This window comes from Nocardioides pocheonensis (genome assembly GCF_003725535.1).
In the GTDB taxonomy this organism is placed as follows: domain Bacteria; phylum Actinomycetota; class Actinomycetes; order Propionibacteriales; family Nocardioidaceae; genus Marmoricola; species Marmoricola pocheonensis.
The window spans coordinates 65582-122299 of record NZ_RJSF01000040.1 but is presented as its reverse complement, the minus strand read 5'-3'; the positions used below and the strand labels follow the sequence as shown (position 1 = coordinate 122299).

At 71.7% G+C, this 56718-nt stretch carries 55 protein-coding genes (1 of these 55 running past the window's edge); 18 read left to right on the top strand and 37 right to left on the bottom strand.

The features are described 5' to 3' along the window. The 4 genes from EFL26_RS11450 to EFL26_RS11435 all read right to left on the bottom strand — a co-directional run. Positions 1-1153, bottom strand: the 5' portion of a protein-coding gene (locus tag EFL26_RS11450) for an HNH endonuclease signature motif containing protein (RefSeq protein ID WP_123223021.1). 119 nt of this gene lie to the left of the window's left edge; only the first 1153 of its 1272 coding nucleotides appear in the window; the start codon lies at positions 1151-1153; its stop codon lies off the left edge, out of view. A gap of 287 nt (positions 1154-1440) precedes the next feature. Beyond that, positions 1441-1845 carry a hypothetical protein gene (locus EFL26_RS11445; RefSeq protein WP_148046690.1) on the bottom strand — a complete coding sequence of 135 codons (405 nt, stop codon included), beginning with the start codon at positions 1843-1845 and terminating at the stop codon, positions 1441-1443. 98 nt (positions 1846-1943) lie between these two features. Then, positions 1944-2279, bottom strand: a complete 336-nt coding sequence (locus EFL26_RS11440) for a DUF6912 family protein (protein ID WP_123223019.1) — start codon at positions 2277-2279, stop codon at positions 1944-1946. Further along, the gene (locus tag EFL26_RS11435) at positions 2276-3700 is read right to left on the bottom strand and encodes a WS/DGAT/MGAT family O-acyltransferase (RefSeq protein WP_123223018.1); all 1425 of its coding nucleotides are present in this window, start codon (positions 3698-3700) and stop codon (positions 2276-2278) included. Before EFL26_RS11435 ends, EFL26_RS11440 begins: the two co-directional genes overlap by 4 nt. A 135-nt stretch (positions 3701-3835) precedes the next feature. Here EFL26_RS11435 and EFL26_RS11430 point away from each other — a divergent pair, with 135 nt between their 5' ends. Together EFL26_RS11430 and EFL26_RS11425 are read left to right on the top strand one after the other, a co-directional pair. Then, on the top strand, positions 3836-4264 hold the full coding sequence (locus EFL26_RS11430) for a hypothetical protein (RefSeq protein ID WP_123223017.1): 429 nt from the start codon (positions 3836-3838) through the stop codon (positions 4262-4264). Continuing rightward, complete coding sequence (locus tag EFL26_RS11425) at positions 4265-5620, top strand: hypothetical protein (RefSeq protein WP_246000156.1); 1356 nt, start codon at positions 4265-4267, stop codon at positions 5618-5620. A 26-nt stretch (positions 5621-5646) separates the two neighbouring features. On the opposite strand, the gene EFL26_RS11420 is transcribed toward EFL26_RS11425, so the two are convergent. Continuing rightward, positions 5647-6915 (bottom strand): CpaE/TadZ family protein, encoded by a 1269-nt coding sequence (locus EFL26_RS11420; protein ID WP_123223016.1) that lies wholly within the window; start codon positions 6913-6915, stop codon positions 5647-5649. Beyond that, positions 6912-7607: a flagellar biosynthesis protein FlgA gene (locus EFL26_RS11415; protein ID WP_123223015.1), complete on the bottom strand. Its 696-nt coding sequence runs from the start codon at positions 7605-7607 to the stop codon at positions 6912-6914. Before EFL26_RS11415 ends, EFL26_RS11420 begins: the two co-directional genes overlap by 4 nt. A gap of 97 nt (positions 7608-7704) precedes the next feature. On the opposite strand from EFL26_RS11415, the gene EFL26_RS11410 reads away from it, so the two are divergent. Further along, complete coding sequence (locus EFL26_RS11410) at positions 7705-7929, top strand: helix-turn-helix transcriptional regulator (protein WP_123223014.1); 225 nt, start codon at positions 7705-7707, stop codon at positions 7927-7929. 14 nt (positions 7930-7943) lie between these two features. Here the strand turns inward: EFL26_RS11410 and EFL26_RS11405 are convergent, their stop codons facing one another. Then, the gene (locus EFL26_RS11405; RefSeq protein WP_123223013.1) at positions 7944-8507 is read right to left on the bottom strand and encodes a hypothetical protein; all 564 of its coding nucleotides are present in this window, start codon (positions 8505-8507) and stop codon (positions 7944-7946) included. 116 nt (positions 8508-8623) lie between these two features. On the opposite strand from EFL26_RS11405, the gene EFL26_RS11400 reads away from it, so the two are divergent. Both EFL26_RS11400 and EFL26_RS11395 read left to right on the top strand, forming a co-directional pair. Further along, complete coding sequence (locus EFL26_RS11400) at positions 8624-9157, top strand: LysM peptidoglycan-binding domain-containing protein (protein ID WP_123223012.1); 534 nt, start codon at positions 8624-8626, stop codon at positions 9155-9157. After that, a complete protein-coding gene (locus EFL26_RS11395; protein WP_123223011.1) occupies positions 9154-9726 on the top strand; it encodes an Rv3235 family protein in 573 nt (190 codons plus the stop codon). The genes EFL26_RS11400 and EFL26_RS11395 overlap by 4 nt, the downstream gene beginning before the upstream one ends. Positions 9727-9867: 141 nt before the next feature. Here the strand turns inward: EFL26_RS11395 and secA are convergent, their stop codons facing one another. Beyond that, positions 9868-12738, bottom strand: coding sequence for a preprotein translocase subunit SecA (secA, locus tag EFL26_RS11390; RefSeq protein ID WP_123223010.1), 2871 nt, complete (start codon positions 12736-12738; stop codon positions 9868-9870). Between the two features lie 178 nt (positions 12739-12916). Between secA and EFL26_RS11385 the strand changes: the two genes are divergently transcribed. Together EFL26_RS11385 and EFL26_RS11380 are read left to right on the top strand one after the other, a co-directional pair. Next, complete coding sequence (locus EFL26_RS11385; protein WP_123223009.1) at positions 12917-13519, top strand: TetR/AcrR family transcriptional regulator; 603 nt, start codon at positions 12917-12919, stop codon at positions 13517-13519. Between the two features lies 1 nt (position 13520). After that, entirely contained in the window at positions 13521-14642 is a 1122-nt protein-coding gene (locus tag EFL26_RS11380) for a glycosyltransferase (protein ID WP_123223008.1), read from the top strand. On the opposite strand, the gene EFL26_RS11375 is transcribed toward EFL26_RS11380, so the two are convergent. From EFL26_RS11375 to EFL26_RS11305, 15 genes are all read right to left on the bottom strand, one after another. Further along, on the bottom strand, positions 14639-15016 hold the full coding sequence (locus tag EFL26_RS11375; protein ID WP_246000155.1) for a PLD nuclease N-terminal domain-containing protein: 378 nt from the start codon (positions 15014-15016) through the stop codon (positions 14639-14641). The genes EFL26_RS11380 and EFL26_RS11375 overlap by 4 nt on opposite strands. A 95-nt stretch (positions 15017-15111) precedes the next feature. Next, the gene (locus EFL26_RS11370; RefSeq protein ID WP_123223007.1) at positions 15112-16305 is read right to left on the bottom strand and encodes a winged helix-turn-helix domain-containing protein; all 1194 of its coding nucleotides are present in this window, start codon (positions 16303-16305) and stop codon (positions 15112-15114) included. Between the two features lie 34 nt (positions 16306-16339). Then, positions 16340-17017: a response regulator gene (locus tag EFL26_RS11365; protein WP_246000154.1), complete on the bottom strand. Its 678-nt coding sequence runs from the start codon at positions 17015-17017 to the stop codon at positions 16340-16342. 78 nt (positions 17018-17095) lie between these two features. Continuing rightward, positions 17096-17554, bottom strand: coding sequence for a DUF1360 domain-containing protein (locus tag EFL26_RS11360; RefSeq protein WP_183408150.1), 459 nt, complete (start codon positions 17552-17554; stop codon positions 17096-17098). A gap of 55 nt (positions 17555-17609) precedes the next feature. Further along, on the bottom strand, positions 17610-18236 hold the full coding sequence (gene hpf / locus EFL26_RS11355; protein ID WP_123223004.1) for a ribosome hibernation-promoting factor, HPF/YfiA family: 627 nt from the start codon (positions 18234-18236) through the stop codon (positions 17610-17612). Positions 18237-18641: 405 nt separating this feature from the next. Continuing rightward, positions 18642-19334 carry a ComF family protein gene (locus tag EFL26_RS11350; protein ID WP_123223003.1) on the bottom strand — a complete coding sequence of 231 codons (693 nt, stop codon included), beginning with the start codon at positions 19332-19334 and terminating at the stop codon, positions 18642-18644. Positions 19335-19433: 99 nt separating this feature from the next. After that, positions 19434-21191 carry an LpqB family beta-propeller domain-containing protein gene (locus EFL26_RS11345; RefSeq protein WP_123223002.1) on the bottom strand — a complete coding sequence of 586 codons (1758 nt, stop codon included), beginning with the start codon at positions 21189-21191 and terminating at the stop codon, positions 19434-19436. Next, entirely contained in the window at positions 21188-22870 is a 1683-nt protein-coding gene (mtrB, locus tag EFL26_RS11340) for an MtrAB system histidine kinase MtrB (protein WP_123223001.1), read from the bottom strand. Before mtrB ends, EFL26_RS11345 begins: the two co-directional genes overlap by 4 nt. Continuing rightward, a complete protein-coding gene (mtrA, locus tag EFL26_RS11335) occupies positions 22848-23606 on the bottom strand; it encodes an MtrAB system response regulator MtrA (protein ID WP_183408149.1) in 759 nt (252 codons plus the stop codon). Before mtrA ends, mtrB begins: the two co-directional genes overlap by 23 nt. Positions 23607-23610: 4 nt before the next feature. Then, entirely contained in the window at positions 23611-25038 is a 1428-nt protein-coding gene (gene ahcY / locus EFL26_RS11330; RefSeq protein ID WP_123223000.1) for an adenosylhomocysteinase, read from the bottom strand. Positions 25039-25164: 126 nt separating this feature from the next. Then, positions 25165-26130: a cation diffusion facilitator family transporter gene (locus EFL26_RS11325; protein ID WP_123222999.1), complete on the bottom strand. Its 966-nt coding sequence runs from the start codon at positions 26128-26130 to the stop codon at positions 25165-25167. An 83-nt stretch (positions 26131-26213) separates the two neighbouring features. Next, positions 26214-27245: an SIS domain-containing protein gene (locus EFL26_RS11320; protein ID WP_123222998.1), complete on the bottom strand. Its 1032-nt coding sequence runs from the start codon at positions 27243-27245 to the stop codon at positions 26214-26216. Between the two features lie 13 nt (positions 27246-27258). Beyond that, positions 27259-27438 (bottom strand): Trm112 family protein, encoded by a 180-nt coding sequence (locus tag EFL26_RS11315; protein ID WP_123222997.1) that lies wholly within the window; start codon positions 27436-27438, stop codon positions 27259-27261. Next, on the bottom strand, positions 27435-28799 hold the full coding sequence (locus EFL26_RS11310) for a phosphomannomutase/phosphoglucomutase (protein ID WP_123222996.1): 1365 nt from the start codon (positions 28797-28799) through the stop codon (positions 27435-27437). Before EFL26_RS11310 ends, EFL26_RS11315 begins: the two co-directional genes overlap by 4 nt. Positions 28800-28822: 23 nt before the next feature. Next, the gene (locus tag EFL26_RS11305; RefSeq protein ID WP_123222995.1) at positions 28823-29188 is read right to left on the bottom strand and encodes a DUF3499 domain-containing protein; all 366 of its coding nucleotides are present in this window, start codon (positions 29186-29188) and stop codon (positions 28823-28825) included. Positions 29189-29280: 92 nt separating this feature from the next. Between EFL26_RS11305 and EFL26_RS11300 the strand changes: the two genes are divergently transcribed. Continuing rightward, on the top strand, positions 29281-29673 hold the full coding sequence (locus EFL26_RS11300; RefSeq protein WP_123222994.1) for a metallopeptidase family protein: 393 nt from the start codon (positions 29281-29283) through the stop codon (positions 29671-29673). A 24-nt stretch (positions 29674-29697) separates the two neighbouring features. Here EFL26_RS11300 and EFL26_RS11295 read toward each other — a convergent pair whose 3' ends face one another. The 3 genes from EFL26_RS11295 to EFL26_RS11285 form a co-directional block, all read right to left on the bottom strand. Continuing rightward, positions 29698-31035, bottom strand: coding sequence for a DUF5719 family protein (locus tag EFL26_RS11295; protein ID WP_148046689.1), 1338 nt, complete (start codon positions 31033-31035; stop codon positions 29698-29700). Then, positions 31032-33806: a glycosyltransferase family 2 protein gene (locus EFL26_RS11290; protein ID WP_123222992.1), complete on the bottom strand. Its 2775-nt coding sequence runs from the start codon at positions 33804-33806 to the stop codon at positions 31032-31034. Before EFL26_RS11290 ends, EFL26_RS11295 begins: the two co-directional genes overlap by 4 nt. Before the next feature lie 79 nt (positions 33807-33885). Further along, positions 33886-34140: a WhiB family transcriptional regulator gene (locus EFL26_RS11285; protein WP_123222991.1), complete on the bottom strand. Its 255-nt coding sequence runs from the start codon at positions 34138-34140 to the stop codon at positions 33886-33888. Positions 34141-34316: 176 nt separating this feature from the next. Between EFL26_RS11285 and cofD the strand changes: the two genes are divergently transcribed. Genes cofD through EFL26_RS11270 form a run of 3 tightly spaced genes read left to right on the top strand, consistent with a single transcriptional unit; the run spans position 34317 to position 37064 of the window. After that, positions 34317-35342 carry a 2-phospho-L-lactate transferase gene (gene cofD / locus EFL26_RS11280; RefSeq protein ID WP_123222990.1) on the top strand — a complete coding sequence of 342 codons (1026 nt, stop codon included), beginning with the start codon at positions 34317-34319 and terminating at the stop codon, positions 35340-35342. Between the two features lie 5 nt (positions 35343-35347). After that, positions 35348-36286, top strand: a complete 939-nt coding sequence (locus tag EFL26_RS11275) for a coenzyme F420-0:L-glutamate ligase (RefSeq protein WP_123222989.1) — start codon at positions 35348-35350, stop codon at positions 36284-36286. A gap of 37 nt (positions 36287-36323) precedes the next feature. Next, positions 36324-37064: a DUF3105 domain-containing protein gene (locus EFL26_RS11270; RefSeq protein WP_123222988.1), complete on the top strand. Its 741-nt coding sequence runs from the start codon at positions 36324-36326 to the stop codon at positions 37062-37064. Between the two features lie 2 nt (positions 37065-37066). On the opposite strand, the gene EFL26_RS11265 is transcribed toward EFL26_RS11270, so the two are convergent. Beyond that, positions 37067-38167 (bottom strand): mannose-1-phosphate guanylyltransferase, encoded by a 1101-nt coding sequence (locus tag EFL26_RS11265; protein ID WP_123222987.1) that lies wholly within the window; start codon positions 38165-38167, stop codon positions 37067-37069. A 17-nt stretch (positions 38168-38184) separates the two neighbouring features. Between EFL26_RS11265 and EFL26_RS11260 the strand changes: the two genes are divergently transcribed. Next, the gene (locus tag EFL26_RS11260) at positions 38185-38832 is read left to right on the top strand and encodes a TIGR03089 family protein (protein ID WP_123222986.1); all 648 of its coding nucleotides are present in this window, start codon (positions 38185-38187) and stop codon (positions 38830-38832) included. On the opposite strand, the gene EFL26_RS11255 is transcribed toward EFL26_RS11260, so the two are convergent. The 8 genes from EFL26_RS11255 to EFL26_RS11220 all read right to left on the bottom strand — a co-directional run bounded on the left by EFL26_RS11255 (position 38817) and on the right by EFL26_RS11220 (position 50999). Further along, the gene (locus EFL26_RS11255) at positions 38817-41807 is read right to left on the bottom strand and encodes an FG-GAP-like repeat-containing protein (protein WP_123222985.1); all 2991 of its coding nucleotides are present in this window, start codon (positions 41805-41807) and stop codon (positions 38817-38819) included. The two genes, EFL26_RS11260 and EFL26_RS11255, sit on opposite strands and share 16 nt — an antisense overlap. Before the next feature lie 352 nt (positions 41808-42159). After that, entirely contained in the window at positions 42160-42939 is a 780-nt protein-coding gene (locus EFL26_RS11250; protein WP_123222984.1) for an ABC transporter ATP-binding protein, read from the bottom strand. 1 nt (position 42940) lies between these two features. Further along, a complete protein-coding gene (locus EFL26_RS11245; protein ID WP_246000153.1) occupies positions 42941-43966 on the bottom strand; it encodes an ABC transporter permease in 1026 nt (341 codons plus the stop codon). Then, positions 43963-45978, bottom strand: a complete 2016-nt coding sequence (locus EFL26_RS11240; protein WP_123222983.1) for a glycosyltransferase — start codon at positions 45976-45978, stop codon at positions 43963-43965. Before EFL26_RS11240 ends, EFL26_RS11245 begins: the two co-directional genes overlap by 4 nt. Next, positions 45968-47152: a UDP-galactopyranose mutase gene (gene glf, locus EFL26_RS11235; RefSeq protein ID WP_246000152.1), complete on the bottom strand. Its 1185-nt coding sequence runs from the start codon at positions 47150-47152 to the stop codon at positions 45968-45970. The genes EFL26_RS11240 and glf overlap by 11 nt, the downstream gene beginning before the upstream one ends. A 36-nt stretch (positions 47153-47188) precedes the next feature. Further along, complete coding sequence (locus EFL26_RS24715) at positions 47189-48973, bottom strand: glycosyltransferase (RefSeq protein WP_123222981.1); 1785 nt, start codon at positions 48971-48973, stop codon at positions 47189-47191. A gap of 33 nt (positions 48974-49006) precedes the next feature. After that, positions 49007-50473 carry an LCP family protein gene (locus EFL26_RS11225; RefSeq protein WP_123222980.1) on the bottom strand — a complete coding sequence of 489 codons (1467 nt, stop codon included), beginning with the start codon at positions 50471-50473 and terminating at the stop codon, positions 49007-49009. Between the two features lie 31 nt (positions 50474-50504). Continuing rightward, positions 50505-50999 (bottom strand): acyl-CoA thioesterase, encoded by a 495-nt coding sequence (locus EFL26_RS11220; protein ID WP_123222979.1) that lies wholly within the window; start codon positions 50997-50999, stop codon positions 50505-50507. Positions 51000-51044: 45 nt separating this feature from the next. Between EFL26_RS11220 and EFL26_RS11215 the strand changes: the two genes are divergently transcribed. Together EFL26_RS11215 and EFL26_RS11210 are read left to right on the top strand one after the other, a co-directional pair. After that, positions 51045-52175: an LCP family protein gene (locus tag EFL26_RS11215; RefSeq protein WP_123222978.1), complete on the top strand. Its 1131-nt coding sequence runs from the start codon at positions 51045-51047 to the stop codon at positions 52173-52175. Beyond that, the gene (locus tag EFL26_RS11210; RefSeq protein ID WP_123222977.1) at positions 52172-53053 is read left to right on the top strand and encodes a crotonase/enoyl-CoA hydratase family protein; all 882 of its coding nucleotides are present in this window, start codon (positions 52172-52174) and stop codon (positions 53051-53053) included. The genes EFL26_RS11215 and EFL26_RS11210 overlap by 4 nt, the downstream gene beginning before the upstream one ends. Here the strand turns inward: EFL26_RS11210 and EFL26_RS11205 are convergent. Together EFL26_RS11205 and EFL26_RS11200 are read right to left on the bottom strand one after the other, a co-directional pair. Continuing rightward, entirely contained in the window at positions 53050-53820 is a 771-nt protein-coding gene (locus EFL26_RS11205; protein ID WP_246000151.1) for a dienelactone hydrolase family protein, read from the bottom strand. The genes EFL26_RS11210 and EFL26_RS11205 overlap by 4 nt on opposite strands. Then, positions 53817-54308 carry a DUF5709 domain-containing protein gene (locus tag EFL26_RS11200; RefSeq protein WP_221176932.1) on the bottom strand — a complete coding sequence of 164 codons (492 nt, stop codon included), beginning with the start codon at positions 54306-54308 and terminating at the stop codon, positions 53817-53819. The genes EFL26_RS11205 and EFL26_RS11200 overlap by 4 nt, the downstream gene beginning before the upstream one ends. A 133-nt stretch (positions 54309-54441) precedes the next feature. Here EFL26_RS11200 and EFL26_RS11195 point away from each other — a divergent pair, with 133 nt between their 5' ends. From EFL26_RS11195 to EFL26_RS24205, 4 genes are all read left to right on the top strand, one after another. Then, the gene (locus EFL26_RS11195; protein ID WP_123222976.1) at positions 54442-54981 is read left to right on the top strand and encodes a type 1 glutamine amidotransferase domain-containing protein; all 540 of its coding nucleotides are present in this window, start codon (positions 54442-54444) and stop codon (positions 54979-54981) included. 80 nt (positions 54982-55061) lie between these two features. Next, positions 55062-55667: an RNA polymerase sigma factor gene (locus tag EFL26_RS11190; protein ID WP_123222975.1), complete on the top strand. Its 606-nt coding sequence runs from the start codon at positions 55062-55064 to the stop codon at positions 55665-55667. After that, positions 55664-56161 (top strand): hypothetical protein, encoded by a 498-nt coding sequence (locus tag EFL26_RS11185; RefSeq protein ID WP_123222974.1) that lies wholly within the window; start codon positions 55664-55666, stop codon positions 56159-56161. Before EFL26_RS11190 ends, EFL26_RS11185 begins: the two co-directional genes overlap by 4 nt. Positions 56162-56252: 91 nt before the next feature. Beyond that, a partial coding sequence (locus EFL26_RS24205; RefSeq protein WP_183408148.1) for a hypothetical protein occupies positions 56253-56718 on the top strand: 466 nt, incomplete at its 3' end.

Below are 56718 nucleotides of genomic sequence, written 5' to 3'. Positions count from 1 at the left end.
GACCGCCCCGTGCCCACGGTCTGACGTGGTGGGCCTCGCACCAGGTCGCGGGAACCCTGCACCCCTCGGCGCGACACTCCTGGTCGCGCAGTCGCATCGCCCTGCGCTGCGCTGCGCTGAAGAGCCGCTGGGCACGGCCGAGGTCGAGCACCTCGGACTTCCCGCCGAGCACGGCCGGGATCACGTGGGCGTTGCACGCGAGGCGGCGGAGCTCGCCGGCGCTGAGGACCGTCTCGTCCGCTCCGCCCAGGATGCCGGCGGTCGCTAGTTCGGCGCGGAGCTGGTCGAGCCCGACCGTCACGATCACCGTGGTCGCATCCCCACCGTGGTGCGGCAGCGTCGCCGGGTCCAGATGCTCCAGCAGCGCGCAGAAGGCCTGACCCAGGCGGCGCGGGTAGGGCACCCGGTCGACCGGGGCAAGAGAGCGCTGGGCGCTCGCGGTGGTTGAGCCTGCCGAAACCCGGGGCGAGGTGAACGCCTCCAGGTAGGTCTTGAGCCGGCTCGCCGCCGCATCCGGCAGGCGACCGGTGAGCCGGGAGGTGCCGTCCCCCAGGGTTCGCAGGCTGATCCGGGTCTTCTCGCGGGCGTGCCGCTCCTCGGATGCCCACCGCCGGGCTTCCTCGGCCTCGGCGACCTCCGGGGCAACCACCTCGAGGATGTGCCGCCCGAGCCGCCGCAGCTGGATGGGACGGAAGTGCTCGGCGTACCCGACCAGGGTGGCCTCTGCGCGCTCGACGACGTCGGCCCCGACCCGGTCGGGCAGCTCGTCGAGGCAGCGCACGATCACCTGCGCCTGCGCGACCGAGCAACGGCCCGCTGCGAGCGCTTGCGCGACCTGCGGGCGAGGACCGTCGAGGCTGGCGGCCAGCCGGGCATCCGCGCGCGCGGTCTCGGGCTCGGCCAGGGTGTGGTGGGACCACCAGGCCGCGACGTCCCGTGCGCCCTCGGCTTCGGCCACGTCGCCCGCTGCCGCCATCACACGCAGGCGCAGGCCGGCCATCCTGGCTTCCAGCACCGCGAGCTCGCGGAGGGCTGCCGCCTTCTCCGCCGTCGACAGGTAGAGCGGCTGGGCGCCGGCGACGTCGTCGAGCGCACGGCCGATGTCCGCGAGGCACCCGAGGATCGGGTGCCGTGGCACGGGAAGTGCGGTCATCGCTCGCTCCGGGTCGACAGGTCGTCAGGCCAGTCGTCTCGCCGGAGGCACCACGTCTGGTGCTATCACGTCACCGCTTCGCGAGGCTCGCTCCCTCGACCTTCGCTACCGATCACGGAGCACCTCGGCCGAACGAGCTGAGACCAGCATAGCACACAACCGTCTGTATGTTCTATTGTGCACAGGGCTGGCGCTGGCCCCGGGGCAGCGGGCGGATTCGCGCCGGGAGCGAGAGAGCTCGCTGAATCCTCCGTCCAGGCCACGAAGTCGGAACAGCTCCTCACATCTCAGTTTCCGAAGCCGTGGCCAAAGCGCAGGTAGTGATATCCGACGATCAGCAGGACCGTCGCAACCACCACACACACGCCGAGGAACGAGATGACGGCCGAGGCGCTGCGAAGCTCGCGGCTCTTTGCGGGTTCGTCGCGTTGACTGAGCGCCGACCTGAACAACCGAGCGAGCGGCGCCCACTCCCCGAGAGGTGACCAGCTCAGGCTGACGCTCACGCGCATTGATCCGGTGCGCTTCCACTGCAAGCAGGAACTCGCCACGTACCAGATGAGTGCGACGCCGGCGCCGCCGAAGATGACACCGGGTATCAGTCGATTCAACGCATCGCGCACACGGCACAACGTAGAGGAGCGCGGCGGTATCCGAGGGAGCCGTTCGTTCGTGCCGCCGTTCTCGCGCATTTGCGCGCGCCTCTGACCCTTGGCCGGAGCCACGACGCGAGACTCGGGGTCTCCCCTCTCGGGCTCCCACGCGCATCGTGTGGGCCCGCCCTGCCCACTCACCCCAGCAGGTCGGGGATCTCCTGCACGGCGTACCAGGCGAGGTCGGGCAGGTCGAGCGCCGTGGCGTCGACGTCGTCGGTGTCGGCGTGCACGGCCTCGACCAGCGTGACGGGCACCGGGCCGTCGGGATCGGGCAGCTCGGCGACGACGACCACACGCCGGCCGGCGCCGCCGAGCTGGGCCGCCGACGCGGCGGCGGCCTCGGTCAACGCGTCGTACTCGGCCTCTTCGGACTCGTCGGCCGCGACGAAGCGGTCCGTCGAGGCAGGGAGCTCACCACGGGCGGCGAGCTCGGCCAGCGCCGTGAGCGAGGCGGGGACGTAGACCCTCACTTCTTGCGACCCCGGGGCGCCCGCGGCCGCGAGTCGCTGGCGCTGTCGACCAGCTCGTCGAGGGCCTCGCGCACACACTGGCCGAACACGTCGATGTCCGGCAGTGCGTCACGGTCGGCGGTGATGCCGTAGTAGACCCCGCCGTCGTACGACGTGACGCCGATCGCCACGCCGAAGCCCGGCTGGAGCGGCGGCACGGGGTAGGTCTCGACCATCTCCGCCCCGGCGAGGTACATCGGGAACTGCGGGCCGGGCACGTTGGTGATGACGACGTTCACCCCCTGCGCCTCCTCCGCGGCCACGCGCGCACCGAGCGCGTGGAAGGTGGTCGGGGCGAAACCGGCCACGCCGGCGATCCGGTCGGCCGCCACCGCGCGTCCGGTCTCGCTGTGCGCCCGCAGCGCGTAGGAGACCTGGTGGAGCCGCACCACCGGCGAGGACTCGCCGATCGGCAGGCTGAGCCGGTGACCGATCACCTGCGAGCCCAGCGAGGTCGGCTCGAGCTCGTCGTCGATCACGCTCATCGGGACGAGCGCCTTGATCTTGCGGCCGGTGCCGACCGGCTCGCCGCGGGTCATCAGCCAGGCCCGGATCGCGCCGGTGAGCGTGGAGAGGATCACGTCGTTGACCGTCCCGCCATGGACCCGCTTCACCCGCCGGTAGGACTTGAGCGCCGTGCGCACGAGCACGACCCGGCGCTGCTCCGACGGGTCGAAGTTGAACGGGCTGTCGGGGGTGGCCCGCCGGTTCGAGAGGGCGCCGGCCACCGAGCCCAGCCTGCCGGCGAGGTCGCCGGCCGTGCGGAGCGCAGCGTCGGCGGTCCCGCGGCTCGTGGTCAGGAGCGTCCGGGGGTTGCGGGCGTTCTCGGCCAGGGCGTCGAGCACCAGGCTGGCCGGGGACGGCTCGGGCGCCGGTCGCCAGTCCTCGGGCACGACCTGCCTCGGACCGGGGTCGACGTCGAGCAGCACCTGGTTGAGGTCCACGGTGGAGATGCCGTCGACGAGGATCTGGTGGGACTTCGAGAGCAGCGCCACGCGTCCACCCTCGAGGCCCTCGACGAAGTACATCTCCCACAGCGGGCGAGTCGGGTCGAGGCGACGCGACATGATCCGCGCGGTGAGCTCGCGCAGCTGGTCGAGGTTGCCCGGGCGCGGCAGCGCCGAGCGGCGTACGTGGTACGCGAGGTCGAAGGCGGTGTCGTCGACCCAGACCGGGCTCGCCAGCCGCCCGGGCACCCGACGGAGGTGCTGGCGGTAGCGCGGGACGAAGGTGATCCGGTCCTCGATGTGCGCCATCAGGGCGTCGTGGTCGAAGCCCGACTCCGCCGGGTCGAAGATCTCGAGCGTCGCGCTGTGCATCGGCGTGCGCGAGGTGTCCTGGCCCAGGAGCGCCAGGTCGCTCGGCCGCAACCGCTCAGTCATCGTCGCCGGCCTCTCTCCCGTCGTCGTGCTCGTGGGGCGACCCTACGGGGCCCGGTTCCCGGGCGCCTCCGCCGCCATGGGATTCTGGCAGAGCACGGGTGGCGAGCGCCGCCCGTCTTGCTCGCTGGAGGAAGCATGGAGTCTCGCTCGCGACGTGCGCAGGCGGCTGCAGCCCTGCTCACCGTGCTGATCGTGCTGCTCGCCGGGTGCGGCGGCAGCGGCGGCACCGCGAAGCCCACGTCCGCGGACGAGTCACTGTCCGCGACGCCGGCGGCCCAGGCGACGGCGACACCACCCGCCGACGCCAAGGTGATCGCCGTGACCGTCAAGGGCGACACCGTCTCCCCGAGCGGCACGCGCGTCTCGGTGAAGCGGGACCAGCCGGTGGTGTTCCAGATCGACGCCGACACCGACGGCGAGCTGCACGTGCACAGCACCCCCGCCAAGGCGATCGAGTACCCCGCCGGCAAGTCCGTCGTGCAGATCTCGATCGACCAGCCCGGCGTGATCGAGGTCGAGATCGAGCAGCTCGGCAAGCAGGTCGTGCAGCTCGAGGTGAAGTAGGTGCTTCCGGGAATCGTCGGCCCCGTCGCCCCGATGCACGGGCTCGGCGGCGCGAAGGACCTTCCCGTGCCCGCCTCGCTGGCCATCGCCGGCGGCACCGCGGCGCTGATCGTCTCGTTCTGCGTGCTCGTCCTCGCGTGGCGCAAGCCCCGGTACGCCGACCCCGCCGGTCCGCGCGCGGGGCGGCCCGTCCCGGCCGGCATCGCGCGCGTCGTGGACAGCGATGCCTGGGCCTGGCTGCTGCGGCTGCTGGGCGTGCTGGTGACGGGCTGGTTCGTGTGGGCGCTGGTCGCCGGACCCGACCTGGTCACCAACCCCGTCTTCGGGTCGTTCTACGTGCTCCTGTGGGTCGGGATCGTGCCGGCCTCGGTGCTGTTCGGTCGGATCTTCCGGGCGATGAGCCCCGTGCGCACGCTCAACCTGCTCTTCGCGAAGGCGACCGGTGGCGACCCGGGTCGCGGGGTCACGGCGTACCCGGCGTGGCTGGGCCGCTGGCCGGCCGCGATCGGGCTCTTCGCGTTCGTCTGGCTCGAGCTGGTCGACCCGCACTCGGCGTACCTCGGTCCGGTGCGCACCTGGCTCGCGGCGTACTTCGCCGTGATGCTCATCGGTGCCGCCGTCTTCGGTGACACCTGGCTGTCGATGGCCGACCCGTTCGAGGCCTACTCCGACCTCCTCGCCAAGCTCTCGCCCTGGGCCCGGCGCTCCGACGGCACCCTGGTCTTCCGCAGCCCGCTCGCCAACCTGGCCACGCTGCCTCCGGGTCCCGGCCTGGTCGCGACCGTCGCCGTGCTCTTCGGCTCCACCGCCTTCGACTCCTACAAGGACACGACGCGCTGGGTGAGGTTCGTCAACGACCTCAACGGCAACGTGCAGCTGCTGAACACCGCGGCTCTCCTCGGCTTCTGCGCCGTGATCGGCGTGTCCTTCACGATCGCCACCCGCACCACCAGCGTCGATCCGGAGACCGGGCCCGAGCACCGGGCGCTGCCGCGCCTGCTGGCCCACTCGGTGGTCCCGATCATCGTCGGCTACATGACCGCCCACTACCTCAGCTACTTCGTCGAGCAGGGCCAGATGACCCTCATCCAGCTCAGCGACCCGATGGTCAAGGGCCAGAACATGCTCGGTACGGCGAACTGGTCGGTGAACTACTGGCTCTCCTACCACCCGACCGCCCTGGCCGACATCAAGGTGCTCGCCGTCGTCTGCGGCCACATCGTCGGCGTGGTCGCGGCCCACGACCGCGCCCTCGAGCTGCTGCCGAAGCGGCACCAGGTCGTCGGACAGCTGGGCCTGCTCCTGATCATGGTCGCCTACACCGCGACGGGTCTGTACCTGCTCTTCGGGTCCTGAGTCGAGGCGGGGAGGGTCGCTCGCCGCTACCCGGCGAGGCGCCGCCTGAGGCCCCGCCGACCCGCCGGCCGGGCGGCGGCCCGGGAGAGCACCGGCGCCGAGGGATCGAGCGCGGTCGCCAGCTCGGTCAGCGCGGCGCGGAGGTGGGACTCCCCCAGCTCGGAGAGGGCGCGACCGGCCACGAGTGCACGATCGACGGCGGCCCGGTCCTCGGGCAGGAAGTGCACGCCGAGCGGCCGGGCGTAGCCCTCGATCATCCCGACGATGTCGCGCTCGCTCCAGCCGAGCGTGGGCCGCATCCGGTTGACGACCACCCGCAGCGGAACGCCGCCCGCCACGTCGCGCAGCTCGACCAGTCCGCGGGCCAGCCGGGCCAGGCCGGCGGGTTCGGCGGTGCCGACCACGACTACCTCGTCGGCCGCGGCGAGCGCGTCCAGAGTCATCCGGTCGCGGGCGAGCGGCACGTCGGGGTCCTCCAGGCAGAACCCGCAGTCGACCACCACGTCGCTCCCGTCGGCCGCGGTCGCGAGCACCGTGCCGAGCACGTCGGGACGCACCTCGACCCTGCGGTCGGCCCGCGGCAGCCCGGTGACCAGGTCGAACCGGTCGCCCACCCGGCGGCAGGCCCGGGCGAGGGCCTCCCCGTCCAGCGTGCCGAGGTTGGCCATCCGGGCCACCGCGAGCAGGCCGGAGATCTCGTCGAGGACCCCGAGCTGCTGGGCGATCGTGCCTCCGTAGGGATCGGCGTCCACCAGCAGCACCGGACGGCCCGCCGCCGCCAGCGCGTCGGCCAGCCCGACGGCGACGGTGGTGCGGCCGGGCGACCCCGCCGGACCCCAGACAGCCAGCACGCGGCCGCGCGCCGACGGCCGGCCCTCGTCGAGGTGCCGTCCGGTTGCCCTTCCGTCGTCGCCGTCCGGATCCGCCACGACGTCGCGCGCGGCGACCCTCAGGACGGCCGCGACGACGGCGGCGGGGTCGGGCGCGGTCGTCTCGACCACGCCCAGGCGGGCGAGACGCTCGCCGGCGGACGGATCGGCGGAGACGCCCAGGGTGCGCACGTCGTACCGGAGCAGGTGCATGACCGCCTCGGCATCGAGACGCGGGAGGTCACCGGAGACCACCGCGACGGCCGCGGCCCCGGACGCGGCCGAGGCCATCAGGTCGGGCACGTCGACGCACCGCTTGGTCACCACGATGCGCGCCTCGCCGAGTGCCTGGAGCACTCCCGCCTCCCAAGGCGCTCCCCCGGCCAGCAGCACGACGCACAGGCGCTCGGGCGACGGCCCGTTCACGACGCCTGCCGGGTGATCACGACCCGACCGTCCGCGAGCTGTCCGAGCGCGTCCGCGAGCTCGGCGTCCGGACCGTGGGCCTGCGCCGCGTCGACGCCGACGATGACCTGCTGCGTCGTGCTCGGCGCCAGACCGTCGCCACTCTCGGGGACGGCGAGCACCACGACGTCGTCGAGCGCCAACCGCGCGCGGACGCGCTCGTCGCCGGCGGCCGCGACCTTCGGGGTCACCCAGACGTCCACGACCGCACCCCGGCCCACGCTGGCGGGGAGGTCGTCAGGCGCCACGCTGAGCGGGACCTCCACGAGCGCCGCACGCGACTCGGACGCCAGCCCCGACCGCGGCAACAGCTCTCCTGCGGTCAGGTCGTGCGCGGCCACGCCTCCCGGCGCAGGCCCGCTGCCCGCGGGCAGGTAGTGCCCGGCCCCGTCACCGGCGAAGTGCACCCGGACGGGGACCAGGTCACCCGCACCGAGCGTCGCGCCCGCCGCCACGTCGTGACGCAGGCTCCACACGGCCACCGTGTCGTCGGCACCGGCGAGCACACGCGCGCCCACGAGCACGCAGACCGCGACGATCACCACGCCGACCACCAGGCGCGGGTCGCGCCACCCCGCAGTCTGGGCGCGAACGGCCGGAGGGCTGGTGGGACGGGCTTCGGACGAGACCGGAACGGTCCGCATGGTGCTCATCGGCAGTGCCTTCCCGAGATGGTGCTGTTGAGGCGATCCACAAGACACCGGGCGCAACCCTTCGCACCCGCACGCGCATGGTGGCAGAGTGGGGCGCATGGCCGCGTCCCCGAGGTTCCTCCAGCTCGCCGACGTCGCGGAGATCCTGAACACCTCCAGCGCGCAGGTCTACGCGCTCGTCCGGCGCGGCGACCTGCCGGCGATCAAGATCGGTGGTCGCGGGCAGTGGCGGGTGGAGGCCAGCGAGCTCGAGGCCTACATCGAGCGGGCGTACGCCCAGACGCGGGAGTTCGTCCAGGAGCACCCGTACGTCGAGGGCTGATCCGCTCCTCCGGGTCACGGCGAGTCGACCGCCTGCGACTGCACCACGTCGATCGCCGTCAGCGGGACGGTCAGCTGGTCGTGGGTCTCCCCTTGCCGTACGACGGCGAAGTCGGCGCCCACGCGCACCAGGTTGCCCTGCAGCACCCGGCCGCCCGCGAGGTGGAGCGTGCACGGGCGCCGGTCCTCGGCGAGCCCGCGCAGTGCTGAGCGGAAGGTCAGCCGTGAGGTGAGCGGCCTCGCCTCGGCCGGCATCGTGCCCAGCGCCAGCCCGCCGACGAGTGTCACCGCCGGCAGGCGCACGAACGACGCTCGCCCGTGACCGTCGCTGATCAGCATCCAGTCCGCGCCGGTGCCGGTGAGGCGCCCGTGCAGGTCCAGGCCGCCGACCGTGCCCACGCGCACCGTCCGCCCGACCGTGGCGTGCAGCCGGCCGACCAGCTCGACCTCGGCGTACTGGGCGACGGTGAGCTCGCCGACCTCCACCGCGCGATCGGCCAGCTGGAGACCCTCGGCTTGCATCTCCAGGTCCTCGAGCAGGCCGAGGACCGAGTCGTCCTCGCGGTTGTCCGGCGGCATGCCCCCATCCTTGCCCGCCGCTGGTACGAGTCAAACCACATCTGTGGACATGTGGTTGACCACGACTCCATCCGAGGGCTACAAAACGTAAACGAACGCAAACGCAAGGATTGCGCATGACTCTCGGGACCGACTTCGACACCGCCCTGACCCGCGGCGCCCTCGCCGCACTGGCTCTCGCGACCACGTGGGTGGTGGTCGTCGTCGCCGCGGTCGCCCTCGAGGCCCGCACTGCGGGCCGGGTCCGCCTGGCCGAGCGCACCGGGTGCCCTCCCGTCGTGCGCTGGTGGCTGCTCGGGTTGTTCGTCGCCCTCCTCGCCGGCGTCTCACCTGCGGAGGCCAGCGACTCGGGGTCCCAGACCGGTCCCGGGACGCTCGGTGCAGCGCTCGACGGCCTGCCGCTGCCGGGCCGTGCGGCGGCGGAGCCCCCGTCCGCGCGGCGTCCGGCCCGCGTCGTGGTCCAGCCGGGCGACTCGCTCTGGCAGATCGCCCGCGAGCAGCTCCCCGAGGCGACGGACCCCGAGCTGTCCCGCGCGGTCGCCGCGACGTACGCCGCGAACCGTCGCTCGATCGGCCCCGACCCCGACCTGGTCCGGCCCGGCCAGCACCTCGTCTTCCCCAGTCCGCCCACTCTCTCGGAGGAACCATGACCGCGATCGCCACGAGCCTCGAACCGCACGTCCCCCCGCAGGCTCATCCGCAGGCCCAGCCGCCCGTGCGACGCTCGCACCCCCGCGGCGTCGCCGAGGTGCGCAGGATCGCGGCGCCCCGCGTCGCTGGCGACACCATGCCGGTCGCCCAGCCGCAGGGCCTGCTCGCGCTCGACCTCGACGGTGACCGCGGTCCCTCGGTCCGACCGGGTCTACGCCTCGTCACCGGGGTCGACCGCGAGCTCGACGCCTTCTCCACACGGTTCGCGCAGGCCGTGGTCGAGGTGATCGGTGGCGACCGGGGAGTCCACCAGCTGATGCGCTGGACGACCGAGGATGTCTACACCGACCTGATGCACCGCAGCCACGCGTTGCAGCGCGCCACGCCGGGCGACCAGCGACTGCGGCGGGTGCGCGCCACCGTCCGCAGCGTGCACCTCTTCCGCCCCCACGACGACGCCGCCGAGCTGAGCATCCACGTCCGCCACGGGCAGCGGTCGCGCGCCATCGCCGCCCGGATCGAGCGGATCGAAGGACGCTGGCGCTGCTCCGTGCTCGATTTCGGGTGATCAAGGACGCGTCAGCGGCGCGGACCGTGGCTGGGTCGCGCTCGCATCTCACCAGGTTTCGGCACGCTCGGTTTCGGCTTCGTTCCTCAGCCGAACTCGCTGCTCAACCACCATCGATCAAGGCCGCTGACGCGTCCTTGATCAGCCTCCGCGGACCGCCTGACCGGTCGGCCCGCTGCCGCCCGCCTTGCCGTGGCACATCTTGTACTTCTTGCCGGAGCCGCACGGGCACTTGTCGTTGCGCCCGACGTTCGCGAAGGGGTCGTCGGCATTGCTGACGGTGTTGCCGCGGAGCTCGACCTCGCCCTGCTCGGTCGGGCCTGCGTAGGTGAGGTGCTGGGGCGCCTTGGGAGCGTCGAGGCCCTTCGCGCGGAACAGCGGCGCGTGCACCTCGGGCTCCGTCGGCGTCGGCTCGGCGCCACCGATCGGACGCAGGATCGGGGCGTGCGCGTGACCCTCGTGCCCGGGCTCGATCTCCATCCCCTCGGGGATCTCGATCGCCTCCGGCTCTGCCTCCTCCTCGAGCTGCACCTCGAGGTTGAACAGGAAGCCGACGGTCTCCTCGCGGATGCCCTCCTTCATGGCGTTGAACATGTCGAAGCCCTCGCGCTGGTACTCCACGAGCGGGTCGCGCTGGGAGTAGGCCCGCAGCCCGATGCCCTCGCGCAGGTAGTCCATCTCGTAGAGGTGCTCACGCCACTTCCGGTCGAGCACGGAGAGCAGCACGCGACGCTCGAGCTCGCGCATGACCTCGTCGCCGACCTCGGCCTCGCGGGCGTCGTACGCCTTCTGCGCGTCCGCCTGGAGGGCAGCGAGCAGCTCGTCGCGGTCGAGCCCGTCACGCCCACCGGCCTCGGCCTCGAGGTCCTGGTGGCGCAGCGAGATCGGGTACAGCGTGCCGAGGGCGGTCCAGAGCGCGTCGAGGTCCCACTCCTCGGGGAAGCCCTCGGTCGCGGCGACGACGTAGGTGGCGACCGCGTCGTCGATCATGGTCCGGATCTGCTCGTGCAGGTCGGCTCCCTCGAGCACCTCGCGACGCTCGGCGTAGATCACCTCGCGCTGGCGGCTCATCACGTCGTCGTACTTCAGGACGTTCTTGCGGGACTCGAAGTTCTGGCTCTCGACCTGGCCCTGGGCCGACTGGATCGAGCGGGTGACCGACTTGTTCTCGATCGGTACGTCGTCGGGCACGCGCAGCGCGATCAGCACCCGCTCGACGAACGCCGCGTTGAACAGCCGCAGCAGGTCGTCCTCCAGCGACAGGTAGAACCGGGACTCGCCCGGGTCTCCCTGACGGCCGGAACGACCGCGCAGCTGGTTGTCGATGCGGCGCGACTCGTGGCGCTCGGTGCCGAGGACGTACAGCCCGCCGAGGGACTTGACCTCCTCGTGCTCGGCCGCCACCTGCGCGGTGATCTTCTCGACCATCGCGGGCCACGCGGCGTCGTACGCATCCTGGTCCTCGACCGGGTCGAGGCCCTGCTTGCGCAGCTCCTGGTCGGCGAGGAACTCCACCGATCCGCCGAGCATGATGTCGGTGCCTCGACCGGCCATGTTGGTCGCGACCGTGACCGCGCCCTTGTGACCGGCCAGCGCGACGACCTTCGCCTCCTCGGCGTGCTGCTTGGCGTTCAGCACCGAGTGCGGGACACCGCGCTGCTTGAGCAGGCCGGAGAGCAGCTCGGACTTCTCCACCGAGGTGGTGCCGACGAGCACGGGCTGGCCGATGCGGTGGCGCTCGACGAGGTCCTCGACGACCGCGTTGAACTTCGCCGCCTCCGTGCGGTAGACGAGGTCGGGCTGGTCGACGCGCTGCATCGGCTTGTTGGTCGGGATCGGGACGACGCCCAGCTTGTAGATCTTGTCGAACTCGCTGGCCTCGGTCATCGCCGTGCCGGTCATGCCGGAGAGCTTCTCGTAGAGCCGGAAGTAGTTCTGGAGCGTGATCGTCGCGAGCGTCTGGTACTCCTCGCGGACGGTCACGCCCTCCTTGGCCTCGATCGCCTGGTGCAGGCCATCGTTGTAGCGCCGGCCGGCCAGGATGCGCCCGGTGTGCTCGTCGACGATGAGCACCTCGCCGTCGAGGACGACGTACTCCTTGTCCTTGTGGAACAGCTCCTTGGCCTTGATGGAGTTGTTCAGGAAGGAGATCAGCGGCGTGTTGGCCGACTCGTAGAGGTTCTCGATGCCGAGGTGGTCCTCGACCTTGGTGATGCCGGGCTCCAGGATCGCGATCGTGCGCTTCTTCTCGTCGACCTCGTAGTCCTTGTCGCGGGCCAACTGCGTCGCGACCTTGGCGAACTCGGCGTACCACTTCACCTCGTCCTGCGTGGGGCCGGAGATGATCAGCGGGGTGCGGGCCTCGTCGATGAGGATCGAGTCGACCTCGTCGACGATCGCGTAGTGGTGGCCGCGCTGCACGCAGTCCTCGAGCGCGTTGGCCATGTTGTCGCGCAGGTAGTCGAAGCCGAGCTCGTTGTTCGTGCCGTAGGTGATGTCGCAGCCGTAGGCGACGCGGCGCTCGGCCGGCGACATCTCCGGGAGGATCACCCCGACGCTGAGGCCGAGGAAGTGGTGCACGCGGCCCATCCACTCGGCGTGGTACTTCGCCAGGTAGTCGTTCACGGTGACGACGTGCACGCCCCGGCCGGTGAGCGCGTTGAGGTACGACGGCAGCGTCGAGACCAGCGTCTTGCCCTCACCGGTCTTCATCTCGGCGATGTTGCCGAGGTGCAGCGCCGCGCCACCCATGACCTGCACGTCGAAGTGCCGCTGGCCCAGGACCCGCTTGGCCGCCTCGCGGACGGTGGCGAACGCCTCGGGCATGAGGTCGTCGAGCGACTCCCCGTCCGCCAACCGCTTGCGGAACTCGTCGGTCATCCCCCGCAGCTCCTCGTCGCTCATGGCGACGAAGTCGTCCTCGATCGAGTTGACCGCCTTGGCGATGGTCTCCAGCTGGCGCAAGATCTTGCCCTCGCCGATGCGAAGGATCTTGTCGAGGATGGCAGGCACGGTGTGGGACTCCCAGGAAGTGGTTCCGCGGTAGGGGTGATGCAGCCGCCAACTCTACCCAGCGCGCGGGCACCCGGTGGCCCCCACCGAGAACAGGCGGCGGACCGGCCGCGGGTCCGGGATATTGATGTGAATAGTCATTGACATCAAATCAATATTGATGTGAACTGTCATTCACATGAAAACCAAGCGGACGTACACGATGGCGAGCCGGGCCAAGGCAGCGGAGGAGACCCGGCTGCGCATCCTGCGCGCGGCGTTCGACCTGCAGAGCCAGAGCCTCGCCTCCGACATCGGGCTGGCGGCGGTGGCCCAGGCCGCGGGCGTGAGCGTGCAGACGATCCTGCGGCGGTTCGGCAGCCGCGACGGCCTCTTCGACGAGGCGATCCGGCACGCGAACGAGACGGTCACGGAGGAGCGGCGGGCGCCGGTCGGGGACGTGGCCGGAGCGCTGCACGTGATCGTCGAGCACTACGAGCGACGCGGTGACTTCGCCCTGATGATGCTCGCGCAGGAGACCACCTACGAGCACGTACGCCGGATGTCAGACGCCGGGAAGGCGACGCACCGGACCTGGGTCACCGAGGTCTTCTCCCCCCAGCTCGCGCCCCTCACGCCGGCGCAGCGCGAGGAGACCACCGACCTGCTCGTCGTGGCGACCGACGTCTACGCGTGGAAGCTGCTGCGCCGCGACCGCGGGCTCTCCCGCATCCAGACCGAGCAACGCCTCAACACCCTGGTGACCGCCATCCTGACGGCCGCCGACCGGAAGGACACCTGAGATGACCGACATCCTGTTCGTCACGTGGGACGGCGGCGGCAACGTGCCTCCTGCCGTCGGCATCGGCGCCGAGCTCCAGCGGCGAGGCCACGGCGTCCGCTTCCTGGGTCACGAGACCCAGCGCGAGGCGCTCACCGCGGCGGGGTTCGAGTTCTCCGCGTTCGCCACCGCGAAGCCGTTCAGCTCCCTCGAGAGCAACTCACCGCCCCGGATGATGGCGCTGTTCTCGGACAAGGCGATCGGCGCCGACGCCGTGGCCGAAGCCCGGCGGCTGCCGACGGACGTGGTCGTCGTCGACTGCCTGCTGATCGGCGCGCTGCGCGCCTGTGCGGACGCCGGGCTCCCCTATGTCACCCTCGAGCACCTCTTCGACGGGTACCTGCGCGGCAGCTGGCTGAAGGGGCCGATGGGGCTCGCGGCGAAGGCGAAGCGGCTGCGGCCCCGGGCCGCGTGGGACTCGGCGGCACTCACCGTGGTCGCGTCCCTCGGCGAGCTCGACCCGGGTTACTCGTTGACTCGTCCGGTGACGACGCTCTGGACCGGCCCGGTCCTGACCCCGCCGGCGCCGCACGACCTCAGCAGTCACGACCCGGCCGTCCTGGTGAGCCTGAGCACCTACAACTTCCCGGACATGGCCAGGTCCCTGCAGAACATCCTCGACGCGACTGCGGGACTAGCCGCCCGCGTGGTGGTCACCACCGGGCCGGTCGTCGACCCGGCCGAGCTGCACACGTCGGCCAACCACGAGGTCCACCGGTTCGTGCCGCACGACGACCTGATGCCGGAGATGTCACTGGTCGTCGGTCACGGTGGCCACGCCACGACGATGCGCGCGCTCGCGCACGATCTCCCGCTCGTGGTGATGCCGATGCACCCGCTGCTGGACCAGCCCGTGGTCGGGCGCCAGGTGGAGGCGGCGGGCGCGGGGCGGACGGTGAAGAAGGGCGCCTCGGCCGAGCAGCTGCGCCCGGTCATCGCGGCGATGCTCGCCGACGGTCCGCACCGGACCGCCGCCGCTCGCCTCGGCGCCCTGATCCGGGAGAGTCGCGGCACGGCCACCGCCGCCGACCGGATCCTCGAGGTGGTCCCGAACGGCGCGCGTCCGGCGTCGCGGCTGGGCTAAGCGTCGCCCAGCTGCTCGCGGCGCTTCTTCTCCTCGGCGGCCCTGCGCCGCTGCTCCTCGGCGCGCTCGCGCACCCGGCGCAGGAACTCCTCGTCGGACTCCGGCGTGAGGCCCGCGGCACGCCCCGGGCGGTCGTACTCCGGGTAGGCCGGCACCGCGCGCTCGTACGCCGAGTACCGCGCCGGCCCGGACTGCGGCCTGCCCGCCGCCAGCCAGGCGATCGACCCGATCGGCGGGAACAGCAGGATCAGTACCAGCCAGGCGATCTTCGGCAGGTTGCGGACCTCGTCCTCGCGCGACTGGATCACGTCGATCACGCAGAAGACGTCCAGCGCGAGCAGCAGCAGGAACATCCCGCCCTCGACACGGATCACGTCGGCCTCCTCCGAGCTGGGTCAACGGGCCTCCGCGGATCCTAGGATGCAAGGGCCCGTCAGGTCCGGGAAATCGGATTCCCCGTCGTCCGGGATCAGCCCACCTGCAACGCCCCGCGCAGACTGGCTGCCAGGTCGCCGCGTCGCGCGACCACGACGTCGGCGAGCCCGAGCCAACCGGCCATCGACCGGAGCTCGGCGGCGAGCTCGGTCGCGGTCTCGGGCGGGGCGCCGGGCTCGGCGTACGCGGCGTGCACGCGGAGCACCCCCACCTTGCGGTCGGCCTTGAGGTCGACCCGGCCGACGATCCGGTCACCGAGCAGGAACGGCAGCACGTAGTAGCCGTGGACCCGCTTCTCCTCGGGCACGTAGATCTCGATGCGGTAGTGGAAGTCGAAGAGCGCCTCGGTGCGGGCGCGCTCCCACACCAGCGGGTCGAACGGGCTCAGCAGGGCCCGCGCCGCGACCCGGCGCGGGATGCGGGCGTCGCGATGCAGGTACGCCGGCTGCCGCCATCCCTCCACCTCGACCGGCACGAGCTCGCCGTCGTCGACGAGCGTGGCGATCGCAGGGCCGGCCTGCGCGACCGGCATCCGGTAGTAGTCGCGGAGGTCGCGAGCGGTGGCCACCCCGTGGGACACAGCGGCCCGCCTGACCAGCTCCCGGTGCGCCTCCTCGTCGGACGGCACCGGCAGCTCCAGGACCGCGCGCGGGATCACCCGCTCGGGCAGGTCGTAGACCCGCTCGAACTGCGCGTTGCGACCGGCCACGGCCACCTCTCCGGCGAGGAAGAGGTACTCGAGTGCCTTCTTCGCCTCCGACCAGTTCCAGCCCCAGTGCTGCTTGTCGCGTGGGAGGCCGTCGTCGAGGTCGCGCGCCGTCCGGCGACCGCGGCCGTCGAGCTCGCCCAGCAGCGACGAGGCGAGCTCGAAGTCGACGCCGGCCATCCACGGGTGTCCGCGGTCGCGGTAGTGCCGCATCCGGTGCTGCATGTGCGGCCAGAGGTCGACGGGCATGAACGCGGCGACGTGCGCCCAGTACTCGACCAGGCGGCGCGGCGCCCTGCCCGAGGCCCGGTCCAGCAGTGCCATGTCGTAGGGACCCATCCGGCTGAACAGCGGCATGTAGTGGGCCCGCTGGAGCACGTTGACCGAGTCGATCTGCAGCACCCCGGTGCGCGCGACGGTGCGGTTGAGCGTGCGCAGGTCGGGCGTGGCGTGACGCGGGTCCAGGAAGCCCTGGGCCGCGACCGCGATCCGGCGCGCCTGGGCGCGGCTCAGCGACTGCATGCCGTGAGGCTAGAGGGAGGCTCCGACGGACCCGCTACGGAATGTCGAGGAGCTTCTCGCGTACTGCGTACATGACGGCCTCCATGCGGGAGTGCAGCTGGAGCTTGTCGAGGATGTTGCGGACGTGGTTCTTCACGGTGTTCTCGCTGATGAACAGCTGCTTGGCGACCTCGCGGTTGTTCAGGCCCTTCGCCACCAGGCGCAGCACCTCGAGCTCGCGGTCGGTGAGGCGAGGGGCGGCTCCGGCCTCGCGGTCCGAGCGCGAGATCTCCTTGAACTCGTCGATCAGCTTCGCGGCCATCGACGGGCTGATCAGCGACTGCCCCTCGGCCACCACGCGGATCGCCTGGGCGACCTCGTCGATCGAGGAGTCCTTGAGCAGGTAGCCGGACGCGCCGTTCTTCACCGCCTCGTAGAGGTCCCCCTCCTCGTCGCTGACGGTGAGCATGATGATGCGGGTCGACGGCACCTGCTCCTTGATCCGCATGCACGCCTCGAGCCCGCTCCGCTTGGGCATGCGTACGTCGAGCAGCACCACGTCCGGCACGGTCTCGAGCGCCAGCTCGATCGCGCTGTTGCCGTCCCCGGCCTCCCCGACGACCTCGATGTCCGGCTCGACGCCGAGCAGCATCGTCAGTCCGCGTCGGAAGAGCTCCTGGTCGTCCACCACGACCACGCGCACGGCCTCCGCGTGGGAGTTCAGTTCTGGCACCCATGAATCATGACAGATCAGACCCTCGGGCAGACCGCTTCGGCCAGCGTGGCCGGAAACTGGGTCCTTCACGGCTGCTCAGTCCGTCCGGACGCGGGCGTAGACGTGCTGGAGCGCGTCGGCTGCGCCGACGATCGAGAACACGGCCGCCCATGCACGCGCCGCGCGTGGCGCGAGGGCGAGCGCCACGACGTACGCGGTCGCGGTCCACGGAGCCAGGCAGAACGGGCAGGTGAGCAGCTCACCGACGGCGTGCGCCGGGCCCTCACGGGGCCGGTCGTCGACCTCGCCGGAACCGAGCGGCTTCTCGAACTCCGTGAACGGCGCCCGCAACGGCGTCATCACGGCGTCCTTGGCGAGGATGCGCGTGAACTTCTGGGTGGCCAGCGCGCCGAGCACGAGGTCGCTGGTGCGGTAGGCCCCCGGAAGCCGGTCACCTCGTGCGAGCAGCGCGACACCCGCCGCGACCACGGTGGTCCCGTAGGTCGCCAGCACACCGGCGTACCCCGGGATGCGCTCGTGCGTGTCGTCGTGCATGGCAGCCGGTACCCCGGAGGGCATCGGGCCATGTGCGGCGGGAGCCGCGCCGAGCTCAGGCGCGGTCGAGGTCGAGCGAGATCACGCCGTAGTCGTAGCCGCGGCGCCGGTAGACCACGGACGGCCGCTCGCTCTCCTTGTCGACGAAGAGGTAGAAGTCGTGACCGACGAGCTCCATCTCGTAGAGCGCCTGTTCGAGCGTGATCGGGGTGGCGGGATGGGTCTTCTCGCGCACGACGAGCGGGCCGTCGCCGTCGACGGCCACCGGGCCGACCTGGTGCTCGGCGACCTCGCCGGGCTCGGCCTCCGTCACCGCGCCGTTGCCGTTGCCGGCACGGGTCATCGCCTGGTGGACGGACTCGGGCGTGCGCTGGCCGCGGTGGACCTTGCGGCGGTCTGCAGCGCGGCGCATCTGCGCGGACATCTTGTCGAGGGCGAGATCGAGCGCGGCCATCTTGTCCTCTGCGGCAGCCTCGGCGCGCAAGACGGGTCCCTTGGACTTCGCGGTGAGCTCGACCCGCACCTGGCGCTCAGGCTGGCGGGCGTTGCGCTCCCGCTCGAGCAGCACCTCGACCCGGATGATCCGATGGTCGTGCTTCTCGAGTCGGGCGAGCTTGTCCTCCACGTGCTCACGGAACCGCTCCGAGACCTCGCACTGCCGACTGCTGACCACAACGTCCATGCAGACCTCCCACTATCGGGGCGGCGAACCGCCCGTTGGCTACACCGGCACGTGCTGCGACACCGGCACGAGAAGAGGAGTCCGTCCGGCCGACCTGGTCTTCGACCCCACACCCGCCTGCTGAGACGTTCGCAGCTTCTCTGCCACTACTGGCCTTCTCCCCCGCGTCCACGCATCTGGCGTGGAGCGAGGGGCAGGACTTACGACTAAGCCGCACCGTGATCGGCGAGCACCCACCACGAGGGTGGTGATCGCCTTACGTGGACCGTTTCGCCTGCGACTGGCATCGGCTTGCCGGGCGGTCCCGTGCCGGTGTCCACTTGCGGGACATGTCCGGCCCGTGACCTGCCTGACGCAACCACGGACCCGGACGGACTCCATACACAGACGTTAGCCGCCACCCCCTCATTTCGGTAGCGGCACGCGACGGCGCGTGGCCGCCACGCAGCAGATCGCGGCGACGCCGAGCCCCACCGACTCCAGCGCACGCTGAGCCTCCCGCGCGGTCGAGCCCGTGGTGAGGACGTCGTCGCAGACGACCGCGGTCAGGGGCCGACCCCGGCGGGCCAGGCGGCGCAGCGGCCCGACGCGCACGGCCATCCGGTCGGCGAGGTTGGCCGCCCGCTCGGCCGCGGTGAGGCCCGCCTGGTCCGCCACGACGTCCCGCTGCCGGAGGAGCGGCCGCACGGCGACGTCCTCGTCGAGCGACCTGAGGACGGCGGCCGCCGCCCGCGTGAGCCGAGCCGTGGGGTCGTGCCCGCGCGCCCGCACGACCGCCGGGCGGGACGGGACCGGCACCAGGATGGTGCGGCCACCGCGTCGCAACCCGACGCGGATCGCCCCGGCCAGCGCCTCCCCCAGCGGGCCTGCGAGCCCGTACGCCGCGTGCTCCTTGTGGAGCAGGATCATCCGTCGTACGGGATCGGCGTACTCCGCGGCGACGTACGCCGGAGCCAGCCCCGACGGGCACGGGTCGGGGCGGACCATGCGCACCGCCCACGGCAGGGAGTCGTGGCAGGGGCGACAGAGCAGCCGGCCCGGACGAGCGCAGGCGACGCAGGCGCCGCCGAGGGCGAGGTCGAGGCAGGCGTCGAGCACGCCCTCATCGTCCCGGCGTGGGACTCCCCGGCCAGGTCTGCCCCGGGTGCCCTGTGGAGAGCGGTCGGGTCCGTGGCGCTGGGGCTGCCGACCGGCCCGCTACTGGCCGTAGGCCGCGGCGACCACGTCGGGAAGCGCGGAGCGCGCCCAGCTCCCGGTGTCGGAGTAGGTGAACAACCGGCCGTCGGCGCCCAGCACCCGCAGCGGCAGCGCCGGGTCGGGGCTGGTGACGATGCCACCGAGCGGCGAGGGCACCGTGCCCGGGGCGCCGGCGCCCTCGGGCAACTGGGGACCCGGCGAGCCGTCGAGCTGGACGTAGGTGACCTGGTCCGGCCCGCTGGCGGGCCGGGTGAGCAGGGCCACCGACGTCGCTCCGTTCTGGCCGATGTCCCGGCCCGGGCCGAGGTCGGCGCCGCTGAGCTGCAGTGCACGGGCCGGCGTCGCCCGGTCGACGCGGCCGTTGGGCTGCCGGACCAGGCCGCTCACCTCCAGCGTCGGGTTGGTCCCGCCGGCGAGCACCGCGACCAGGGACGTGCCGTCGCGGGTCACGGTGAAGGCGCTGATCCGGTGGCCGGAGATGCCGGGCACGGTGAGCACCCGGTCGCGACCGTGGCGCACGACGTGCACGACCGCTCCGGACTTCGCGTTGTCGACCAGCCACAGGCCACCGAACCGGTCGTAGGTCGGCCGCTGCAGGTCGGTCGCGCCGTCCAGGACGGTCTGGACCCGGTTCTGCGCGCTGCTGCCGCGGTCGGGAGCGACGTACGCGCGGCGGCCGTTGTCCGCGACCGCGGCCACCAGGTGGTCGTGCGTGTTCCAGGCCAGGGAGCGAAGGGCGTATCCGACCTGGCCGAACGGCCCGGCGATCGGCACGCCGCGGTCGCCGTCGTCGCGCACGACCCGGCCACCGCTGATCACGAGGAGGTCGCGCTGGCGGGAGGCCACCGGGTCGTAGTCCGCGCCCGCGGACACGCTCACGTCGGTGCGTCCGTCCGACAGCGCCAACGGGGCTCCGTCGACCGTGATCCGCAAGCGGTCGATGCCGGGCACCTGCCGCAGCGTCCACGCCAGCTGTACCACCAGCCGGTTGAGGTCGGCGGGCGGGAGGAGCAGGACCTCGGAGCTGAGCGGCACCTCGGCGATGCCGGCGTCGTTGACCACCACGGCGAAGTCGAGGTCGGCCCGCGGGGGGAAGGCGCTCACCGTGACGTCGCGCTGGGAGGGCGGTGGCCCGGCCAGCAGTCCTCGCACCAGGTTCGTGGCGGTCTCCTCGCCGCGCGGCACGTAGACGGTCGTCGGCACGAGCACCGTGCCGGTGTGGTCGAACCAGTAGATGTCGAAGGGCACGAACAGGCTCGAGAAGTAGGACGTCGGCACCGCCAGGACGTTCGGCGGGTTGTCGATCCGCCACTGGCCGCCCTCCTGGACCAGCGACAGCGGGTACGTCGCGGTCGTCGACGTCGTCCCGTCGAGCCAGACGCCGTGCGGCGAGAGCTGGTGGGCGCCGCGCAGCCGGGCGATCACCTGCCCGTCGGCGGACTCGATCGTCGGTGCGTCGTACACGATCGTGCCCTGGCCGGGGCGCCAGGTCGCCTTGGCCCGGCTCGAGAGGAAGCTGCGCGCGACCGCCGTGCTCGGTGGGTTCGCCTGCATCGCGAGCAGGAAGCCACGCACGATCTCCTCGGGCGAGTCGTCCCTACCGGGACCGGGCGGCGCGAAGTAGGGCGCCTGGTCGCTGGTCTCCTCCGAACCGGCCGGATCACTGTGCACGTCACCGGTCACCGGCAGGGTGGAGCAGGCGCACAGGGCCGCGGCCAGCAGGGCCAGCGCTGCCAGTCGCAGCCGCAGGGTGCTCATCGCACTCCTCCCACTTCGTGCGGCGCCGTGCTCTCGCCGGCCCAGTCGTCCGGCACCAGCGGGAGGGGGCTGTGGGCCAGCGGGTCGCCGGCGCGCAGCGGGACGGTCAACCGGAACTGCGCACCGGCGTCCGGGGCGCCCCACACCTGGAGCCAGCCGCCGTGCAGCTGGGCGTCCTCGAGCGAGATCGCCAGGCCCAGGCCGGTGCCCCCGGTCGTCCGCGCCCGAGCCGGGTCGGCGCGCCAGAACCGGTTGAACACCATCGCCGACTGCCCCGGCTTGAGGCCGACGCCGTAGTCGCGGACCGTGACCGCGACGGCCTGCTCGTCGCACGCCACCCGTACGACGACGCGGGCGTCGTCGCGCACGTTCGCATGGTCGATCGCGTTCGAGACCAGGTTGCGCAGGACGCGCTCGATCCGGCGCTCGTCGACCTCCGCGACGCAGGGCTGGGACGCCTCGACGACGATCCGTACGCCGCGCTGCCGGGCGACCGCGGCCGCCTGGTCGACGACCCGCCGCGCGACGTCGGCGAGGTTGACCTCGGACAGCTCCAGTCCGGCGGCACCGGCGTCGAAGCGGCTGATCTCGAGCAGGTCGGCCAGGAGGTTCTCGAACCGGTCGAGCTCCTTCTGCAGCAGCTCGGCGGCGCGGGCGGCGACCGGCTCGAACGACCCCCGCGAGTCGTGGAGGACGTCCCCGGCCATCCGGACGGTGGTCAGCGGCGTCCGCAGCTCGTGCGACACGTCGGAGACGAACTGGCGCTGCGCCCGGGAGAGCTCGACGAGCTGGCGGATCTGCTGCTGGAGCGCGTCGGTCATCTGGTTGAACGACGTCGCCAGCCGGGCGATGTCGTCCTCACCGTGCACGTGCATGCGCTCCTCGAGACGACCCGAGGCGATCCGCTCGGCCACCCGGCGGGCCAGCCGCACCGGCGTGATCACCTGGCGTGTCACCAGCAGGACTATGCCTGCGGTGAGCACGAGGAGGAGCACCCCGGAGGTGAGCAACGACTGGCGGACCAGGTTCAGCGTGCGCTGCTCCTCGGTCATCGGGAACACGTAGTAGAGCGCGTAGGTGCCGCCGTCCGAGGGCAGCACGATGCGCGAGCCGACCACGACGGAGGGCGTGCCCGTGCCCGGAGGATCGGCCAGCCGGCGCAGGCGCGTGTAGGTCCACGAGGTGCCCGACGTCCGCGCGGCGACCACCCGCTGGAGCCTCGCGGGCACGCTGGTGGCCGAGACGCCGGGCGTGGTCCTGATCCCGGTGGCGGGGCTCCCACCCGCCCGCGGGCCGATCGGGCCCATCACGACCACGGCGTACCCGCGGAGCTTGCCGCGCGCCACGAGCGCCTCGGCGACCTGGCGCAGCTGGGTCGCGGGGTCGAAGTCGGAGCTGCCTGCCGAGCCGAGCAGCTCACGTGCGGACGCGGTCTGGCTGACGGCCTCGGCGCGCGAGGCGCTCAGCCGGCTCTGCACCAGGCCGTCGGAGATCTGCCGGACGAGCAACCAGCCGACGGACCCGGCGACCACCGCGCCGAGGAGCACGATGGTGACCACCACGCGCGTGCGGATCGAGCGCCGCCAGTAGGTGAGGACGTCGCCGACCGCCCGGCGGGCGCGCTGCCAGAGCGGGACCGGCGGGCCGACCCGGGTCTCAGCTGGGGACGGGCTCGCCACCGGCGTCGCCCTCTGCGGGGCCGGCCCCGAGGTCCGGGTCCGTGCCGCCTGCCTTGTAGCCCACGCCGCGCACGGTCAGCACGATCGCGGGGTGCTCGGGGTCGTGCTCCACCTTGGCGCGCAGCCGCTGGACGTGCACGTTGACCAGCCGGGTGTCGGCGGCGTGCCGGTAGCCCCAGACCTGCTCGAGCAGCATCTCGCGAGTGAACACCTGCCAGGGCCGCCGGGCAAGGCAGACCAGCAGGTCGAACTCGAGCGGCGTGAGCTGGATCGGCCGGCCGCCCCGGGTCACGCTGTGGCCGGCGACGTCGATGCGGAGGTCCGACACCGCGATCACCTCGGGCGCCGGTGGCTCGAAGTGCCGCATGCGCGCGCGGATGCGGGCCACCAGCTCCTTGGGCTTGAACGGCTTCGCGATGTAGTCGTCGGCCCCGGACTCGAGGCCGACGACCACGTCGACGGTGTCGCTCTTCGCCGTCAGCATGACGATCGGTACGCCGGACTCGGCGCGGATCTGCCGGCACACCTCGATCCCGTCGGTGCCGGGCAGCATCAGGTCGAGCAGGACCAGGTCGGGCTTGTAGTCGCGGAACGCTCCGAGCGCCTCGTCGCCGCGCGCGACGATTCGGCTGCGCAGGCCCTCGTTCTGGAGGACGAGCGTGAGCATCTCCGCAAGGGCCGCATCGTCGTCGACGACGAGGATGCGGCCCCGCGCGGCCTGGTCCGGTTGGGTCAACGGATCAGTAGCGGTAGTGGTCGGACTTGTACGGACCCTCGACCGGCAGGCCCAGGTAGGCGGCCTGGCTCTCGGTGAGCGTGGTGAGGTGGACCCCCAGCGACTCGAGGTGCAGGCGGGCGACCTCCTCGTCGAGGTGCTTGGGCAGCACGTAGACCCCCACCGGGTAGTCCTCGGTCTTGGTGAAGATCTCGATCTGGGCGAGCACCTGGTTGGTGAAGGAGTTCGACATCACGAACGACGGGTGGCCGGTCGCGTTGCCGAGGTTCATCAGGCGACCCTCGCTGAGCACGATGATCGCGTTCCCGCCGGGGAAGGTCCACACGTCGACCTGCGGCTTGACGTTCTTGCGCTCGGCGACGCCCGGCGCCTCGAGGCCGGCCATGTCGATCTCGTTGTCGAAGTGGCCGATGTTGCCGACGATCGCGTTGTGCTTCATCGCCTTCATGTGGTCGACCGTGACGACGTCCTTGTTGCCGGTCGCGGTGATGATGATGTCCGCGTGCGGGAGGGCGTTCTCGAGGGTGTCGACCTGGTAGCCGTCCATCGCCGCCTGCAGGGCGCAGATCGGGTCGATCTCGGTGACGATCACGCGCGCACCCTGGCCGCGCAGCGACTCCGCGCAGCCCTTGCCGACGTCGCCGTAGCCGCACACCACGGCCACCTTGCCGCCGATGAGCACGTCGGTGGCGCGGTTGATGCCGTCGATCAGCGAGTGCCGGCAGCCGTACTTGTTGTCGAACTTCGACTTGGTGACCGAGTCGTTGACGTTGATGGCCGGGAAGAGCAGCGTGCCTTCCTTCATCATGTCGTAGAGCCGGTGGACGCCGGTGGTCGTCTCCTCGGTGACTCCCTTGATGGAGTTCGCCTTCGGGGTCCAGTAGGCGTTGTTCGCGGCGAGCTGCTCGTTGAGCACCTCGAAGATCACCCGCTGCTCGGTGCTGGTGGCGGTGGCCGGGTCGGGGGCGCTGCCCGCCTTCTCCGCCTGGACGCCGAGGTGGACCAGCAGGGTGGCGTCACCGCCGTCGTCGAGGATCATGTTCGGCTCGGTGGTGCCCCAGTCGAGGATCTGGCGGGTGCACCACCAGTACTCCTCGAGGCTCTCGCCCTTCCAGGCGAAGACCGGCACGCCCTGGGGGTTGTCGGCGGTGCCGTCCGGGCCGACGACGACCGCAGCGGCCGCGTGGTCCTGGGTGGAGAAGATGTTGCACGAGGCCCAACGGACCTCGGCGCCGAGCGCGACGAGCGTCTCGATCAGCACGGCGGTCTGGATCGTCATGTGCAGGGAGCCGGCGATCCTGGCGCCGGCGAGCGGCTTCGACGCGGCGTACCGCTCGCGCATCGCCATCAGGCCGGGCATCTCGTGCTCGGCGAGGGTGATCTCGGTCCGACCGAAGTCGGCAAGGCTGAGGTCAGCGACCTTGTAGTCCATGAAGGTTCCTTGCAGGTGTGTCGAGGGATTCGGGCGAGGCTGAAGGCAGACAGGAGCGGCCGTCACCGGCCACGAGTCTGTTCAGGGCGTCTGGCCACGATCTCGTGCGAAAGGCGCGGGTCAATACTAACCAGACGCCGGACGCTCGGCGGGCGAGTAGTCGGCGCGGTAGAGGTCCGGCTCGATGTAGATCGACGACGCCGTCGGCTCGGCGGCGCGCACGGCGACCTCCGCGCGGTCGATCGCCGCCGCGACCTCGGCAGCTGAGTCGGTCGGCCGGACGCCGACCTTCACCGCGACCAGCAGCTCCTCCGGACCGAGGTGCATGGTCTTCATGTGGATGACCCGCTCGATGCCGTCGGTGGCCGTCAGCGCGTCCCGGATCTGCCGCTGGGCGTCCTCGGCGGCCGACTCGCCGAGCAGCAGGCTCTTGGTCTCGACGGCCAGGATCACCGCCACGACGACCAGGAGCGCACCGATCAGCCCGGTGCCGGCGGCGTCGAAGTACTGGTTGCCGGTGATCAGCGTCAGGCTCACGCCCAGGAAGGCCACGACCAGGCCGACCAGCGCGGCGAAGTCCTCGAGCAGGATGACCGGGAGCTCGGGCTGCTTGGCGCGTCGGATGAACTGCGCGTACGACGCGCTCCCGCGGATCTTGCTGGTCTCGCGGATCGCGGTCCGGAAGGACAGCGCCTCGAGGACGATCGCCACCCCGAGCACCACGATCGGCACGAAGCGCTTCCAGTCGTCACCCACCTCGGAGTGACCGGCGTGCACCTCGTGCGCCTTGTGGTAGGCCTCGTAGAGCGCGAACAGGCCGCCGACGCTGAACAGCACGATCGCGACGATGAACGAGTAGATGTAGCGCTCGCGGCCGTAGCCGAACGGGTGCTCCTCGGTGGCCTCCTTGCGCGAGCGGCGCCCGCCCAGCAGCAGCAGTCCCTGGTTGCCGGAGTCGGCCACGGAGTGAATCGCCTCGGCCAGCATCGAGGAGAAGCCGGTCAGGAAGAACGCGACGAACTTCGTGACGGCGATGCCCAGGTTGGCCAGCAGGGCAGCGACGACGGCCTTGGTGCCACCTTCGGTCGACATGACCGTGGAGCCTAGTGGGCGGGCGCCAACGGGCTCGGAGTGGCAGGGCTCGGAGCGCAGGGCTTCGAGGCGCAGGGCGCGGGTCAGTCCGTGTCGACGCGGCCGATCCGCAGGTAGCGGGCCGCGAAGGTGCCGGTCTCCAGCAGCGCGGCGTAGCGGGCGACGGCGCCGTCGGCCTCGGTGGTCACCGTCTCGACCCGGACCCCGCGGCCCTCGGCCTGGTCGACCAGGCGCTTGCGGGTCTCGGCGACGACAGGGTCGAGCGAGCCGTCGTCGAGCACGACGAGGGAGGGGCGGGGATCGCCGTCCTCGTCGGCGAACGGGTCGGCGAAGACATCCGCGAGCGGCGCCGCCGCGAGGACCGGGAGCAGGTGCTCGGCGTCCGCGGCGAGGGCGGCGCGGCCGGTGGCCCGGCGTACCGACTCGGCGATGCGGCGGGCGGCGCGCGCCGCCAGCACCGTGCCGCCCCACAGCAGCGGGCTGGTCTCGGCGATCCCGCTGGCGAGCAGCTTCGCCGGGTTGACCGCCAGGTCGCGGAACGGGCTGCACGAGATCGCGACGTCGTCGAGGGCTGCCGCCACGACCTCCGGGTCGGCGGACGGGCCGAGGTCGAGCCGGTCGAGCAGGTCGAGCATGACCACCGCGGTGGCGAGCTGGTCGCCCGTCACCGTGGGCAGCAACGTGGAGTAGCGACCCGGCACGTGCCGGCCGACGAGGGACTCCGCCGGCGTGGCCACGACGAGCTGGCAGCCGCGGCGTACCGCTTCGGCCACGCCTGCCGCGGTGCCGGGGTCGGTGCCGTCGGGCGCGAGGACGACGATGAGGTCGAGGGCACCCGCCCAGCCGGGAAGGCCCGGACCCGGCCAGGCCACGAACGGCACGGGACAGGTCGGCTCGAGCACCGCCCGGAGCAGTCGGGAGTCGGGACCCGCGGCCACGACCGCGCGCGGACGCGACTCGGCGAGCCGGGCGACGGCCTGCGCGAGCGGCTCGGCCGACGTGACGGACTCCAGCCGCACCCGGGCACCGGCCTCGGCGATCTGGCGCAGGTCGGGGTCGGCGCGTGCGAGGGCCGACTCGTCGTCGAGGAGGCCGTCGTCGAACGGGGGCGCCATCACGTGTCCGCGCTCAGGCCGGTGAGTCGGGGCGACGCGCCTCGTCGACGAGGAGCACCGGGATGTCGTCGCGAACCGGGTAGGCCAGGCCGCACCCGGTGCACACCAGCTCCTCGGCCGCCTCGTCGACGGCGAGCGCGGCATGGCACGCCGGGCAGACGATGAGGTCGAGCAGTTCCTGGTCGAGGTTCATCGGCGCACTCCCTCCTGGTCCGACCGGATCATCGCGAGCACCTCGTCGCGGATCCGGTGCATCGTCTCGGTGTCCTTGCCCTCCGCGTTGAGCCGCAGCAGCGGCTCGGTGTTCGACGCGCGGACATTGAACCACCAGTCGTCGTGCAGCACGGTGAGCCCGTCGAGGTGGTCCAGCGTGACGCCCGGGCGCGCACCCCACTCCGCCTCGACCTGCGCGAGCATGGCCGCCTGGTCGGCGACCTCGCTGTTGATCTCGCCACTGGCCACGTGACGAGAGTACGGCGCGAGCACCTGCGAGAGGGGCCCGTCGTGCTCGGCCAGCGCGGCGAGCGCGTGCAGCGCCGCGAGCATGCCCGAGTCGGCGCGCCAGAAGTCGCGGAAGTAGAAGTGCCCCGAGTGCTCCCCGCCGAAGATCGCGTCGGTCTCGGCCATCGTCGCCTTGATGAAGGAGTGCCCGACCCGAGTGCGCACCGGCTTGCCGCCCAGCTCCTCCACGATCTCCGGCACCGCCCGCGAGGTGATCAGGTTGTGGATGATCGTCGCCCCGGGCTGCTTGGCCAGCTCGCGGGCCGCGATCAGCGCGGTCAGCACGCTCGGGCTCACCAGCTCGCCGCGCTCGTCGACGAGGAAGCACCGGTCGGCGTCGCCGTCGAAGGCCAGGCCGATGTCGGCGCCGGTCTCGCGCACCTTCGCCTGCAGGTCGACGAGGTTGGCCGGCTCGATCGGGTTCGCCTCGTGGTTGGGGAACGTGCCGTCGAGCTCGAAGTAGAGCGGGACCACGTCGACGTCGAGCTGGCCGAGCACCGCGGGCGCGGTCATGCCGGCCATGCCGTTGCCGGCGTCGACGACCACGGTCAGGTGGCGTCCGCGGACCGGCGCCAGCGCGAGCAGATAGGTCGCGTAGGCCTCGAGCAGGTCACGCTCGCCGATGGACCCCGGCCGCTCGGCGGCCAGGGTCTCGCCGGACGCGACCCGGTCGCGGATGTCCGCGAGGCCGGTCTCCATCCCGATCGGCTGGGCATGCGCACGGCACATCTTGATCCCGTTGTACTGCGCAGGGTTGTGGCTCGCGGTGAACATCGCCCCCGGCTGTCCGAGGTGGCCCGAGGCGAAGTAGAGCTGGTCGGTCGACGCCAGCCCGATCAGCGTGACGTCGGCACCCGCGGCCGCGGCGCCCTCGGCGAACGCCCGGGAGAGCTCCGGGGAGGACGGCCGCATGTCGTGGCCCACGACCACCGCGGCCGCGCCCGTCACCGCCACGAACGCGTTGCCGACCCGACGGGCGAGGTCGGGGTTGACCTGGTCGGGGACGGTGCCGCGCACGTCGTACGCCTTGAAGATGGAGAGGTCCGTGGCCATGGGCCGAACCCTAGAGGAGAGCCTCAGTCCTCGGAGCGCAGCACCCTCAGGTGGCCCTTGCGCCCGACCTCGCGCATCTCGTACGGCGCGCGTTCGGTCGCGTCGTCACGCGGCGGCCGGGGCTGGGCAGCCTCGCGGACGGCGTCGGCGAGGGCGAGCAGGTCGTCGCTGGAGTGGGCGTGCGGGTCGTCCTGCACCAGGCGCAGCACTTCCCAGCCGCGGGGGGCGCTCAGCCGCTCGCTGTGCACCTCGCACAGGTCGTAGGCGTGCGGCTCGGCGTACGTCGCCAGAGGCCCGAGCACGGCGGTCTGGTCGGCGTACACGTAGGTGAGCGTGGTCGTGGCCGGCCGCCCGCAGGCGGTGCGCGAACAGCGACGGAGCAGGGACACGGCCTGAGGGTATCCGCTGGGGGCCGCGCGCCGGGGCTAGGCTCGCGGGCGTGGCCCCGCGTTCCCGCACCCGTGATCGTCACGGTCGCGGCATGCGCGGACCGGCCTTCGGCGACAGCCCGCTGGCGCCCGGAGGCGTGCCGGCGCGACGCACCCCGGCCGAGCGCTTCGACCAGATGGCGCTGCGGATCATGCGGGCCGTGGTCGGCCGCTGGACCGGCGAGCTCGGCGACGTCGAGCTGGCCGTCGAGGAGGTGCCGGTCATCCCCCAGCACTGGGCCTCGCCGACCGTCCCGCTGTCCTCGTACGTCGAGGCGACCGGCTCGGGCCGACCCCGGCTCGTGCTGTTCCGGCGGCCGATCGAGCACCGGGCCGAGAACCTCGCCGAGCTCGAAGCCCTCCTGCTCACCGTGATCGTCGAGCAGCTCGCCGAGGTCCTCGGGCTCCCCGTCGAGGACGTGCTCCCCGGTTACGAGGAGGACTGAGCCCGGCCCGTCACCGGGACCGCCTCACCAGGCGGGGCGGACCACCGGGAGCAGCACCGACCGGATCGAGGGGACCACGCCCGCCGTCGCCACCCCGGCCGTGTCGGTCACCGAGAAGCCGGCGTACACGGCCGGCGTCGCCGCGGTGAGCCGGACGTCGGCGGTCCCGGCCGGCAGCGGGATCGCCACACTGGACGCCTTCGCGACCGTGACCGACCGGTCGAGCAGCTGCTTCCCGGAGCGGTCGAAGGCGGTGACCTGGACCGAGCTCTTGTCCCCGGCGGAGGACAGCACCAGCTGCCCGCTCCCCTGCGGCACCGCGAAGCCCGTGGCGCCCTGGAGCGGGCCGGAGCCGGTGCCGAAGGCCACGTCCCCGCCCGCCACCGCGCGGACCGTGGCGGTCACCGGTTGTGGTGATGTGATGCGGAGAGCCACCGGTCCCCCGTCGAAGACCGACTGGACCGGCACCGTGGCGACCGAGCCGGGAGGGACGGTCACGGTGGCGTTGTCCTTGGGCGTGAAGGTGCCGGTCGCGCCGATCACCTCGACGGAGACGATCGCCTCGACCTTGCGCGGGTTCACGACGACGAGCGAGGCGCGTTCCGGCTTGGCCGGCAGACCCGCGATCGTGAGGGCACGTGAGGGCAACGGCTGTCCGGGCAGCCACTCCTGCACGGCCTTGCCGACCACGCCCGGCGCGAACCGGTCGGCCGCCGTGATCGCGACCAGCCCCCGCGTCGCCACCACGTTGACGGCGAGGTCGCCGACCGCCGGGGCCGACCTGGCGAGGTCCACGACCTTGGTGGCGCCGGAGGGCACCGTGATTCCGTGCAGACCCGGCGCGGCCACCGGGCCGTTCGGCCCGAACACGTCGATGTCGACGTCGGCCTGGCCCGGGCGCGGGTTCGAGATGGTGAGCACCGTGTCGTGCGCGACCGTCGCGGCTCCGGCTCCGACGAACCACCAGCGCGGTCTGGGCTCCGGGCACGGGCCCCAGGCCAGCCAGCTCTTCGACCGCGACTCCTGGGCAGCGAAGGACAGGGCCGCGCCGTGGTCGATGTCGAACTGGCGGGGCTGCTCGCCGACGGGCACCGGGGCGGCGAGCTTGGCGCCCGCGTCGCCCTGGACCGCGGTGGCTCCGTCGATGCCGCCTCCGCACGAGAACGTGCGCTGCTCCAGGTCCACCCGCTTGTAGGTCTGCGCGGGCGCGCCGACACCGTGAGGAGTCGTGCCGGCCAGGGTGAGGACCGCCGCGGTCAGGGCCACCAGCATCAGCGCGGTGACGGTCGTGCGTCCGTCGCTCGTCGGGCGGTCGGTCATCGTCCGGCGGCCCGGGATGCGTCGGCTCGTGCGTGCACTCATCGGCGGCGCCTCCTCTCCGGTGCGGCGAGGACGAGGCAGCTGGCCAGCGCGAGGAGGTCGACCAGCACGAGCACGGGCCGGAGGAACGCACGGTCGTGGTCGAGCGAGCTCAGCGTGGTCCGTCCCTGGACGACCCATGCGCGCGAGCCGCGGCCGGGTGCACTGGCTCCGCCGAAGCCGTTCGCCGAGTCGAGCGCCCCGATCACGGGGCCCGCGACCGGTGCCGGCGCGTAGACGTAGCGCACGCCGTACGACGCGAGCAGCTGGCCGTCGTCGGACCGAGCGGAGGAGAGCAACCGCGCGACGAGCTCGGTGAACGAGCGGCTCGGCGTGGTCAGGGCGAGCACGCCGTCGTCGCCGAGCTGCTGGACACCGGAGCGCAGCACGCGGTAGTCGATGCCCTGGCGCAGCCCACCGGTGACCACGAGCACGCCACTGGTGTCCTTGCCGCTCGCCAGCTCCTGCATGTACGTCGGCACGTCGCGCGGCTCCTCACGGGCGACCGGACCGTCGTCACCGTGCCCGACCCACCAGACCGCGCCGGCCACCGGAGCGGCCAGGGCAGCGACCGTGGCCACCGCCGCCACCGGCTGCCGCCAGCCGAAGCTGGCCTCCGAGGCGACCTTCACGGCGCCGTCGGCGGCGATCACCGCGGCGAGCACGAACCCTGCCTGCATGAGCAGGAGCAGGAACCCCGGCCACGGCCGGAACTCCACCGGTACGCCGGGCAGCGACACCGGCACCCGGGACTCGGCGGCGATGACGATCGCAGCCGCGAGGATCACGACCCACACCCGGAGCACCCGCGCGCGGGTGTCCGGCCGGACCAGCGCGACGAGGCCGGCGAGCGGGAGGCCGGCGGTGAGCCAGGCCGGCGCATCGCCGGGTCCGCCGCCCCGGCCGAGCAGCAGGTCCCACACACCGGGGTCGGTGGCGATCGCGCCGGCGCGGCCCGCCTCGACGAGCCAGGCCCCGGGGGCGGACAGTGTGGCGACGGCCCAGGGCAGGACGAGCAGGATCGGCATCGCCACCACCACGACGAGCTCGCGAGCCCGGCCTCGGGCGGCGCCGGTCACGGCGGCGAACAGCACGAGCAGCACGATCACCGGCGCGGCCGGCGGGACGAACGACACCAGGAGGCCCGCGGCGAGCGCCGTGCGCCAGGCCGCCCGCCACCGGCGTACGGCGGCGTCGGGACCGCTCGCCGCCAGGCCGAGGGCGGCCGTCGCCAGCCAGGGCAGGATCGCCGCGCCCGCGACGGTCCCGATCCGGCCCTGCGCCACGGCACCGGAGACGACCGGCAGCAGCCCGTACGCCGCCGCACCCCACAGGGGCGCCCATCGGCCGGTGGTGACGCGCCGGAAGAACCGGAGCGCGCCGAGCAACGCCAGCGGCACCGCGAGCACGAAGAGCAGGTCGACGACCAGGCCGGCGTGCCCGAGGAACAGCGTCCCGACCACCGCCAGGGGCAGCAGGTACGCGGGTCCGGGAGCGGCCGACCCGGTGCCGAGGCTCTGGTGGCTCGCCGCCCACACCCGCCACCAGTGACCGACACCGTCCGGCGCGGGCAGCAGCGCTCCGCCCTGCAGCGGGCCGCCGCTGAGCAGCGCACGACCGGCGACCACCGCGAGCACGAGGCTCGCTACGAGGGACCAGAACGTCGGCGAGCGGAGCACGCGGAAGGCGATGCCCTCGTCCTCGCGACCGGGCGGGCGCCGCCGCTCGGCCTCCTCACGGACGCTGTCCGCGATCGCGACACCGACGTCGCTCACGTAGTCCAGGCCGTGCCGGTAGGGCAGCCAGAACGGCGCGAGCAGGGGACGCACGTCGGCGTGCGGGACCACCGCGGCGCCCGCCCGCGCGCGGCGGGCCTTGAACGCGCGCCCGGGATGGCCGAACACGCTGAGCAGCGCGACGATCTCGTCCACCGCCTCGCGCGGAGCCCGCACGAGGAGCAGTCCCAGCGCACGGAGCAGCGCGCCGATGACCATGCGGGCCGACCGGAAGGGGATCGTCCACGCCGGGCTGTTGACCAGCAGGGTGTACTGCGCGCCTTCGCGGTCCTGACGACCGGGGTGGTGCACCAGGCGGGAGTCCCGGCGGCCCCGGCGCGACGCCTCGACGTGGAAGACGACGGCCTCGGGCACCACCATCGTGGTTCCGCCGGCACGCGCCACCCGCCAACCGAAGTCCAGGTCGGTGCCGAGGACGGGCAGGTAGTCGTCCAGGCCGACCGACTCGAGCACGTCGCGGCGCACGAGCATCCCGGCGGTGTTCACGGCGAGCACGCGGTGGGACTCGTCGTGCTGGCCCTGGTCGTACTCCCCGCGCTCGAGCCCGGTCTCCCGGCGACCCGTGCCGGTCAGCGTCACCCCGACCTCGAGGAGGCGCTTCAGCGACGGCCACTCCCGGATCTTCGGCCCCAGGACGGCGACCTCACGGGGGGCGGCCTCGGCGACCGCGGCCAGGGCCGCGAGGGCGTCCGGTGCGGGGTTGGCGTCGTCGTGGAGCAGCCAGACCCACTCGTCGGGCTCGGCGGCCGGAGCATGCTCCAGGCCGGCGCGGACCGCCGCGGCGTACGTCGTGCGGTCGTCGAGCCGGAGGACTCCCGGCCCGAAGGTCTGCTCCAGCAGGGCGACCGAGTCGTCGGTCGACCCGGTGTCGACCCGGATGATCTCGTCGGGCAGCCGGGTGGACCGCTCGAGCCCGGCGAGCACCGCGGGCAGCCAGCGGCCACCGTTGTGGCTGACCAGGAGCGCGGTGACCTTCACGACGGGCCAGCCTAGGGGGTGGGGAAAGCCTCATCCGCCACGCGCTGCGGGCGGTGCGACCCGCCTCACTGCCCAAGGATCAGACGGCGCGCTTCTTGAGCTTGCGCCGCTCGCGCTCGGAGAGTCCGCCCCAGATCCCGAAGCGCTCGTCGTTCATCAGGGCGTACTCCAGGCAGTCGTCGCGGACCTCGCACGTCAGGCAGACGCGCTTGGCCTCACGGGTCGAACCGCCCTTCTCCGGGAAGAACGCCTCAGGGTCGGTCTGGGCGCAGAGTGCGCGCTCCTGCCAACCGCTCTCCTCGGTGTCCCCCTCGAGCAGGTACAGCTCACGCATAGTCTTCCCCTATCGACCCCTGCGACCCTGACGGACCGCGATTCCTGTGTGAGAGTGATCTTCCTCACCGATGTGCGTCGGAGTTGAAAACCACACTGATGTGATTACATGCCTGTCGTACAGCCTAAGTCAAGCCCGGATCTGATAGTGGAGAACCGGGAAGTCACACTGCTCCCATGAGCGATCAGGCGCGGGGGCTCCCCCCGAAGGTGACCGTGCTGTCCGGCGGAGTGGGCGGCGCCCGCTTCCTCCAGGGCGTCCTCCGGCATCGCGAGCGGACCGGTTCGACGACCGAGGTCACCGTGGTCGCGAACACCGGTGACGACATCTGGGTGCACGGCCTCAAGGTGTGCCCCGACCTGGACACGGTCATGTACACCCTCGGCGACGGCATCGACACCGAGCGGGGCTGGGGCCGCAAGGGTGAGACCTGGCACGCCAAGGAGGAGCTGGCGGCGTACGGCGTGGAGCCGACCTGGTTCGGCCTGGGCGACCGCGACCTGGCGACCCACCTGGTCCGCACCCAGATGCTCGAGGCCGGCTACCCGCTCTCCGCGGTCACCGAGGCGCTGTGCCGACGCTGGCTGGCTCCGCTGTTCGGCCACGCGCTGCGCCTGCTGCCGATGAGCGACGACCGGATCGAGACGCACGTCGTGATCGACGACCCCGAGTCCGGCGAGCGCCGGGCGGTGCACTTCCAGGAGTACTGGATCCGGCACCAGGCCGCCATCCCGGCCCACTCGGTGGTCCCGATCGGCGCAGACCGGGCCACGCCGGCGCCCGGTGTGCTCGAGGCGATCACCGACGCCGACCTGGTGATCCTGCCGCCCTCCAACCCGGTCGTCTCGGTCGGGACCATCCTGGCCGTCCCCGGTGTCCGCGACGCGCTGGCCAAGACCGCGGCGCCCGTCATCGGCGTCTCCGGGATCGTCGGGAACGACCACGTGCGCGGGATGGCGCGCCAGCTCCTCGGCACGATCGGCGTCGAGGTGTCGGCGGCGGGCGTCGCCGAGCACTACGGCGCCCGGAACGGCGAGCACGGCGGCGTGATCGACGGCTGGCTGGTCGACACCGTCGACGAACCGCTGGTTCCGCGCGTGGAGGCGGCGGGGATCCGCTGCCGTGCCGTGCCGCTGATGATGACCGACCACGACGCGACCGCCGACATGGTCGTCGCGGCGCTCGACCTGGCCGGGCTCTGAGGCCGATGCCGGCCGACCGGATCGAGGTGTTCGCACCCGACGGGATCGGGGAGGTGGTCGAGGGGACCGACCTGGCGGCGCTGGTCGCGCCGTACCTGGCCGACGGCGACGTCGTCGTGGTGACCAGCAAGGTGGTCAGCAAGGCCGAGGGCCGGGTCCGCGTCGGCGATCGGGACCAGGCCGTGCTCGACGAGACCGTCCGGGTCGTGGCCCGGCGGGGGCCGACCCGCATCGTCGAGTCGCGGATCGGCGTGGTGCTGGCGGCGGCAGGGGTCGACGCCTCGAACGTCGCGCCCGGGTCGATCGTCCTGCTGCCCGAGGACCCTGACGCGAGTGCCCGACGGATCCGCGCGGACCTGGCCGCGCGCGACGGCATCAACGTCGCGGTCGTGGTCAGCGACACCGCGGGCCGGGCGTGGCGGCACGGCCAGACCGACCTGGCGATCGGGCTGGCGGGCATGCTGCCGTTCGAGTCCTTCGAGGGCCGCACCGACGCCTACGGCAACCCGCTCGCCGTCACCGCGCCTGCCGTGGCCGACGAGGTCGCCGGCATCGCCGAGGTCGCCACGGGCAAGCTGGGCCACCGCCCCGTGACCGTCGTGCGCGGCCTCTCCGACCGGGTGCTCGCGCCCGGCGAGCACGGGCCCGGCGCGCGGGCGCTCGTGCGCGAGACCGGCACCGACATGTTCGGCCTCGGCAGCAGGGAAGCCGTCGTGGCCGCGCTGAGCGGCCGCGACCAGGACGCGTTCGGGGCCCCCGCGACGGCCGACGACCTCGCCCGCGCCCTGACCGAGTGCGGGCTGCCCGCGTCCCCCGGTGACGGCCGGGTCACCGTCGCAGCACAGCCGGACGACCTGCGCATCGCGGTGCTCGCCTTCGCGCACGCCTGGCGGGTCGTCGACGATTCCGGGGACTCTGCCACGGTCCTTGTGCCGCTTTCGTAGACTTCCCCCGCCCCGTCGACCGGACAGAGAGCAGATCGTGGCCAAGAAGAACCCGAAGAACGTCGAGCGTCGCGCCATGGTCGAGAAGATGCGCCAGGAGCAGGCTCGCAAGGAGCGCATCCGCAGCATGTCCATCCTGGGCGTCTCCGTGCTGATCGTCGTCGGCCTGCTCGGCGTCGCGGTGTGGAAGTACGTCGGCGACCAGCGCGACAAGACCGCCCTGGCGAGCAAGAAGATCACGAGCATCGGTGTGTCCGCGTCCGCGGCCGCCTGCAACCCGATCGAGACGAAGCCGACGGACAAGAACCAGAACCACATCCCCGAGGGCACCGCGATCACCTACAAGGACGCTCCCCCGGCGTTCGGGGAGCACCGGCCGCAGGCAGCCTCCTTCGGGCGGCCCTTCTACACCGCGGCCGACCGGCCCGAGGTCGCCCAGCTGGTGCACAACGAGGAGCACGGCTACACGATCGCCTGGTACGACGAGACCGCGGCCAAGGATCGGACCGAGATGAACGCCCTCGAGGCGATCGCGAAGAAGTACCAGGACGACAACGTCCGCTTCATCGCCGCGCCCTGGACCTCACAGGACGGCTCCGCGTTCCCGGACGGCAAGCACATCGCGCTCACCCGCTGGAGCGCCGACGCCAAGACGCCGGCGGACCAGTCCAAGCAGCGCGGCAACTGGCAGTACTGCGGCAGCGTCAGCGGCTCCGCGGTCGCCGACTTCGTGAGCAAGTGGCCCAACCAGGAGTCCCCCGAGCCCGGGATCATGTGAGGTCAGGTCAGGGCTGAGCGGCCGGAGGATTTCAGCGCCTCCACGATCGACTTCACGTCCTGCGCGTGCGCGGTCGTCGTGACCAGGAGCGCGTCCCCGGTGTCGACGACGACCACGTCGTCCAGACCGAGGACCGCCACCGTCCGCCCGCTCCCGGGCACGACCAGACCGGTGCTCCCGCTGGCCAGCACGACGTCGGCGTCGCCCAGCACCTTCAGTCCCGGGGCGGCGTCCGGCAGCAGGTCGGCCAGGGCGGCGAAGTCGCCGATGTCCTCCCAGCCGAAGCCTCCGGGCACCACCGCGACCTTGCCTGCGGCCGCCGCCGGCTCGGCGACGGCGTGGTCGATCGCGATCTTCGTCAGCCCGGGCCAGATCTCCTCCAGCCGCGACGGGTCGGCCGCGATCGCCCGCAACCCGGAGGCGAGGTCGGGGTGCTCGACCGCGAGCAGGTCCAGCAGCACCCCCGCGCGGGCGACGAACATCCCCGCGTTCCACCGGTACTCACCGGAGTCGACGTAGGCGCGGGCGCGGGCGGAGTCGGGCTTCTCGACGAACTCCTCCACCGCGCAGGCGGTCGGGAAGCCGGGCAGGCGCTCTCCGAGGTGGATGTAGCCGAACCCGGTCGAGGGTCGCGCCGGCTCGATGCCGATGGTCACCAGCAGCCCGGTCCGGGCGACCTCCGCGGCCTCCTCGACGCAGGCGCGGAAGGCCTCGGGGTCGGCGATCACGTGGTCGGCGGCGAACGAGCCGATCAGCGCGTCCGGGTCGGTGCGCTCGACCATCGCGGCCGCCAGGCCGATCGCGGCCATCGAGTCCCGCGGGCTCGGCTCGGCCACGACCCGGTCGCCGGGAAGGGCGTGGAGCTGGCGGCGTACGGCGTCCTGGTGGGCCACGCCGGTGACCACCAGCACCCTCTCCCCCACGAGCGGCTCGAGCCGGTCGAGGGTCGCCTGCAGGAGCGTGCGGCCCGACCCGGTCAGGTCGTGCAGGAACTTCGGGGATCCGGCGCGCGACAGCGGCCAGAGCCGGGTCCCGGCCCCACCGGCCGGCACCACGGCCCACAGCTGTCCATCGGCGGAGGACGCGGACGACGTCTCGGTCATGGGGGCATCATGGCAGCATGCCCACCTTCCCCGACCTCCTGGCCCGCCGGTTGGCGGCCGATCCCGGCCAGCCGCTCGTGACGTTCTACGACGACGCGACCGGGGAGCGCACCGAGCTGTCGGTCAAGACGTTCGCGAACTGGGTCAGCAAGACCGCGAACCTGTACGCCGAGGAGCTCATGCTCGACCCCGGCGACGCCGTCCGGATCGACCTGCCGCCGCACTCGCTGGGTCCTGTGTTCCTGGCCGCGGCGTGGGCCTGCGGACTCCGGGTCAGCGCGGAGGCCGACGTCGCGGTGGTCGGGCCCGACGGGCTCGACCGACGGGCCGGCACCACCGTCGCGTGCGCGCTGGCGCCCTTCGCGACGCGGTTCACCACCGACCTCCCCGAGGGAGTCCTGGACCACGGCGTGCTGTGGCCGGGCCAGAGCGACGTCTTCTCGCCGCTCGAGCCCACGGAGCTCGAGGTCCCGGCGCCCGACGACCGTCGGGTCCTCACCGACCTCGACCCGCTGTCACCGGAGGGCAGCCGGCTGTTCCTCGGCCTGGTGGCGGGACACGGGTCGCTGGTGCTGGTGGCGCACCCGGACGAACGACGGTGGCCCGCTCACTCCGAGAGTGAGCGGGCCACCGATTCCGTGCGGACGGCTCAGCCGACCAGCTGATACCCGGCGAATCCGTTTGCCACCCACATCCGCGAGCCGAAGCCGCCGGATGTCTTCCCCGGGAGCAACCACATGATTCCGGTACCACTTTCCCTGGCCAGGAGGTCCGCCACCCCGTCACCGTTGACGTCACCGACGCCGATGTAGGTGTCGTAGGCGGGGGCCACCGTGCCGTTTGCCATCCGCAGGGCTGAGGCCGGATCCGTGCCCGTCGACGGCACGAAACTGCCGTCGGCGGAAGCGAACACAGCCCCACCGGGCGACCACGAGGGCGCGCCGATCTGGTTGTAGGTCCGCATGGATGCCGGAGCGAGGACGGGCGCCGCGAAGCCGTTGGTGCCGGCGCCCGGGTAGATCGTCATGGGTCCGTTCGCGGTCGCGCCGAGCAGGTCGGGAGCACCGTCGCCGGTGACGTCGCCGACCGCGGCGAGACGGGTCACGTTCTTCCAGCCGGCGCCCAGCGAGCGCGACCGGCCGAACTTCCCGTTGCCCAGGCCCGGGTACAGCACCAGCTGGTCGCCGCCACCGACTCGCACGACCACGTCGGCGTTCCCGTCACGGTCCCAGTCGCCCACGTTGAGCAGCTGGCTGACCCCCGCGACCGCGAGGTTCGAGGCGAGCGGCGCGGACGCCGTACGCAGCCCGTTGTTGGCGATCACCACGAGGTGTCCGGCGGCGTCGCGTCCCACGACGTCGGGAGCGTAGGAGCCCATCATCGGCGCGAGGGTCACCTTCTTCAGCCCGGCGAGGGCGTCGAAGGGGCCGAAGCCCTGTCCCAGCTTGGAGGCACCGTTGCCGGAGTAGCCGGTCGTGAGGGACCCCACCCGGGCGAGGACGTCGGTGCGGCCGTCGTTGTTCACGTCGCCCCAGCCGAGGAGCGCGTTCGCGGCCTTGGGCAGTGTGATCAGCCGGGTCGGCCGACCGACGGACGTGCCTCGCGACGCGCCCGGCACCAGGTACAGCGAGCGGCCGTCCGTGGTGGCCACCAGGTCGGGCTGGTGGTCGCCGTTGAGGTCGCCGACACCGACCATCTTGGTGAACGGCCAGTTCCTGCGGAGCACGATCGGCTTCTTGAAAACACCGTTGCCGGCGCCGCGGAAGAGCAGGAGGGCGCCCGCCTTGTTGCGAGCGACCACGTCGAGGTGCCGGTCGCGGTTGAAGTCGCGTGCGCCGACGAACATCTGGACGTTGGCGAAGGCCTTGGTGGCGGCGATGCCGCGGCCGATCCGGCCGGCGCCGTCCCCCGGGTAGACCCGGGTGACGCCGGTCTTCGCGCTCCTCGCGAGCACGTCGGACCTGCCGTCGCCGGTGACGTCGCCGACCGCGGCGATCTGGTCCATGTTGTTCCAGCCGGCACCGTTGGTGACCCGGGTCGTGAAGTCCGCGACGCCCTCGGTCGGGACCACCTGGATCGTCCCGTTGGGCGCCATGCCGAACATGTCGGGCCATCCCGATCCGACGACGCTCGAGCGCTGGGGGAACGAGATCGCCGGCTGGGCCGGGGCCGCTGCCGGGGCCTGCGTCGGTGACGGCAGGCCGGCAGGCGGCGGGATCTTCGGCAGGGTCACCGGGTCGATCGGCGTCTGCGCGTTGTTCTGGATGGTCTGTGCGGCGACCCGGATGCCCGGGATCTTGGCGTAGAGGTACTTGCCGGGACACGCCGTCTGGCCGACGTCGCGGTGGCCGTTGATCGCGTTGAGGTAGCGGTCCTTCACCCACAGGTGGCTCGCGTCGGCGCGGATGTTGTACATCGACAGCTTCCAGGCGAACAGCGACGCGTAGGCGTCGAGCACGGCCTGCGGCGGCTGCGCGATCTCGTAGTTCCCGATCGCGGACATCGCGAAGGAGTACTCGTTGTAGCCGAGGGTGTGGGCGCCGACGACCGGGCGGTCGACACCGCCGTACCGGCCCTCCCAGATCCGGCCGAACCGGTCGACCAGGAAGTTGTAGCCGATGTCGCTCCAGCCGCGGGTCTGCGTGTGGTACGCGTAGATGCCGCGGATCAGTGCCGGCACCTGCTCGGCCGTGTAGTCGTTCGCGTTGACGGTGTGGTGGATGAAGCCCGTCTGGATCGTGCCGTAGCGCAGCGAGCTCTTGTCGCGCAGCGCCTCGTTCGCGCCCCACTGGGCGCGCGAGTAGATGACCGGCTTCGGGGCCACGGTCATCGCCGCCAGGGTCGCGGTGTCCCCCGACGCCGTCGTGCTGGTGCTGGTGGTCTCGGCCGGCGCGGTCTGCTCGATCGGCGCGGCGCTCGTCGCGGTGCGGTCACTGGCCGGGAGCTTGGAGGTGTCGATCGCCGCGGCCTGCTTGGTGACCTTGCCGGTGCCCGGGTCGATCACGGCGAGCTGCAGGTCGGCGGGGAGCTTCCCGTCGACGGTCTCGGCCTTCATCTGGACCTCGTCGACCTCACCGATCAGCAGCGGGTCGGTGCCGGGGCGGACCTGACGGCCACCCTCGGCCTTCCCGTCCGTGCTCGGGCCCTCCTCCGCGTCGTACTTCACGTTCGTCCAGCCCGACCAGGTGCCGTCCTTGAGGGTGCGCACCTGCACCTTGATCTGGCCGTCGGCGAGGTGGGTCGAGGGGCTCCAGGTCACGCCGACGGTGCCGTAGCCGTGCACCGGGGTCGGCGCCGAGAGGGCGACCAGCTGGTCCGGTTCCGCTGCCTTCCCCGTGCGAGCGGAGCCGGCGGCCGGCGCCTTGGGCGTGGTCACGACGCCCGGGATCTCCTTGGCCGCCTGGGCGTCGATGCCGGCGACCTTGACCTCGTGCACCTTGGGGCTCACCGGGGCGGTGTCCGCGTAGGCGTCGGAGACGTTGATGGCGGGGGCCAGCCCGGTCGCTCGGGGCTCGCCGGCGTCCGGGGCGACGATCTGCAGCGTCATGACACCGGCAGCGGACAGCCCGACCACGAGCACCACCGCCGTGACCAGGAATTGCTGGCAGATGGTGACGTAACGACTTCGGGAAATACCCATCAAAAGGTCTCCATGTGAGGGGGAAGGATTCACACGAGTACCAAGTTTCACACCAGTAACAGGGGTGTGCGCAACCGTTTCGTCCTAATTACAGACCTGTAATTCGGGAATTACAACGGTGTTATTTAAATGCCGGGAAAGGCGCATTCCATAATCCACACCGGGACGTGCGACAGTGTCGCGACACGCCGAGGTCCAGCCCCGGCGTCGCTCGATCTCTCTGGCCCCGCCGCTGCTCGTCGCGGTCGCTCGGACGAAGGTTTCGGCCCGGCGTCGCGGCTTCGTCCCTCAGCCGCGGCCTTGCTCAACCTCTTCGGGTGTTGACCCTGCTCGTGCCTCGCAGGGTCAACCCTCAGACGTCTGCGCCGAGCTCGCCGTCGGCGAGGGCTTCCTTCGTCTCCTCGTCGTCGTCGTACTGCAGGTAGTGGATGCCCTGCTCGACGTCGCCGTCGAAGTTGAGGTGACCGGACTCGAGCACGAGCACCCGGTCGCACATCGCCCGCACCGAGGAGGAGGCGTGGCTGACGTAGAAGATCGTCGTGCCCTGCTGGCGGATCTCCTGCATCTTCGCCATGCACTTCTTCTTGAACGGCTTGTCCCCCACCGCGAGCACCTCGTCGGCCAGGAAGATGTCGGCGTCGACGTGGATCGCGATGGCGAAGCCCAGCCGGGCGAACATGCCCGAGGAGTAGTGCGAGACCGGGGTGTCGAGGAACTTCCCGATGTCGGCGAAGTCCACGATCTCGTCGAACTTGCGCTTGATCTCCGGCTCGCTCATCCCGAGGATCGCGCCGTTGAGGTACAGGTTGTCGCGGCCGCTCAGCTGCGGGTGGAAGCCGGCCCCGGTGGCGATCAGGCCGGCGATCCGGCCCCGCGTGAGGATACGACCCTCGTCGGGACGCATCACGCCGTTGATCAGCTTCAGCAGTGTGCTCTTGCCGCTGCCGTTGAGGCCCATCAGGCCGATCGACTCACCCTGCTCGACGGTGAACGACACGTCGTTGACCGCGCGGAAGTGCTCCTTCAGCGGCAGGCCGCGGATGGTGGCCACCGCCATCTGCTTCAGGGTGCGGTGGTACTGCATGGTGAAGTCCTTGGACACGTGGTCCACGACGATCGATTCGGAAGCCATGTCAGAGACGCTCCGGGAACTTTCCTTCGAGGCGCGAGAAGAACCTCTGCGCCAGCACGAGCATGACGGCGCAGACCGCCAGCATGATGAAGCCGCGCTCCCACAGGTCCGGTGGGAACTCATGGGCGTACTGGCTGGGCTTGAGGGTGGGCGCCCAGAACAGGCGCTGCATCAGCATGACCGCCTCGGCCAGGGGATCGGCGAAGTAGAGCTGGTAGGCCCACGGGTGGTCCTGGCCCATCCGCGCGATGTAGGAGTACGAGTACATCATCGGGACGAGGAAGTGCAGGAACTGCGTGAACGTCGAGACGATGTTCTGGAAGTCCTTGAAGAACACGTTCAGCGCCGAGAAGGTCAGCGACAGCGCCATCGAGAAGCAGATCAGGATCGCCATGCCGAGGGCCCCGGCGGCCAGGCCGACCAGCGTGAAGTGCCAGCCGAGCAGCGCGCAGGCGATCCCGAGGATCAGCACCTGCGGCCCGGTGTGGTACGCCGCCACGACCATCGAGGCCACCGGGAAGATCTCGCGCGGAACGCGCATCTTCAGCACCAGCGTGCGGTTGTTCCAGATCGAGTGCGTGCCGCCGCTCCACGTCTCGGTGAAGTAGTGCACGAACACCATGCCGGTGAACAGGTGGAGCGCGAAGTTCGGGGTGGAGTCATGGGTCCTGAGGATGATGCCGAAGACCGCGAAGTAGACCACGAACCGCAGCGCCGGCTGGATGTACGACCACAGCAGGCCGAGCAGCGAGGCGGCGTACATCTGGGCGAGCTGACGGGTGACGATCAGCCTGAGCAGGTAGCGCTGCTGGAAGACCTCGACGAGCCCTCCGTGGGGCGAGGGATCCACGAGCTCGGCGTCGACGACGCGCTCCTGCTTGGGTCCGCGCAGCTCGACGACGGGCATCGAGTCGGCCTTCTTCTCCATCAGCCGGCGCGCCTTGCGCGCCGCGTTGCGACGGCGTCCGCGCTCGTCGACCTTCGCCTGCCTGGCCGCCGCTGTTGCGGCCTTGTTCGCGGCCCTCACTGACGACCCTCCGTGGATGCGATGAACGTGGACTCCCAGGTCTCGGGCGAGGTCACCTCGGCCAGGGCGTCGCGGTAACGCTGCGAGAGCGTCGGCCACTCCCGGTAGAGCCGCTCGTGGATCTCGAGCGTGCGCCGCAGCAGGTCGCGGAACTGCTCGGGCTGTCGCTGGTAGAACGCGGCGGAGGTGCCGTCGGGCATGCTCACGATCGCCGAGTCGAGCGTGGCCAGGCGGTACCACCGGGCGTCCATGGTCGGAAGGTTGCTCTCCGGGAACTCCCGTGAGAGCGAGCGGACCGCGCGGAACTGGCGCAGGCCGCCGAGGACGGCCGACACGAGCTGCGTGGGCCGGCTCGGGATCTCCGACGTGTCACCACGGCGGGGCGGCTTCGAGTGCCGCACCGGCGGGAACGCGTCGGGGTCGGAGGAGACCTGGGCGTCGGTGAACTGCGTGCGGAACTCGCGTACCTCCCCGAGCTTCGTGCCGAGCTCGTCGTGCAGCCGCTCAGGCCCGCCGAACACATCGACCAGGGCGCGGTGGCGCAGCTCGACGGTGGAGTACTGCATCGCCAGCAGGTGCTTGATCTGGTGGTTCAGGCTCTCCCAGATCAGCCGTCCGCCGTGCGGGAACGGCGAGTGCAGCAGGGCCGCGACGAACCGGTTGCGCTGGTGGAAGTAGGCCTGCCAGTCCAGCGCGTCGTTCTTGTCGGTCCACGGGATGTGCCAGACCGCGGCGCCCGGCAGCGTGATCGTCGGGAAGCCGGCCGCCTGCGCACGCAGGCCGTACTCCGAGTCGTCCCACTTGATGAACAGCGGCAGGCTCAGCCCGACCGCGCGGACCACCTCGGTCGGGATCAGGCACATGAACCACGGGTTGAAGTCCACGTCGAGGCGCCGGTGCAGCCAGCGGGTGCTGCGCAGGTTGCGGGCCCCGAAGTCCCACTGCTCCTCCGCCGACTTCGGCGTCATCCACCAGAACCGGTTGCGGTCGATGATCTCGCCGAAGCTGTGCAGCTGGGCCTTGGCGTAGATGCTGAACATGTGGCCGCCGACGATCGACGGACGGCGGGCGAGGTCGCTGAAGGTCACCGCCCGCAGGATGCTCTCGGGCTCGGCGACGATGTCGTCGTCGAGGAAGAGGACGTACTTCGACCGGCCGGCCTTCAGGGTCTCGAACTGCGCTCGCGCGAAGCCGCCGGAGCCGCCGATGTTGCCCTGCTCGATGACCCGCAGCTTGCCGGCGAGCTGGCCCTCGGCCTTCGCGAAGCCGGGGTCGTCGACGACCTTGTTCGTGCCCTGCTCCATGACCAGGACCTCGTCGAGGACCGAGCGGACGTCGTCGTCGGCGCCGATCTGGCCGATCAGTGCGGCGCAGAAGTCGGGGCGGTTCATCGTGGTGATGCCCACGGTCACGGTGCCGGGCTCGGCACGGTCGGCCGGGACCTCGGCGCTCCAGGTGGCCTCCTCGATCACCGCGGGCTCGTCACCGGCGACCACGTCGAACCAGTACCAGCCGCCGTCCACGAACGGCACCAGGGTCAGGTCGAAGGAGACCGCGCTCGGCCCCGACGTCTCGCAGGTCCACCCGTCGACCCGCTGCGACCGGCCGTTGGCCATCGAGCGGTAGACGATCACGCTGGCACCGACGCCGCTGAGCGTGATGTCGAGGCGTACGCCGCTCACGACCGTCCAGCGCCGCCAGTAGCCGGCCGGGAAGCCGTTGAAGTAGGTGCCCAGCGAGATCCGCTGCGACTCCTCGACGCGCAGTCGTCGGCGGTCCAGGATCGCGTCCGGGTGCAGCGCCGTGCCGGAGGAGATCGCCTGGCGCGAGGCGGCCTTGTTGACCTTCTGCGCGCTCTTGTTGGTCCCGATCATCTCCCGGTCGGCGTCGAGCTGGACGCCCTCGGTGTCGACGTACAGGGGCACCACGTCCAGGTCACGGTCGGCGGGCAGCACGAACCGCTGCAGGACCCGACGGACCGTCGGGGTGCCGGGCGAGAGGTCAGTCGTCATCGGCCACGCCTCCGGACGTCAGCGCGACACCGTCGGTGAAGTGCGGCTTGAGCTTGTTCTCGAACATCGACAACGCGGATCCGATCGCCATGTGCATGTCCAGGTACTGGTAGGTGCCGAGCCGGCCGCCGAAGAGCACCATCTGCTCCTGCTTGGCGAGCTCGCGGTACTTCAGCAGCTTCTCGCGGTCCTCGGCAGTGTTCACCGGGTAGTAGGGCTCGTCCCCCTCCTCGGCGAAGCGGGAGTACTCGTGCACGATCACCGTCTTGCCGGGCAGGTGGGTCTGCACCCGCTCCGGGTGGAAGTGCTTGAATTCGATGATCCGGGTGAACGGGACATCCTGGTCGTTGTAGTTCACCACGCCCGTGCCCTGGAAGTCGTCGACGTCCTCGATCGACTCCTCGAGGTCGACGGTGCGCCACGAGAGCCGGCCCTCGCAGTGGTCGAAGTACTCGTCGACGGGGCCGGTGTAGACGATCGGCACCCGACCCTTGTACTGCTCGGCGACGGAGAAGAAGTCGGTCTCGAGCCGGACCTCGATGTTGGGGTGGTCCGCCATCCGGGTCAGCCACGCGGTGTAGCCGTCGGTGGGCAGGCCCTCGTAGGTGTCGTTGAACCAGCGGTTCTCGAAGGTGTAGCGCACCGGCAGCCGGGTGATGATGTCCGCGCTCAGCTTGGTGGGGTCGGTCTGCCACTGCTTGGCGGTGTAGCCCTTGATGAACGCCTCGTAGAGCGGGCGTCCGATCAGGCTGATCGCCTTCTCCTCGAGGTTGGTGGCGTCCTCGGTGGCGATCTCGCTGGCCTGCGAGGCGATCAGCTCGCGGGCCTCCTGCGGGGTGTGGCTCTTGCCGAAGAACTGGTTGATCAGCCCGAGGTTCATCGGCAGGGAGTACACCTGGCCCTGGTACTTGCCGAACACGCGGTGCTGGTAGCCGGTGAACGAGGTGAACCGGTTGGCGTACTCCCAGACCTTCTGGTTGGACGTGTGGAAGAGGTGCGCGCCGTACTTGTGCACCTCGACGCCGGTCTCGGGCTCCCGCTCGGAGTAGGCGTTCCCGCCGAGGTGGTGGCGCCGCTCCAGGACGAGCACCCGCAGGCCGAGCTCGGCCGCGCAGCGCTCAGCGACGGTCAGACCGAAGAATCCGGATCCGACGACGACGAGATCGGGGTCCACACACACTCCATCCACAGACATTGAGCCCGGGTCAGTCTAGCCGCGAGCCGAACCCGTCCTGTTCGCGAGCAGGCGGCGGTACGCGACCTTTCTCACACCCTCGGGGACCAGCCGGTACCCGCCACGCACCGCGACGTTGCGCAGGTACTCCGCCCGTGACGTGATCCCGAGCTCCCGGAACCGCCGCTGCAGCCGCAGCTCGCTGCGCAGCAGGGCGGTGCCGCCGCGCCGGGCGTAGGCCCCGGCCCCCACCCGGTAGTAGACCAGCGGCTCGGCGAGGTTGGCCGGCGCGGCGCCCGCGTCGACCATCCGGGCGAAGAGCAGGTAGTCCTCGAGCAGGGCCATGTCGGTGTAGCCGCCGGCCGCGAGCACCGCGCTGCGCCGGTAGACCACGGTCGGGTGGTTGAAGGGGTCGCGGAACCGGATCACGCGGCGGATCTCGTCCGGGTCCGTGGGCGGCGTACGACGCCCGACGACGTCCTCGATCGAGCGCCCGAACTCCAGCAGCCCCGAGCCGACGATGTCCGCACCCGCCTCGATCACCGCGAGCTGCCGCTCGAAGCGCTCGGGGAGACTGACGTCGTCGGCGTCCATCCGGGCCACGATCTCGTGGCTGCTCGCCGCCAGGCCGGCGTCGAGCGCGGGCCCGAGGCCGATGTTCTGCGGGAGCGCGAGGTGCTGCACCGGCATCGGCAGGGTCGCGACCAGGTGCTTGATCTCGGCCGCCAGCGCCTCGGGCACCGGTCCGTCCTGCACGAGCACCACCTCGTCGGGCGGCCGCGTCTGGGCCGTCGTCGAGGACAGCACCGCCTCGTGCAGGAACCCGGGGTCGTCCTGGGCATAGGTGCTGACCAGGAGCGTGAACGGCTGGTGTCGGCCGGTCTCCGGGCGCGGCGGACGGGCCTCGGAGAGCACGACGGCGTTCGGCCGCGGGCGCCGCAGCCCTGCCCCGAGCCCGCGGGCGAGCGCGCGGCGCAGCACCAGACGGTTCGAGGAGCGGGCGAACGTCCGGGCCCAGCGGCGGGCGGTGGCGGCGCCGTACAGCGCCTTCTCCGGGACGGTGAGGCTGCGCGACCGGGAGAACATCCAGACCTTGTTGCGGACCTCGTAGAAGAAGCGGTCGCCCGGGTCGGCGTCGGTCGAGCCGAACGCCCGCGTCTTGTGCACGACGACGCTCGCCGGGCAGTACAGCCCCACGCCGCCGCGCACCAGGCGCGTGGAGTACTCGAAGTCGTCGTTCCAGAGGAAGTAGTCGGCGACGGGCAGGCCCCGCTCACGCACGCGGTCGGCGTCGCACATGAGCGAGACGAACGACGCCGACCGGATCGGCACGGCGCCGACCCGCTCAGCCGCGGCGGACTCGGCCGCGTTCGCACCCGGCTTGCGCCGGGGGGTGTTCATCGGGTGGTCGCGACCGTCGGTCCACACCACCTTGCTGGCCAGCACGGCCGGGCGCCCGCCCCCGTCCGCGGCATAGCCGGTCCAGGCGCGCACCAGCTCCTCCGCAGCCGTCGGCGTCGGCACGGTGTCGTCGTCGAGCAGCCAGATCAGGTCCGGGTGGTGCAGCAGGGCCTGCTCGATCCCGACGGCGAAGCCGCCCGCTCCCCCGGTGTTCCGGCGGAGGTGGACGACGTCGAGGCCCAGCTCGGCGCCGTACGACGAGTCGAGCAGCTCACGCGTGCCGTCGGTCGAGTCGTTGTCGACCACGACGATCGCACTCGGCGCGTGGGTCTGCCCGTGGACCGCGGCGAGCGACTCCTGCAGGAGCGCGAGCCGGTTCCACGTCACGACGACGGCGACGACGCTGGCTGGGGAGGGCACGCCAGAACCCTAGTCCGGCTCGCAGGCGCCGAGTCAGCAGGCAGAGCCGAGGTCGTCGGCCTGGTTCGCGGCGTACCCGGCGTGCATGCTGCCGATCGCGCCGCCGGTGGTGCCCTGGCTGGCCGGCTGCTTGGGCGCGCCGCTCGGCGGGGTGGACCCGGTCGACTGCGTGCCCTTCGCGGCCTTGCCGGCCGAGACCGCCCTGGTCGCGTTCTTGGCCTTCAGCGCCGTCTGCACGATCTCCTGGATCTGGGCGATGTCCGGGTGGGAGGTGTTCACCAGCGGGGGCACGAACGAGACGGTGCGCACCGGCTGGCTGCGCGCCTTGAGCGCCAGGTCGATGAAGTGGTCGACCTCGGAGAGCGGCACGTCGGTGGAGATGAGGTCCTCGCTGGCCTTGGCGATCTTCTCGAACTTCAGCACGACCTTCTGCGGGCTCAGCTGCTGCAGCATCGCGTTCATCACGCACTTCTGCCGGGCCATCCGCGAGTAGTCGTCGGCCGACTCACGCGACCGCGCGAACCACAGTGTCTGGAAGCCGTTCAGCTTGCGCTTCCCGGGCTTGATGTAGCCGGTCACCGGGCCGCCGACGCCGCCGATCGGGATCCGGTCGCGCACGTTCAGGGTCACTCCGCCGACCGCGTCCACCATCTTCTGGAACCCCTTGAGGTTCACCATCGCGTAGTAGTTGATCTTCAGACCCGTGATGCCCTCGACCGCCTCGGTGGTGGCCTCGACCCCGGGGTTCTGCACGCCTGTGAACAGCGCCTTGTGGTCGGCCGCCCAGGTGGCCAGGGAGTTCAGCTCGCAGGTCGTCCCGCAGTTGTAGCCGCGGGGGAACTGCTCGGCCATGATCGAGCCCTTGGCGAACGGGAAGTTCAGCATGTTGCGCGGCAGGCCGAAGAGCACCGTCTTGCCGGTCTGCTCGTCGATGCTGGCGACGGTGATGCTGTCCGGTCGCAGGCCCCAGCGGTCGGCGCCGGAGTCACCGCCGAGCAGCAGGATGTTGTAGCGCCCGTCGTGGGAGCCGCTGGCCGGGCCGCTGGAGAACATCGCGGCGAGGAAGTCCTTCTGCACGCTGACCACGTGCGAGGCGAACAGCAGGCTCCCGGCCACGGAGAAGCACAGCACCCCGTTGATGCCCACCATCGCGAGGCGCTGCCGCTGGCGCAGCGCCAGCGGCTCGCCGATGCGCCAGGCGTCCACCAGCAGGAACGCCCAGCCGACCGCGAGCGCCATCAGCCCGAAGCGCACGAGCCCGAGCCAGAACGGGTTCGAGGCGAACCAGAACACGAAGCTCTTCGAGATCACCGCGAGCAGCAGGAGGCACACGCCGGTGAGGATCAGACCGAACCAGATCCGCATCGCGATCCGGCCGACCTCCTTGCGACCGGCCACCAGCTGGGCCGAGCCGGGCAGCACGAGGGTCATCACCATGAGCGCCAGGGCGCGGCGGAAGCGGATCCGGCCGAGCTCCACCCGGGCATCCTGCGCATGCATGGCGCCAAGTATCACCAGTCACATGCGTCACTCAGGTGCGGCGCGCCGCGAGGATCTCCTCCTTCCGCGCGAGCCGGTGGGCCCGGCGGATCCCGGCCTCGCGCGCCCGCCGTACCTCGTCAGGGGTCTGCGGCGCGAGCGGCGGCACCTGCCGCGGTGCGCCGCTCTCGTCGATCGCGACGAAGACGAGGTACGCCGAGGCGACGTGCACGGGCTCGGTGCCGGCGCGGTTCCACGGCTCGGTCTCGACGCGGACGCCGACCTCCATCGACGTGCGACCGGCCCAGTTGACCTGTGCCTCCGCGCGCAGGATGTCGCCGACGTGCACCGGAGCCAGGAACGCCATCTCGTCCATGGCCGCGGTCACGGCCGGGCCGCCGCTGTGCCGGCCTGCCGCCGCGCCCGCGGCCGAGTCGACCAGGCGCATCACCTCGCCCCCATGGATGTTGCCGAGCAGGTTCACGTGGGTCTGGCTCGCGAGCAGGCTGAGCGACACCCGTCCGTACGACGGCGGCAGCGACTCCATGGGCACGACCGTAGCGGCGAAGGTGAGCCCTGTACCGTCTCGGCCATGCCGGACCGTCACGATCCGCCGGAGTTCGACTGGCTCTACGGCAAGGACGCCCCTCCCGACCCGGAGCCGACCCGGGTGATGCCGCGTGCGCCGAGGGGCGACCACTTCGCGCGCGCGCCCCAGCGCCCGACCCCACCGCCGGTCGCCCCCACCGTCACCCCGAGGAAGAGGCGACGCTTCCCGTACGGGAAGCTCGTGATCCTGCTGCTCGTGGCCTGGATCGCCTACCTGGTGGTCGTCCCGATCCTGGCCTGGAAGCGCATCGACCAGGTCAACGACACCCCCAGCGGGCAGCGGCCGGCCGAGCAGCCCGGCACGACGTACCTGCTCGTCGGCTCCGACAGCCGCAAGGGCCTGACCAAGGCCGAGAACCGCCGGCTCGGCACCGGCGGCGTCGGCGACGTCGGGCAGCGCACCGACACGATCATGCTGCTGCACACCGGCTCCGGCCCCAGCCTGCTGCTGTCGATCCCGCGCGACTCGATCGTGCCGATCCCCGGTCACGGCACCACGAAGATCAACGCCGCGTTCGCGTACGGCGGCGCGCCGCTCCTGGTGCAGACCCTCGAGCAGACGACAGGCGTCCGGATCGACCACTACGTCGAGATCGGGTTCGGCGGCTTCGTGAACTCCGTGGACGCGGTCGGCGGCGTGGAGATCTGCCCGACGCAGCGGATGGTCGACCGTCGAGCGAACCTGAACATCAAGAAGGGGTGCCAGCACGTCAACGGCATCACGGCCCTCGGCTACGCCCGCTCCCGGCACACCTCGGGCATCGGCGACATCGACCGGGCGAAGCACCAGCGCGAGGTGGTCAGCGCGATCGGCTCCGAGGTGAAGTCGCCCTGGACCGTCCTGAACCCCTTCCGCTACTGGAGGGTGAACATGGCCGCGACCTCGTCGCTCAAGGTCGACAAGGACAGCGGCGTCGTCGACCTGGCGCGGTTCGCCTGGGCGATGACCCGGGTCAACGGCAAGGACGGCCTCACCTGCTCGATGCCGATCCGCGACCTCGCCGTCCACTGGGACACCCAGCGCGCGCTCGCGCTGATGAAGCTGATCAAGACCGACCGCACCGGCGACATCCCGAAGAGCCTGTGCCAACCGACAGGAATGACGAACCCGTGACCTCCTCCTACGCCGGCCTCGAGACCCTGACGGTCGCGATCGACGACGACGGCATCGCCACGCTCACGCTCCACCGGCCCGACGCGCTCAACGCGTTCACGGTGACGATGGCCCACGAGCTCGAGCAGTTCTTCCTCGACGCCGCGCGCGACGACACGATCCGCGCGATCGTGGTCACCGGCGCAGGCCGTGCGTTCTGCGCCGGCATGGACCTCTCCGCCGAGGGCAACGTCTTCGGCCTCGACGAGGACGCCGCGCCCACGCCCGCCGACCTTCGCGAGCGACTCACCGAGGAGCCCTTCCAGAGCGGGGTACGCGACACCGGCGGCAAGGTGACCCTGGCGATCCACGCCTGCCCGAAGCCGGTGATCGCCGCGATCAACGGTCCTGCCGTCGGCATCGGCGCCACCATGACCCTCGCCATGGACCTCCGGCTGGCCTCCACGAAGGCGCGGATCGGCTTCGTGTTCGGCAGGCTCGGCATCGTGCCCGAGGCGGCGTCGACCTGGTTCCTCCCCCGCATCGTGGGGATCCAGCAGGCGCTGGAGTGGGTCTACTCCGCGGAGATCCTCACCGCCGAGCAGGCGCTGGCCGGCCGGCTGGTCCGCTCGGTGCACGAGCCCGAGGAGCTGCTCGACGCGGCGTACGCACTGGCGCGGTCGTTCGTGGTGGGGCGCTCTCCCGTGGCCCTCGGCCTGGCCAAGCAGCTGCTCTACCGCAATGCCGCCGTGCCGAACCCGCTCGAGGCGCATCGGGCCGACAGCCTGGCGATGTGGCACACGTCCGTGGGCGACGGCAAGGAGGGCGTGGCGGCGTTCCTGGAGAAGCGTGAGCCGGAGTTCACCGGCCGGGCCAGCGAGCTGCCCGAGATCTTCTAGCCGGCCGGTCGGAGCGTGCGGTCCAGGAGGTCGCGCAGGGTCACGTAGTGCCGCTCCGCGCCCGCCTCCTGGTAGCTCGACGTGTCCGCCATCGTGTAGCCGTGAGGAGCCCCCTCGTACACCTCCGAGGTGTGGGTGAGGCCCGCGTCGGCCAGCGCCGCGTCCAGCCTCTCGATCGCCTCCGGCGTCATCGAGCGGTCACCGTCGGCGTGCCCGAAGTAGAACTCTGCGCGCGCCCGCGGCAAGCCGTGGTGCGGGCTGTCGGCGTCCTGGTTGGCCAGGCCGCCGCCGTGGAAGCCGGCACAGGCCGCGACGTCGTCGGGCCTCAGACAGGCCGCACGCACGGCGAGCCGCGCGCCCATGCAGTACCCGGTGACGCCGATCGGCCCGTCCGCGACGTCCGGCAGCGCGCGGAGCGCGTCCACGTACGCCGGGATGTCCCGCTCGGCGAGCCGCGCCGTCAGACCCCGCACGCGGCCCATCGCCTCGGCGATCGCCTGCTCCCGCGCCTCCGGTGCGCGCAGGTCGACCGTGGGCGCCAGCTCCTCGATCGTGCCGTCGCGGTGGAAGACGTTGGGCGCGAGCACGACGTAGCCCCAGCCGGCGATCCGGTCGGCCATCTGCTCGATCTGCGGCCGGATGCCGAACGCGTCCATGAACAGCAGCACGCCCGGGTGGGGTGCGTCGTCAGCGGGCCGGCTCACCCAGGCCTCGGCGGTGCCGTCGGGCACCGCGACGGTGACCAGCCCGTCGCGCTGGTCGGTCACCAGGGACGGGTCTCGGGGTCGGCGTCCTCGTCGAAGTCGCTGAGGTCGTAGTCGGGCTCGGTCTCCGGCCCGTCCTCGGAGTCGATCACGTGGACCGCCGCCTCCTCCGCGCTGGCGGCACCTCCGGCGATGCCGACGTCCTCGGCGACCTCGTCCTTCTCCTCGTCCTCGCCGAACCCCTCGTCGGGAGCGACCAGACGCCCGGCACGCGGGTCGGCGGTGCCGTAGTCGGTCTCGTCGGCGTACGGGTCGGGCTCGGGCTCCTCCTCGGCCAGCCGCTCCTCGAGCGTCTCGCCCGCGCGCATCTCCTCGCGGGTCACCCCGTGACGCAGGTGCGCCGGCTCGAACTCCGGCGGCGAGTAGCCCTCGTCCAGCGGGTCCTCGAGGCCGCGGTCGCTCATCCAGTCCTCGGCGCCGGGCTGGTCCTCGTCGTCGACGCTCTGCTCGCCGTAGACCTCGCGGTCACCCTCGCCGGGCATCTCTGACATGGGGGCCTCCTGTGGCTCGTCGTCGGCGTGCTGGGCGGAACGGGACGGATGCGGTGTCGGTGAATCCGTCCTTCGCCCGAGGGTACGACCCCCGACATACCCATCAACGAACGGATCGATGTGAGGAGCAGGCATGGCTGACCTGAGTGGCAAGACGGTGGCCTTTCTGGTGGCGCCGGAGGGCATCGAGCAGATCGAGCTCACCGAGCCGTGGCAGGCGGTCGAGGAGGCGGGCGGCACGCCACGCCTGGTCTCGACGAAGTCCGGCCGGGTCCAGGCCTTCCACCACCTCGACAAGGGCGACACGTTCGAGGTCGACGAGACGGTTGCGGACGCCGACCCCTCGTCGTACGACGGCCTGGTGCTGCCCGGCGGCGTCGCCAATCCGGATGCGCTGCGGATGGACAAGCAGGCGGTGGACTTCGTGCGGTCGTTCTTCGACAGCGGCCGTCCGGTCGCGGCGATCTGCCACGCGCCGTGGACGCTCGTCGAGGCGGACGTCGTGAAGGGCCGGACGCTCACGTCCTGGCCGAGCCTGCAGACCGACCTGCGCAACGCCGGCGCGACCTGGGTGGACGAGGAGGTCGTCGTCGACGGCAACCTCGTGACCAGCCGCAAGCCCGACGACCTGCCGGCGTTCAACCGCGAGGCGCTGGAGCTGTTCGCGCGGTAATGCTTCCGGCGGGGGCCTCGCGGCACTAGATTCGCATCAGTTCGTATCAGACGGCACGGGGGCGTCTCTGATGGGGTGTGATGACTGTGTCCGAGGTCCCCGAGTCGACGACCAGCACGGGGTCCGGCGCACCCTGGGGCGCCGCTGCGGCCGCCTTCACGCGGTGGCGTGAGGGCGACGACCAGGGGCTCGACGACCTGGTGCGCCTGCTGAGCCCTGTGCTCTGGCAGGTGGTCCGCGCCACCGGCCTCGACCGCGAGCGTGCGGAGGACGTCGTCCAGACGACCTGGATCGCGCTGGTCGACCACGCCGACGCGATCACGAGCCCGCAGGGCATCGCCGCGTGGCTGTGCACCTCCGCCCGCCGCGAGGCGTGGCGCGCCGGCCGGCAGGCCAGCCGCGAGCGGCCGGTCGAGGACCAGGTGCTCGCGCACGGGCTGCCCGACCACGAGTCACCCGAGCACCAGGTGGTGCTCGACGACGAGGCCGCGATGGTGCGCTCGTGCCTCGAGAAGCTCCCCGAACGTTGCCAGAAGCTGCTGCGGATCGTGGCGGCCGGGCCCCGGCCCAACTACAACGACGTCGCCAGCACCCTCGGGATGCCGGTCGGCAGCATCGGTCCCACCCGCGGCCGGTGCCTCGACAAGCTGCGCCAGGAGCTGGTGCAGGCAGGGGGAATCCGATGAACGAAGCGACTGGTGCACCCCGGTCGGACGACGAGCTGCTCGACTCCGTGGCTCGCCTGTGGGAGAAGATCGACCCGCCGCCGGAGGACCTCGCCGACGGCGTCCTCGCCCGGCTCGCGGCGCAGGACCTCGAGTACGAGCTGCTCACCCTCGTCGAGAGCGACGAGGCCCTGGCCGGCGTACGCAGCGCGACGATGCTGCGCGCCCCCGACGAGACCGGCACCTGGTCGCTGGAGTACCTCGGCCCCGGCTTCCGCGTGCAGCTGCGGATCTCCCGCCGCGGTCGCCAGGCCCGGCTCGACGGCTGGGTCTCCCCGCCGCAGCCGATGACCGTGATGCTCTCCTCGGTGCTGCGCAAGGGCTCCGTGCTCGAGGCCCAGGTCAGCGACTCCGGCCGCTTCGAGTTCCCGGTCGCCCCCGCCGGCGCGTGCCGGATGACGTTCGTGACCGAGACCGGTGGCCGCCCGCAGGCCACGCCGCCCTTCTGGATCTGAGGCGAATACCGCACCGGCGATCTCGCCGGTGCGGTATGTGTAGGACGAGCTCGGGCTCATACGCGCGTAGGCGTCAACAACTGGAGACCCCATGGCACAGCGCAACGAAAACCCCTCCCCACGACCCTCGCAGGAGAAGCTCAATGCGATCAGAGCGCTGCAGGAGAAGCAGTGGGCGGAGCGGCTGAAGGACGTGGCCCCTCGTTTCCTGGACCCGGCGACGGCCACGCCCGTCGACGACATCACCCCGTTGCCGACGGCATATTCCGGCAACCGGCTCCTGGTCAGCCACGACTTCGCCCGCGCGAACGCGGATCTCCTCGAGCGGCTGGCGGAGATCGCCGAGCGGCTGGGCTGGGAGCTCGACACGTCGCACGCCCGCAGCGACGAGGTCCCTCAGCACCGCCAGGAGCTCAGCGTCGCTCGCCTGCGGCTGCGTGCGGACGAGGGGACCACCAAGCCACCCGACGCGTTCACGCTGCTCCAGCTCGCCCGGAAGGAGCTCGGGGTCGAGGCGATGAGGCCCTTCGGGCTCGACCACCTGGTGAACATCTGCG

Bases quoted from the DNA above. Each gene is read 5' to 3' on its own strand.
- EFL26_RS11445 (WP_148046690.1), bottom strand. From the start codon at position 1,845: ATGCGCGAGAACGGCGGCACGAACGAACGGCTCCCTCGGATACCGCCG.
- EFL26_RS11435 (WP_123223018.1), bottom strand. From the start codon at position 3,700: ATGACTGAGCGGTTGCGGCCGAGCGACCTGGCGCTCCTGGGCCAGGAC.
- EFL26_RS11430 (WP_123223017.1), top strand. From the start codon at position 3,836: ATGGAGTCTCGCTCGCGACGTGCGCAGGCGGCTGCAGCCCTGCTCACC.
- EFL26_RS11415 (WP_123223015.1), bottom strand. From the start codon at position 7,607: ATGAGCACCATGCGGACCGTTCCGGTCTCGTCCGAAGCCCGTCCCACC.
- EFL26_RS11410 (WP_123223014.1), top strand. From the start codon at position 7,705: ATGGCCGCGTCCCCGAGGTTCCTCCAGCTCGCCGACGTCGCGGAGATC.
- EFL26_RS11405 (WP_123223013.1), bottom strand. From the start codon at position 8,507: ATGCCGCCGGACAACCGCGAGGACGACTCGGTCCTCGGCCTGCTCGAG.
- EFL26_RS11400 (WP_123223012.1), top strand. From the start codon at position 8,624: ATGACTCTCGGGACCGACTTCGACACCGCCCTGACCCGCGGCGCCCTC.
- EFL26_RS11395 (WP_123223011.1), top strand. From the start codon at position 9,154: ATGACCGCGATCGCCACGAGCCTCGAACCGCACGTCCCCCCGCAGGCT.
- EFL26_RS11385 (WP_123223009.1), top strand. From the start codon at position 12,917: ATGAAAACCAAGCGGACGTACACGATGGCGAGCCGGGCCAAGGCAGCG.
- EFL26_RS11380 (WP_123223008.1), top strand. From the start codon at position 13,521: ATGACCGACATCCTGTTCGTCACGTGGGACGGCGGCGGCAACGTGCCT.
- EFL26_RS11370 (WP_123223007.1), bottom strand. From the start codon at position 16,305: ATGCAGTCGCTGAGCCGCGCCCAGGCGCGCCGGATCGCGGTCGCGGCC.
- EFL26_RS11360 (WP_183408150.1), bottom strand. From the start codon at position 17,554: ATGCACGACGACACGCACGAGCGCATCCCGGGGTACGCCGGTGTGCTG.
- hpf (WP_123223004.1), bottom strand. From the start codon at position 18,236: ATGGACGTTGTGGTCAGCAGTCGGCAGTGCGAGGTCTCGGAGCGGTTC.
- EFL26_RS11345 (WP_123223002.1), bottom strand. From the start codon at position 21,191: ATGAGCACCCTGCGGCTGCGACTGGCAGCGCTGGCCCTGCTGGCCGCG.
- ahcY (WP_123223000.1), bottom strand. From the start codon at position 25,038: ATGGACTACAAGGTCGCTGACCTCAGCCTTGCCGACTTCGGTCGGACC.
- EFL26_RS11325 (WP_123222999.1), bottom strand. From the start codon at position 26,130: ATGTCGACCGAAGGTGGCACCAAGGCCGTCGTCGCTGCCCTGCTGGCC.
- EFL26_RS11320 (WP_123222998.1), bottom strand. From the start codon at position 27,245: ATGGCGCCCCCGTTCGACGACGGCCTCCTCGACGACGAGTCGGCCCTC.
- EFL26_RS11315 (WP_123222997.1), bottom strand. From the start codon at position 27,438: ATGAACCTCGACCAGGAACTGCTCGACCTCATCGTCTGCCCGGCGTGC.
- EFL26_RS11310 (WP_123222996.1), bottom strand. From the start codon at position 28,799: ATGGCCACGGACCTCTCCATCTTCAAGGCGTACGACGTGCGCGGCACC.
- EFL26_RS11300 (WP_123222994.1), top strand. From the start codon at position 29,281: ATGCGCGGACCGGCCTTCGGCGACAGCCCGCTGGCGCCCGGAGGCGTG.
- EFL26_RS11295 (WP_148046689.1), bottom strand. From the start codon at position 31,035: ATGAGTGCACGCACGAGCCGACGCATCCCGGGCCGCCGGACGATGACC.
- EFL26_RS11285 (WP_123222991.1), bottom strand. From the start codon at position 34,140: ATGCGTGAGCTGTACCTGCTCGAGGGGGACACCGAGGAGAGCGGTTGG.
- cofD (WP_123222990.1), top strand. From the start codon at position 34,317: ATGAGCGATCAGGCGCGGGGGCTCCCCCCGAAGGTGACCGTGCTGTCC.
- EFL26_RS11275 (WP_123222989.1), top strand. From the start codon at position 35,348: ATGCCGGCCGACCGGATCGAGGTGTTCGCACCCGACGGGATCGGGGAG.
- EFL26_RS11265 (WP_123222987.1), bottom strand. From the start codon at position 38,167: ATGACCGAGACGTCGTCCGCGTCCTCCGCCGATGGACAGCTGTGGGCC.
- EFL26_RS11260 (WP_123222986.1), top strand. From the start codon at position 38,185: ATGCCCACCTTCCCCGACCTCCTGGCCCGCCGGTTGGCGGCCGATCCC.
- EFL26_RS11255 (WP_123222985.1), bottom strand. From the start codon at position 41,807: ATGGGTATTTCCCGAAGTCGTTACGTCACCATCTGCCAGCAATTCCTG.
- EFL26_RS11250 (WP_123222984.1), bottom strand. From the start codon at position 42,939: ATGGCTTCCGAATCGATCGTCGTGGACCACGTGTCCAAGGACTTCACC.
- EFL26_RS11240 (WP_123222983.1), bottom strand. From the start codon at position 45,978: ATGACGACTGACCTCTCGCCCGGCACCCCGACGGTCCGTCGGGTCCTG.
- EFL26_RS11225 (WP_123222980.1), bottom strand. From the start codon at position 50,473: ATGCATGCGCAGGATGCCCGGGTGGAGCTCGGCCGGATCCGCTTCCGC.
- EFL26_RS11220 (WP_123222979.1), bottom strand. From the start codon at position 50,999: ATGGAGTCGCTGCCGCCGTCGTACGGACGGGTGTCGCTCAGCCTGCTC.
- EFL26_RS11215 (WP_123222978.1), top strand. From the start codon at position 51,045: ATGCCGGACCGTCACGATCCGCCGGAGTTCGACTGGCTCTACGGCAAG.
- EFL26_RS11200 (WP_221176932.1), bottom strand. From the start codon at position 54,308: ATGTCAGAGATGCCCGGCGAGGGTGACCGCGAGGTCTACGGCGAGCAG.
- EFL26_RS11195 (WP_123222976.1), top strand. From the start codon at position 54,442: ATGGCTGACCTGAGTGGCAAGACGGTGGCCTTTCTGGTGGCGCCGGAG.
- EFL26_RS11190 (WP_123222975.1), top strand. From the start codon at position 55,062: ATGACTGTGTCCGAGGTCCCCGAGTCGACGACCAGCACGGGGTCCGGC.
- EFL26_RS11185 (WP_123222974.1), top strand. From the start codon at position 55,664: ATGAACGAAGCGACTGGTGCACCCCGGTCGGACGACGAGCTGCTCGAC.